This is a genomic window from Sulfitobacter sp. M13, assembly GCF_053474885.1.
Genome location: NZ_CM130281.1, coordinates 3,214,699 through 3,271,191 on the forward strand (window position 1 = coordinate 3,214,699; position 56,493 = coordinate 3,271,191).

The 56,493-nt window shown below is 60.3% G+C and carries 55 protein-coding genes, 1 tRNA gene, 1 other RNA gene and 1 riboswitch (2 of these 58 cut by a window edge); of the genes, 33 read left to right on the top strand and 24 right to left on the bottom strand.

Translation table 11 applies throughout. The annotated features are described in order from the left end of the window. The 8 genes from rpsP to ACVBAU_RS15595 form a co-directional block, all read left to right on the top strand. Window positions 1-182, top strand: the end of a protein-coding gene (gene rpsP, locus ACVBAU_RS15560; protein WP_138925010.1) for a 30S ribosomal protein S16. 205 nt of this gene lie to the left of the window's left edge; the window shows 182 of its 387 coding nt (coding positions 206-387); its start codon lies off the left edge, out of view; its stop codon occupies window positions 180-182. 325 nt (window positions 183-507) lie between these two features. Next, window positions 508-1,029: a ribosome maturation factor RimM gene (gene rimM / locus ACVBAU_RS15565; protein ID WP_138925009.1), complete on the top strand. Its 522-nt coding sequence runs from the start codon at window positions 508-510 to the stop codon at window positions 1,027-1,029. A 39-nt stretch (window positions 1,030-1,068) separates the two neighbouring features. Further along, window positions 1,069-1,860: a tRNA (guanosine(37)-N1)-methyltransferase TrmD gene (gene trmD, locus ACVBAU_RS15570; RefSeq protein ID WP_138925008.1), complete on the top strand. Its 792-nt coding sequence runs from the start codon at window positions 1,069-1,071 to the stop codon at window positions 1,858-1,860. 19 nt (window positions 1,861-1,879) lie between these two features. After that, on the top strand, window positions 1,880-2,839 hold the full coding sequence (locus tag ACVBAU_RS15575; RefSeq protein ID WP_448327073.1) for a phosphoribosylaminoimidazolesuccinocarboxamide synthase: 960 nt from the start codon (window positions 1,880-1,882) through the stop codon (window positions 2,837-2,839). 234 nt (window positions 2,840-3,073) lie between these two features. Continuing rightward, a complete protein-coding gene (gene rplS / locus ACVBAU_RS15580) occupies window positions 3,074-3,457 on the top strand; it encodes a 50S ribosomal protein L19 (RefSeq protein WP_138925006.1) in 384 nt (127 codons plus the stop codon). Window positions 3,458-3,468: 11 nt separating this feature from the next. Further along, window positions 3,469-3,690, top strand: a complete 222-nt coding sequence (gene rpmE, locus ACVBAU_RS15585; RefSeq protein ID WP_093731702.1) for a 50S ribosomal protein L31 — start codon at window positions 3,469-3,471, stop codon at window positions 3,688-3,690. Between the two features lie 205 nt (window positions 3,691-3,895). Continuing rightward, entirely contained in the window at window positions 3,896-4,213 is a 318-nt protein-coding gene (locus ACVBAU_RS15590) for a hypothetical protein (protein ID WP_448327076.1), read from the top strand. 156 nt (window positions 4,214-4,369) lie between these two features. Beyond that, on the top strand, window positions 4,370-5,179 hold the full coding sequence (locus tag ACVBAU_RS15595; RefSeq protein ID WP_138925004.1) for a division plane positioning ATPase MipZ: 810 nt from the start codon (window positions 4,370-4,372) through the stop codon (window positions 5,177-5,179). Window positions 5,180-5,214: 35 nt separating this feature from the next. On the opposite strand, the gene ACVBAU_RS15600 is transcribed toward ACVBAU_RS15595, so the two are convergent. Then, window positions 5,215-5,661 carry a MarR family winged helix-turn-helix transcriptional regulator gene (locus tag ACVBAU_RS15600; RefSeq protein ID WP_448327078.1) on the bottom strand — a complete coding sequence of 149 codons (447 nt, stop codon included), beginning with the start codon at window positions 5,659-5,661 and terminating at the stop codon, window positions 5,215-5,217. 223 nt (window positions 5,662-5,884) lie between these two features. Here ACVBAU_RS15600 and fahA point away from each other — a divergent pair, with 223 nt between their 5' ends. Continuing rightward, complete coding sequence (gene fahA, locus ACVBAU_RS15605; protein WP_138925002.1) at window positions 5,885-7,138, top strand: fumarylacetoacetase; 1,254 nt, start codon at window positions 5,885-5,887, stop codon at window positions 7,136-7,138. Window positions 7,139-7,346: 208 nt separating this feature from the next. Continuing rightward, the gene (locus tag ACVBAU_RS15610) at window positions 7,347-9,014 is read left to right on the top strand and encodes an ABC transporter substrate-binding protein (RefSeq protein WP_448327080.1); all 1,668 of its coding nucleotides are present in this window, start codon (window positions 7,347-7,349) and stop codon (window positions 9,012-9,014) included. 72 nt (window positions 9,015-9,086) lie between these two features. Here the strand turns inward: ACVBAU_RS15610 and ACVBAU_RS15615 are convergent, their stop codons facing one another. From ACVBAU_RS15615 to hemE, 5 genes are all read right to left on the bottom strand, one after another. Next, window positions 9,087-10,403 (bottom strand): TRAP transporter large permease, encoded by a 1,317-nt coding sequence (locus ACVBAU_RS15615; protein ID WP_335744493.1) that lies wholly within the window; start codon window positions 10,401-10,403, stop codon window positions 9,087-9,089. A 1-nt stretch (window position 10,404) separates the two neighbouring features. Continuing rightward, the gene (locus ACVBAU_RS15620) at window positions 10,405-10,986 is read right to left on the bottom strand and encodes a TRAP transporter small permease (protein WP_448327082.1); all 582 of its coding nucleotides are present in this window, start codon (window positions 10,984-10,986) and stop codon (window positions 10,405-10,407) included. Between the two features lie 94 nt (window positions 10,987-11,080). Continuing rightward, window positions 11,081-12,115 carry a TRAP transporter substrate-binding protein gene (locus ACVBAU_RS15625; RefSeq protein WP_448327084.1) on the bottom strand — a complete coding sequence of 345 codons (1,035 nt, stop codon included), beginning with the start codon at window positions 12,113-12,115 and terminating at the stop codon, window positions 11,081-11,083. Between the two features lie 194 nt (window positions 12,116-12,309). Continuing rightward, a tRNA-Met gene (locus tag ACVBAU_RS15630) sits at window positions 12,310-12,386 on the bottom strand. Window positions 12,387-12,448: 62 nt separating this feature from the next. After that, entirely contained in the window at window positions 12,449-13,498 is a 1,050-nt protein-coding gene (gene hemE / locus ACVBAU_RS15635; RefSeq protein ID WP_448327086.1) for a uroporphyrinogen decarboxylase, read from the bottom strand. A 109-nt stretch (window positions 13,499-13,607) separates the two neighbouring features. On the opposite strand from hemE, the gene hemC reads away from it, so the two are divergent. Beyond that, window positions 13,608-14,561, top strand: coding sequence for a hydroxymethylbilane synthase (gene hemC / locus ACVBAU_RS15640; RefSeq protein ID WP_448327088.1), 954 nt, complete (start codon window positions 13,608-13,610; stop codon window positions 14,559-14,561). Window positions 14,562-14,663: 102 nt separating this feature from the next. After that, window positions 14,664-15,233 carry a fasciclin domain-containing protein gene (locus tag ACVBAU_RS15645; protein WP_448327090.1) on the top strand — a complete coding sequence of 190 codons (570 nt, stop codon included), beginning with the start codon at window positions 14,664-14,666 and terminating at the stop codon, window positions 15,231-15,233. 108 nt (window positions 15,234-15,341) lie between these two features. Here ACVBAU_RS15645 and hemF read toward each other — a convergent pair whose 3' ends face one another. From hemF to clpS, 4 genes are read right to left on the bottom strand one after another with little or no spacing between them, the layout of a single operon-like run. Beyond that, window positions 15,342-16,235: an oxygen-dependent coproporphyrinogen oxidase gene (gene hemF / locus ACVBAU_RS15650; protein ID WP_448327091.1), complete on the bottom strand. Its 894-nt coding sequence runs from the start codon at window positions 16,233-16,235 to the stop codon at window positions 15,342-15,344. 26 nt (window positions 16,236-16,261) lie between these two features. Further along, on the bottom strand, window positions 16,262-17,062 hold the full coding sequence (locus ACVBAU_RS15655) for an SDR family NAD(P)-dependent oxidoreductase (RefSeq protein WP_093731689.1): 801 nt from the start codon (window positions 17,060-17,062) through the stop codon (window positions 16,262-16,264). Window positions 17,063-17,091: 29 nt separating this feature from the next. Beyond that, window positions 17,092-18,084, bottom strand: a complete 993-nt coding sequence (locus ACVBAU_RS15660) for a class I SAM-dependent methyltransferase (protein ID WP_138924995.1) — start codon at window positions 18,082-18,084, stop codon at window positions 17,092-17,094. 3 nt (window positions 18,085-18,087) lie between these two features. After that, window positions 18,088-18,429: an ATP-dependent Clp protease adapter ClpS gene (gene clpS, locus ACVBAU_RS15665; RefSeq protein WP_448327094.1), complete on the bottom strand. Its 342-nt coding sequence runs from the start codon at window positions 18,427-18,429 to the stop codon at window positions 18,088-18,090. 90 nt (window positions 18,430-18,519) lie between these two features. Here clpS and ACVBAU_RS15670 point away from each other — a divergent pair, with 90 nt between their 5' ends. Next, entirely contained in the window at window positions 18,520-19,212 is a 693-nt protein-coding gene (locus ACVBAU_RS15670; RefSeq protein WP_448327096.1) for an HAD family hydrolase, read from the top strand. A 245-nt stretch (window positions 19,213-19,457) separates the two neighbouring features. Further along, complete coding sequence (locus ACVBAU_RS15675; protein WP_448327098.1) at window positions 19,458-20,954, top strand: D-alanyl-D-alanine carboxypeptidase family protein; 1,497 nt, start codon at window positions 19,458-19,460, stop codon at window positions 20,952-20,954. 11 nt (window positions 20,955-20,965) lie between these two features. On the opposite strand, the gene ACVBAU_RS15680 is transcribed toward ACVBAU_RS15675, so the two are convergent. The 5 genes from ACVBAU_RS15680 to ACVBAU_RS15700 all read right to left on the bottom strand — a co-directional run bounded on the left by ACVBAU_RS15680 (window position 20,966) and on the right by ACVBAU_RS15700 (window position 27,417). Next, complete coding sequence (locus ACVBAU_RS15680) at window positions 20,966-22,564, bottom strand: ABC transporter ATP-binding protein (RefSeq protein WP_138924992.1); 1,599 nt, start codon at window positions 22,562-22,564, stop codon at window positions 20,966-20,968. Beyond that, complete coding sequence (locus ACVBAU_RS15685) at window positions 22,561-23,667, bottom strand: ABC transporter permease (RefSeq protein ID WP_138924991.1); 1,107 nt, start codon at window positions 23,665-23,667, stop codon at window positions 22,561-22,563. The genes ACVBAU_RS15680 and ACVBAU_RS15685 overlap by 4 nt, the downstream gene beginning before the upstream one ends. Window positions 23,668-23,672: 5 nt before the next feature. Then, window positions 23,673-24,761 carry a microcin C ABC transporter permease YejB gene (locus ACVBAU_RS15690; RefSeq protein ID WP_093731683.1) on the bottom strand — a complete coding sequence of 363 codons (1,089 nt, stop codon included), beginning with the start codon at window positions 24,759-24,761 and terminating at the stop codon, window positions 23,673-23,675. A 9-nt stretch (window positions 24,762-24,770) separates the two neighbouring features. Next, window positions 24,771-26,720 (bottom strand): extracellular solute-binding protein, encoded by a 1,950-nt coding sequence (locus ACVBAU_RS15695; protein WP_448327101.1) that lies wholly within the window; start codon window positions 26,718-26,720, stop codon window positions 24,771-24,773. A 187-nt stretch (window positions 26,721-26,907) separates the two neighbouring features. Beyond that, window positions 26,908-27,417 carry a c-type cytochrome gene (locus tag ACVBAU_RS15700; protein ID WP_448327103.1) on the bottom strand — a complete coding sequence of 170 codons (510 nt, stop codon included), beginning with the start codon at window positions 27,415-27,417 and terminating at the stop codon, window positions 26,908-26,910. A gap of 132 nt (window positions 27,418-27,549) precedes the next feature. Here ACVBAU_RS15700 and ACVBAU_RS15705 point away from each other — a divergent pair, with 132 nt between their 5' ends. Next, window positions 27,550-28,398, top strand: coding sequence for a prephenate dehydratase (locus tag ACVBAU_RS15705; protein ID WP_138924988.1), 849 nt, complete (start codon window positions 27,550-27,552; stop codon window positions 28,396-28,398). A gap of 20 nt (window positions 28,399-28,418) precedes the next feature. Here ACVBAU_RS15705 and ACVBAU_RS15710 read toward each other — a convergent pair whose 3' ends face one another. Then, window positions 28,419-28,892, bottom strand: coding sequence for an SRPBCC family protein (locus ACVBAU_RS15710; RefSeq protein ID WP_448327105.1), 474 nt, complete (start codon window positions 28,890-28,892; stop codon window positions 28,419-28,421). Window positions 28,893-28,928: 36 nt separating this feature from the next. After that, on the bottom strand, window positions 28,929-29,900 hold the full coding sequence (nudC, locus tag ACVBAU_RS15715) for an NAD(+) diphosphatase (protein WP_448327107.1): 972 nt from the start codon (window positions 29,898-29,900) through the stop codon (window positions 28,929-28,931). Window positions 29,901-30,048: 148 nt separating this feature from the next. On the opposite strand from nudC, the gene ffs reads away from it, so the two are divergent. Then, window positions 30,049-30,146: signal recognition particle sRNA small type (gene ffs / locus ACVBAU_RS15720), an RNA gene on the top strand. Window positions 30,147-30,372: 226 nt separating this feature from the next. On the opposite strand, the gene ypfJ is transcribed toward ffs, so the two are convergent. Next, the gene (gene ypfJ, locus ACVBAU_RS15725; protein WP_448327109.1) at window positions 30,373-31,218 is read right to left on the bottom strand and encodes a KPN_02809 family neutral zinc metallopeptidase; all 846 of its coding nucleotides are present in this window, start codon (window positions 31,216-31,218) and stop codon (window positions 30,373-30,375) included. Window positions 31,219-31,281: 63 nt separating this feature from the next. Here ypfJ and ACVBAU_RS15730 point away from each other — a divergent pair, with 63 nt between their 5' ends. From ACVBAU_RS15730 to recR, 4 genes are all read left to right on the top strand, one after another. Beyond that, on the top strand, window positions 31,282-31,644 hold the full coding sequence (locus tag ACVBAU_RS15730) for a DUF202 domain-containing protein (RefSeq protein ID WP_093731676.1): 363 nt from the start codon (window positions 31,282-31,284) through the stop codon (window positions 31,642-31,644). Between the two features lie 34 nt (window positions 31,645-31,678). Continuing rightward, window positions 31,679-33,427, top strand: coding sequence for a DNA polymerase III subunit gamma/tau (locus ACVBAU_RS15735; protein WP_448327112.1), 1,749 nt, complete (start codon window positions 31,679-31,681; stop codon window positions 33,425-33,427). Between the two features lie 102 nt (window positions 33,428-33,529). Further along, window positions 33,530-33,874 carry a YbaB/EbfC family nucleoid-associated protein gene (locus ACVBAU_RS15740; RefSeq protein WP_138924983.1) on the top strand — a complete coding sequence of 115 codons (345 nt, stop codon included), beginning with the start codon at window positions 33,530-33,532 and terminating at the stop codon, window positions 33,872-33,874. A gap of 73 nt (window positions 33,875-33,947) precedes the next feature. Continuing rightward, complete coding sequence (gene recR / locus ACVBAU_RS15745) at window positions 33,948-34,541, top strand: recombination mediator RecR (RefSeq protein ID WP_448327114.1); 594 nt, start codon at window positions 33,948-33,950, stop codon at window positions 34,539-34,541. A 15-nt stretch (window positions 34,542-34,556) separates the two neighbouring features. Here the strand turns inward: recR and ACVBAU_RS15750 are convergent, their stop codons facing one another. The 3 genes from ACVBAU_RS15750 to ACVBAU_RS15760 are packed head-to-tail and all read right to left on the bottom strand — an operon-like array spanning window position 34,557 to window position 36,777. Continuing rightward, on the bottom strand, window positions 34,557-35,483 hold the full coding sequence (locus ACVBAU_RS15750; protein ID WP_448327116.1) for a 3-hydroxyacyl-CoA dehydrogenase NAD-binding domain-containing protein: 927 nt from the start codon (window positions 35,481-35,483) through the stop codon (window positions 34,557-34,559). A gap of 13 nt (window positions 35,484-35,496) precedes the next feature. Next, window positions 35,497-36,075 carry a histidine phosphatase family protein gene (locus ACVBAU_RS15755; protein WP_138924980.1) on the bottom strand — a complete coding sequence of 193 codons (579 nt, stop codon included), beginning with the start codon at window positions 36,073-36,075 and terminating at the stop codon, window positions 35,497-35,499. A gap of 30 nt (window positions 36,076-36,105) precedes the next feature. Then, window positions 36,106-36,777, bottom strand: a complete 672-nt coding sequence (locus ACVBAU_RS15760) for a TetR/AcrR family transcriptional regulator (protein WP_448327117.1) — start codon at window positions 36,775-36,777, stop codon at window positions 36,106-36,108. A gap of 518 nt (window positions 36,778-37,295) precedes the next feature. Here ACVBAU_RS15760 and ACVBAU_RS15765 point away from each other — a divergent pair. From ACVBAU_RS15765 to ACVBAU_RS15785, 5 genes are all read left to right on the top strand, one after another. Continuing rightward, window positions 37,296-39,509 carry an NADP-dependent isocitrate dehydrogenase gene (locus ACVBAU_RS15765; protein WP_448327118.1) on the top strand — a complete coding sequence of 738 codons (2,214 nt, stop codon included), beginning with the start codon at window positions 37,296-37,298 and terminating at the stop codon, window positions 39,507-39,509. A gap of 217 nt (window positions 39,510-39,726) precedes the next feature. Further along, window positions 39,727-41,211, top strand: coding sequence for a phosphomannomutase/phosphoglucomutase (locus ACVBAU_RS15770; protein WP_448327119.1), 1,485 nt, complete (start codon window positions 39,727-39,729; stop codon window positions 41,209-41,211). Window positions 41,212-41,301: 90 nt separating this feature from the next. After that, a complete protein-coding gene (gmd, locus tag ACVBAU_RS15775; RefSeq protein WP_448327120.1) occupies window positions 41,302-42,426 on the top strand; it encodes a GDP-mannose 4,6-dehydratase in 1,125 nt (374 codons plus the stop codon). 4 nt (window positions 42,427-42,430) lie between these two features. After that, window positions 42,431-43,399, top strand: coding sequence for a GDP-L-fucose synthase (gene fcl, locus ACVBAU_RS15780; protein WP_448327121.1), 969 nt, complete (start codon window positions 42,431-42,433; stop codon window positions 43,397-43,399). 53 nt (window positions 43,400-43,452) lie between these two features. Further along, entirely contained in the window at window positions 43,453-44,874 is a 1,422-nt protein-coding gene (locus ACVBAU_RS15785) for a mannose-1-phosphate guanylyltransferase/mannose-6-phosphate isomerase (RefSeq protein ID WP_448327123.1), read from the top strand. 79 nt (window positions 44,875-44,953) lie between these two features. Here ACVBAU_RS15785 and ACVBAU_RS15790 read toward each other — a convergent pair whose 3' ends face one another. Together ACVBAU_RS15790 and ACVBAU_RS15795 are read right to left on the bottom strand one after the other, a co-directional pair. Next, a complete protein-coding gene (locus ACVBAU_RS15790; protein WP_138924973.1) occupies window positions 44,954-45,499 on the bottom strand; it encodes a biotin transporter BioY in 546 nt (181 codons plus the stop codon). 93 nt (window positions 45,500-45,592) lie between these two features. Then, window positions 45,593-47,053 carry a cobyric acid synthase gene (locus ACVBAU_RS15795; protein WP_448327124.1) on the bottom strand — a complete coding sequence of 487 codons (1,461 nt, stop codon included), beginning with the start codon at window positions 47,051-47,053 and terminating at the stop codon, window positions 45,593-45,595. A gap of 166 nt (window positions 47,054-47,219) precedes the next feature. Then, a riboswitch (cobalamin riboswitch) is annotated at window positions 47,220-47,437 on the top strand. A 94-nt stretch (window positions 47,438-47,531) separates the two neighbouring features. On the opposite strand from ACVBAU_RS15795, the gene ACVBAU_RS15800 reads away from it, so the two are divergent. The 7 genes from ACVBAU_RS15800 to cobJ are packed head-to-tail and all read left to right on the top strand — an operon-like array spanning window position 47,532 to window position 55,432. Further along, window positions 47,532-47,912, top strand: a complete 381-nt coding sequence (locus ACVBAU_RS15800; protein WP_138924971.1) for a DUF1636 family protein — start codon at window positions 47,532-47,534, stop codon at window positions 47,910-47,912. After that, window positions 47,909-48,943 (top strand): cobalamin biosynthesis protein CobW, encoded by a 1,035-nt coding sequence (gene cobW / locus ACVBAU_RS15805; protein ID WP_138924970.1) that lies wholly within the window; start codon window positions 47,909-47,911, stop codon window positions 48,941-48,943. The genes ACVBAU_RS15800 and cobW overlap by 4 nt, the downstream gene beginning before the upstream one ends. 6 nt (window positions 48,944-48,949) lie before the next feature. After that, complete coding sequence (gene cobN / locus ACVBAU_RS15810) at window positions 48,950-52,210, top strand: cobaltochelatase subunit CobN (RefSeq protein WP_448327126.1); 3,261 nt, start codon at window positions 48,950-48,952, stop codon at window positions 52,208-52,210. Further along, window positions 52,207-53,349: a precorrin-3B synthase gene (gene cobG / locus ACVBAU_RS15815; protein ID WP_448327128.1), complete on the top strand. Its 1,143-nt coding sequence runs from the start codon at window positions 52,207-52,209 to the stop codon at window positions 53,347-53,349. Before cobN ends, cobG begins: the two co-directional genes overlap by 4 nt. Continuing rightward, a complete protein-coding gene (locus tag ACVBAU_RS15820; protein ID WP_138924967.1) occupies window positions 53,350-53,979 on the top strand; it encodes a precorrin-8X methylmutase in 630 nt (209 codons plus the stop codon). 2 nt (window positions 53,980-53,981) lie between these two features. Further along, window positions 53,982-54,698, top strand: a complete 717-nt coding sequence (locus ACVBAU_RS15825; protein ID WP_448327130.1) for a precorrin-2 C(20)-methyltransferase — start codon at window positions 53,982-53,984, stop codon at window positions 54,696-54,698. After that, the gene (gene cobJ, locus ACVBAU_RS15830) at window positions 54,695-55,432 is read left to right on the top strand and encodes a precorrin-3B C(17)-methyltransferase (protein WP_448327132.1); all 738 of its coding nucleotides are present in this window, start codon (window positions 54,695-54,697) and stop codon (window positions 55,430-55,432) included. Before ACVBAU_RS15825 ends, cobJ begins: the two co-directional genes overlap by 4 nt. Here the strand turns inward: cobJ and ACVBAU_RS15835 are convergent. Next, on the bottom strand, window positions 55,408-56,157 hold the full coding sequence (locus ACVBAU_RS15835; RefSeq protein WP_448327134.1) for a cobalt-precorrin-6A reductase: 750 nt from the start codon (window positions 56,155-56,157) through the stop codon (window positions 55,408-55,410). The genes cobJ and ACVBAU_RS15835 overlap by 25 nt on opposite strands. Between ACVBAU_RS15835 and cbiE the strand changes: the two genes are divergently transcribed. Continuing rightward, window positions 56,156-56,493: the 5' portion of a precorrin-6y C5,15-methyltransferase (decarboxylating) subunit CbiE gene (cbiE, locus tag ACVBAU_RS15840; RefSeq protein WP_448327136.1), read on the top strand. 859 nt of this gene lie beyond the right edge of the window; the window shows 338 of its 1,197 coding nt (coding positions 1-338); it begins with the start codon at window positions 56,156-56,158; the stop codon falls past the right edge of the window. The genes ACVBAU_RS15835 and cbiE overlap by 2 nt on opposite strands.

Here is a 56,493-nt window from a genome sequence, read left to right on the forward strand (position 1 = left end):
CAACGGACCGCGTTGCACGTATGCTTGAAGCTGCCGGCGTGAAAGACAAGACCGAGCGGAACAACCCCAAGAAGGGTACCCCCGGCAAGAAAGCGCAAGAGCGCGTTGAAGAAAAAGCAGCCAAGGCCACTGCAGCTGCCGAAGCCGCTGCTGCTCCTGCAGAAGACGCAGCCGAAGAATAATCGGCTTTCTCTCGGCGCGGCTCAGCTCGCGCCGAGAGATTCAGGTACATGCGACAGCCCGCATCTTTGCGCGTTCAGCCTGTCCGATGTACGTGCTACATAAACGATACGTCCCGCCGGAACGGCCTGCGACCTTTTGGCCTTTGCGGCCTGCCTTTGGACCAGAATGAAAGCTGACAATGTTTCGTCTTCTTCGCCTTCTTCTTATCCTCGGAATCGGCGCTGCCATTGGCATCTGGTTTGAACGCAACCAGATGCAGTCGGAATGCCGCGCGGGCGAAGGTCAGTGGACCGGTACAATTTGCTTAAACTCGGAGCTTTTGCAGTGAGCGATAAAATTTCAGTGGGCGCGATCTCTGGCTCATATGGTGTCCGCGGAGAGCTGCGGATAAAGAGCTACTGCGCTGTGCCAGAAGACATCGAAAACTACAGCCCGCTATCCAGCGAAGACGGCACCCGCAGCTACAATCTCGCGCTGGTCCGCCCTGTTAAAAACGGCTTTGTCGCCCGCATCACCGATGTCACGTCCAAAGAAGAGGCAGACGCCCTGCGCGGCACCATTCTGTTTGCGCAGCGCGATCAACTGCCTTCGCTGCCCGACGATGAATTCTATCACACCGACCTCATCGGGCTAGAGGTCTATGACACCGGCGGCACGCTGATCGGCAAGGTCAAGACGGTCCAGAACCACGGCGCTGACGATTTGCTTGAAACGCAACTCGCGGGCAGTTCGCAAACGGTTTTCCTCCCCTTCACCAAGGCTGCGGTCCCCACTGTCGATCTGGCGTCGGGTCGCATGATCGCGGACCCGCCCGAGGGCATCCTGCCCGATGAAAAAGACGCTTAGGTCAGAACCGAAGGCCACCATGCCAAAGGCCGATATCACATGAACACTCCTTCACGTTCTCACGGACGGCAATCTGTTCGCCCCACCCTCAAGCCGCGCGAGCTGATGCAAGACACCCCCGATTACGCTGGCGTCTGGCGCGCCGAGATCGTTACCCTCTTCCCCGAAGAGTTCCCAGGTGTGCTAGGGGCCAGCCTCACGGGCCGCGCCTTGCAAGAAGGCACATGGCAGCTGAACACCCATGATCTGCGCGGCTATGGCGTGGGCAAACACCGCAATGTCGACGATACCCCTGCAGGCGGCGGTGCCGGCATGGTTATGCGCGCCGATGTGGTTGGCCCCGCGATAGAGAACGCGATGACCGGTGCCTCGGGGCGTTGGCCGATCCTTTATATGTCCCCACGCGGACGGCGCTTTGATCAAGCCATGGCCCAAGATCTAGCCACCTGTTCCGGCGTCACCATCTTGTGTGGCCGGTTCGAAGGCGTCGATGAACGCGTGATGGAACACTATGGCATCACCGAAGTGTCACTTGGCGACTTTGTCATGACAGGCGGAGAGTTGGCCGCGCAGGCTATGATCGACGCCACCGTGCGCCTGCTGCCCGGCGTATTGGGCAACGCCGACAGCGTGGTCGAGGAAAGCCATTCCTCAGGCCTGCTGGAGCACCCGCAATACACCCGCCCCGCTGACTGGAAAGACCGCCCCATCCCCCCGGTCCTCATGTCCGGCAATCACGGCGAAATCGCCAAATGGCGGCAGGCCCAGTCCGAAACGCTGACAGAACAACGACGCCCCGATATGTGGGCTAAATATACCTCCAAGAAGTGACCCTCACGGAAGGCAGACCATGACAGACCTGACCCGCACCCTTGATCACGCCCGCATCGATGAGCTGCCGAACCCTTATTTCGGCAAGGTACGCGACTGCTATGATCTGCCGGACGACCGGCGTATTCTCGTGTCATCGGACCGGATTTCGGCCTTTGATCGTATTCTCACCTCCATCCCGTTCAAGGGTCAGGTGTTGACGCAGACCGCGCGGTTCTGGTTCGATAACACCAGCGACATCTGCCCCAACCACGTGCTTGAATATCCCGACCCCAATGTGGTGATCGGCAAGCACCTGACCATTTTGCCTGTCGAGATCGTGGTACGCGGCTATCTAGCGGGCTCAACAGGCACTTCGGTGCTGACGCTATACAAGAAAGGTGAACGAGAAATGTACGGCCATCGTTTTCCTGATGGCCTGCGCGACAATCAGGCGTTACCTGCGCCGATCATCACCCCGACCTCCAAAGAGTTTGACGGCGGCCACGATGCTCCGCTGACGGCCCAAGAGATCGTTGACCAAGACCTGCTCACCCAAGCACAATGGGATCAGATCAGCGACATTGCGTTGAAACTCTTCGCGCGCGGGCAAGAAATGGCGGCGAAAAACGGGCTGATCCTCGTTGACACAAAATACGAATTCGGCACCGATGCGCAGGGCAATATCCTGCTGGCTGATGAAATCCACACACCCGACAGTTCGCGGTTCTGGCTGGCCGAAGGCTATGAGGCTGCGTTGGAGAACGGCACCCGCCCACCGTCCTTTGACAAGGACGTGATCCGATCTTGGGTTGATGCGCGCTGCGACCCCTATCACGATGATATCCCCGAAATTCCCGCCGATTTGATCGCCGCCACATCGCAAGTCTATATCGACGCTTTCGAGGCGATTACCGGCCAGCGGTTTGTGCCCGATCTGAATGGCGACACCGTGCTGGACCGTGTCCGCAGCAATCTTCGCCCCTATTTTAGCGGCTGAAACGCGCGGCGCTTTTGGTGATCGGGACTTGATCTGCAAGGGCATCCCGCCTATACGACGCGCAGGTCTGGAATCGTGTGTAAGCGGCTCCAGTCTTTTCTGCATCCGCAGATGACAAGCAAAGATGACCCTACCTTCGATGGGCTGCCGCGGCAGGCCCGCCACACAGACCGAAGCTCTTGGATCGTACAAAACTTCGTGGACTAACCGCGAGCATTCAAAGGAGACGATCAGATGAACCTGATTGCTGAGATCGAGGCGGAACAAATCGCCGAACTGGGGAAAGAAATCCCTGACTTCCGCGCCGGTGACACCATCCGCGTGGGCTTTAAAGTGACCGAAGGTACACGTACCCGCGTTCAGAACTACGAAGGCGTCTGCATTGCACGTAACAACGGCAAAGGTATTGCCGGCTCGTTCACTGTGCGCAAGATTTCCTTTGGTGAAGGCGTAGAGCGCGTATTCCCGCTGCACTCCACCAACATCGAGAGCATTACAGTTGTCCGTCGTGGCCGTGTGCGTCGTGCGAAACTGTACTACCTGCGCGCGCGTCGTGGTAAGTCGGCACGCATCGTCGAAAACGTACATTACAAGCCAAAATCTGGCGCGAACGCGTAAGGAGAGCTGTCATGAAAGCCGATACACACCCCGAATACCACACGATCAACGTCAAAATGACAGACGGTACGATCCTGGAAATGAAATCGACCTACGGCAAAGAAGGCGACCAACTGTCGCTGGATATTGACCCCTCCGTGCACCCTGCATGGAACGGCGGCACATCCCGCTTGATGGACACCGGTGGCCGCGTTTCCAAGTTCAAAAACAAATACGCAGGTCTGGGCTTCTAAACCCTTTCCATTGCGAAATTCAGAAATGGCGTGCCCCGAGGGGCGCGCCATTTTTTATTTGATCACAGTATTTTAGTCAAAGAAGCGGCATCTCGCCCCTGCCCCAAGGTTACCTCGCATTTTACGGAACAAACTGGCCGATGTTTAGGTTTTGGAAAGCAACTACGGTCCATAGTCCCCTCAGCTCTCCACGAAAGGTTCGCTGATGCCCGCTTTCCCCCTCTCTGATTCAGGTCAGCCTCGCGCTGGCGCAAACCGCACAACCGCCCCCCTGTCGCAAGTAGACAATCCCCCCCTCCCGCCGGAGGATTTGATCGCGGCGCATGACCTCGTCGAACGTAATTGCTTTGCGCAGGCACTGGTTCTGACAGGCGCGCTTGAACGGTTGCACGGGCCCCATGATGAACTCCGCCAGCTTGCATCGACGTGTCGCGCAAAGCTGGCAGTAAACGACGTCAGCGGCGTTACGATTGACACTGGACGTATGGGGGCACATGACCGCTCGCTACGGCGCTCGGGTTAGCTGTGCCTTGCGGATGGGCCGCTTGCCGCTGCGGGTGAATTTCGCAACAATAACCACAATCTAGAGCCACAAACGCTTTCAAAAGCGCCATGTGTGCCATATGGTTTTTCCCAATGTGGCCCCGACAAAAACGGGGAGTGAAAGGGACAAAACGCAATGGCGCATATTATCGTCGTCGGGAATGAAAAAGGCGGGGCCGGAAAATCAACCGTCTCTATGCACGTGGCAACAGCCCTTGCACGGATGGGTCACAAGACCAGCGTTCTGGATCTGGACCTGCGCCAGCGCACATTCGGGCGATACGTCGACAATCGCAAATCATTCCTCGCAAGCGCTGAGCTGGACCTCCCTTCCCCCGAGATGCACGAGCTCCCCGAGATCGAGGCAAGCAGCCTGCAACCGGGCGAAAACATCTATGACAACCGCCTCAGCGCCGCCGTGGCAGAGCTTGAGCCCACGTCGGATTTCATTCTGATCGACTGCCCGGGGTCGCACACCCGTCTCAGCCAGGTCGCACATTCGCTAGCCGACACACTGATCACGCCGCTAAACGACAGTTTTATCGACTTTGACCTTCTGGCACGCACTGATGCTATGGGTGACAAGATTACCGGCCCGTCCGTCTATTCCGAAATGGTCTGGAATGCGCGCCAGCTGCGCGCGCAGGCAGGCCTTGCCCCGATCGACTGGATCGTCGTGCGCAACCGCATGGGCGCACAGCGCATGGTCAACAAAGACAAGATGGAACGCGCCATCGCCAACCTGAGCAAACGCATCGGCTTTCGCATTGCGCCCGGCTTTAACGAACGCGTTATCTTCCGCGAACTGTTTCCCCGCGGCCTGACCCTGCTTGACCTCAAGGATATCGGCGTCAAACAGCTCAATATCTCGAATGTAGCCGCCCGTCAGGAATTGCGCGACCTGATGAAAGCGCTGAACCTGCCCGGTGTCGACGTCAACTTCTGACCCTCAGTGGTGGGCCATGTGCCCGCGACCAACCATCAGATTTCGCCACCCTGCCCGGCTGCGAGCTTGACCAACAGCCCCTTTAGCGTTTCGCGCTCCGCTGTGGTCAGGTCCGCTGTCAGACGAGCATCATAGGCTTCGGCCACATCGAACAGATCATCATACGCCGCCCGTCCTGCGGCCGTCAGCGACAGCAGCTCTGTCCGCCGGTCCTGATCCCCGCGCAGCCGTGTGACGAACCGCCGGTCGGTCAGCTTTTGCACCGCACGACTGATCTTGGTCTTATGCATATTGGCGCGCTGCCCGATTTCGCTCGCGGTCATCTGACCATAAAGCCCCAGATGGAACAGCACCCGCCACTCGGTCCGCAGCATGTCATAGCGGTCTTTATAGGTACGCTGGAACGCAAGGCTGCTCACTTCAGCTGCCTGGTTCAGTAGATAAGGCAAGAAATGGGTCAACTCGAATTTCTGATCTGGCATCGGTAAAATCGCTTGTTAGGTATGGCTAAGGACTATTACCTACCCAGCCGATTTTGCAAGGGAGCCGCCACAAGCCCCCCGACCCCAAGCCAGCAACCGCCCGCCCATCACACCAGCTTGACGGGTTTGAAATTGGCACCGAAACATCATACCGGTCCCCTATCGGCATACCGACCCGCGCCACAAACGTCACCGTGTACAGAACGACATGCAAGGAACACCTATGACACTGCTCACTTCTTGGATTGAAAGCGCGAACAGCGCCGACACTGACTTTCCGCTCAACAATCTGCCCTACGGGGTGTTCTCGACGGACACGCTTGAACCGCGCTGCGGTGTGGCGATCGGTGATATGGTGCTCGATATGGCCGCGATAGAAGCCGAAGACCTGATCTTGCTGCATTTCGACCCCGTCTTTGACGTGCCCTATTGGAATGACGTGATGGATTTGGGCCCCGAAGCCTGGGCCACCCTGCGCAGCCGTCTGATTGAATTGCTGTCAACCGACAGTCCGGATCAGGCAAAAGTCGCGTTACATCTGATCCCCATGGCCGACGTCCGCCTGCATATGCCGATTGTTGTTTCTGAATACACCGACTTCTATGCGGGCCGGCACCATGCCACCAATGTCGGCACGATGTTTCGCGGTGCCGAAAACGCGCTGCCGCCGAACTGGCTGCACATGCCGATTGGCTATAACGGGCGCGCGTCTACTGTGATTGTGTCAGGTACCGACATCCATCGTCCCAACGGCCAGATCAAACCCGCAGATGCAGACCGCCCGTATTTCGGCCCAAGCGAACGCCTTGATATAGAGCTTGAGCTTGGCGCCATCGTTGGCACCTCTACCGAACTGGGCGACACCCCCAGCGTGGCCCAAGCGGACGAGATGATCTTTGGTTACGTCTTGCTGAACGACTGGTCCGCACGCGACATCCAAGCGTGGGAGTATCAACCGCTTGGCCCTTTTCAGGCCAAGGCCTTCGCCACCAGCATTTCGCCGTGGATCGTGACCAAAGCAGCGCTAGAGCCCTTCCGGACCTCCACCCCCGAACGCGAAGTCGATCTGCTGCCTTATCTGGCAGAGCCTAAACCGATGCTTTACGACATTAACCTATCGGTCATCCTTCAGCCCGACGGCGGTGAGCAACAGGTGATCGCGCGCACCAATTACAACACGATGTATTATTCAGCGCCGCAACAACTGGCGCATCACGCGTCCTCGGGCTGTGCCATGAATGCGGGCGATTTGCTGGGCTCCGGCACGATTTCGGGCGCAGATAAAGACGCCCGCGGCAGCTTGCTTGAACTCAGCTGGGGCGGCGCGGAACCAATCACCCTGAACGACGGCTCTACCCGCAGCTTTGTGCGCGATGGCGACACGATGATCCTGACCGGCCATGCTGCGGGGGACGGCTACCGCATCGGTTTTGGCGCATGCGCCGGCACCATCCTCCCCGCCAAACCCACGGCATAACCGCGCTTCATTTTGCCCTTTAAACTCCCGCCGGAGGCATTCTTTGCCTTCGGCCCCCACGGGCAGAACAATAACGGGCCTATCGCACCAGGCCGCCGCCCTGCCCGCCGTCCCGCACCACAGCGGGCGGTGCTTGAAATGTCTGAAAACATGCTAGGTATTGAATTAAAGAAAAACAGCGGGCGACACCCGACCAGAGAGGAAGATCATGACGTTCTTAACCCGTATCGGAACACCGTTGCCCGCGCCCATTCATGCCTCGGCCGAAGCTGCCAAACGCGATCCCGTCAACCGCCGCGAATTTCTCGCTCTGGCCAGCGCCTTCGGGGCCACAACAGCAACAGCTTATGCGATGATTGGCATGGCGGTGCCGGCTCAGGCCGCAGCGCATAAAACCGGCGGCACCGTCCGGATGCAGATGGAGGTCCGCGCCCCGAGGGACCCGCGCACCTATGATTGGTCTCAGATCGCCAACGTCACCCGCGGTTGGCTTGAATACCTTTGTATCTGGGAAAACGACGGCACCTTTACACCCGCTTTGCTCGAAAGCTGGGAGATCAACGACGATGCCACCGAATATCTTTTGAACGTGCGCAAGGGTGTCACGTGGAACGACGGCACGGCCTTTACCGCCGACGACGTGGCCCGAAACATTACCGGCTGGTGCGATAAATCGGTCGAAGGCAATTCGATGGCCGGTCGCTTTGCCACCCTTATCGACGCGAAAACCGGTCAGGCGATCGAGGGGGCCATTAAGGTGGTCGATGACAACACCGTCAAACTCTCGCTGCCCAAGCCTGATATCACGCTCATTCCCGGCATGGCAGACTATCCTGCCGCCATCGTGCCCAAGGGGTTCGACCCCGAGACCATGCTCGACAATCCGGTCGGCACAGGCCCCTATCTCCCCGAGATGGTCGAGGTCGGCGTCAAGGCCGTGTTGGTGCAGAACCCCGATCACATTTGGTGGGGCTCGGAGATTTATGGCGGACCTTATATCGACCGTCTGGAATACATCGATTATGGCACCGACCCCTCGGCCTTCGTCGCCGCAGCGGAAGCTGACGAAATCGATGCCACCTACTCTGTCGAGGGCGAGTTCATTGAGGTGTTCGGCACACTTGAGGATTGGAACCAGAACGAAATCGCAACGGCCGCGACCATTGTGATCCGCACCAACCAGTTGGCCGAGGTCGATGGTAAAACGCCTTATGCCGATGTCCGCGTGCGCCGGGCATTGGCGATGGCAGTCGATAACGCTGTCCTGCTTGAACTCGGCCATGCGGGCCGCGGTCTGGTTGCTGAAAATCACCACATCGGCCCGATGCACCCCGAATACGCCGAGCTCCCCCCGCGTGCGCCGGACCCCGAAGGAGCACGCGCCCTGATGGAAGAAGCCGGTATGGCTGATTTCGAACACGAGCTTTTTTCGATCGACGATGCGTGGCGCAAGGATACGACCGATGCGGTCGCTGCACAGTTGCGCGATGCGGGCATCAAGGTAAGGCGCACCATCCTGCCCGGCGCGACCTTCTGGAACGGCTGGACGAAATACCCGTTTTCGTCAACCAACTGGAACGCGCGCCCGTTGGGCATCCAAACCTGGGCGCTGGCGTATCGGTCAGGCGAAGCGTGGAATGAATTCGGCTGGTCCAACCCCGAGTTTGACGCGCTTGTCGCCGAAGCACTGTCGGTGGCCGATGTCGAAAAACGCCGCGCATTGATGGCAAAGGGCGAGGAGCTGATCCAGAATGAAGGGGTCACGATCCAGCCCTATTGGCGCTCATTGTATAACCATACCCGCAAAGGTCTGGTCGGGGCCGGACACCACATCGGCTTTGAATATCATCCCGCTCGGATGGCGTGGACATCTTAAACTGCGCATACTTTTGATACAACGAGGGCCGCGTCTGACGCGGCCCTCGTTTCATGCGCCACCAGGTCCTCTTTAGGGAAGCAGGAACAGCGTGATTGCGGGGAACATCACCAAAATCACCACTCGGACGATGTCGGAGCCGACGAAATACATCACGGCTTTATAGGTCTCTGTCATCGGGGTTTCACGGTCCATCGAGTTGATGATGAAAAGGTTCATCCCCACCGGCGGCGTGATCAGTCCGACCTCTACTACAATCAACACAAGTATGCCGAACCAGATCGCCAGATGCTCTGGGCTCATCCCGAAATCCATCGCCGAGATGACGGGAAAGAAAATCGGCACCGTCAGCAGGATCATCGACAGACTGTCCATCAGGCAGCCAAAAATCAGATAGAACACAAGGATCACGACCAGCACGAACCACGGGCTATAGCCCTGCCCCACAACCCAATCAGCCATGAACTGGGGCACCCCTGACAGCGCCAGAAAGCCGTTATAAAAGCCGGCCCCCAACACAATGAAAAAGATCATCCCTGTGGTTTTGGCCGTTCCCAACAGACTGTCACGCAACACCGCCCAGTTCAGGCTGCCTGCCAACAATGCTGCCAGACCGGTTCCCGCAGCGCCCACAGCCGCCCCTTCGGTTGGCGTGAACCACCCCAGATAGATACCGCCCACAACGACGAAAAAGATCACCATCACCGGCCACGTGTTCGCCAATGCCTTGAACCTTTCGCCCATGGGCACCGCAGGGCGCACCCCCGCCGACTTGGGGTGCAAGCGCACATAGATCGAGATGGTGATGACATAGCCGATGGCGGCCAGAACACCGGGCAGAAACGCCGCTAGAAACAGCTTGGCGATATTCTGTTCTGTCAGGATCGCATAGATCACCAGAATAACCGAAGGCGGGATCAGGATACCCAAGGTGCCCCCTGCCGCCAGCGTCGCCGTGGAAAAGCCGCCGGAATACCCATAGCGCCGCAGCTCGGGCAGCGCGACTTTTGACATGGTCGCCGCTGTCGCCAGCGAACTGCCACAGATCGCGCCAAAGCCCGCACAGGCCCCCACGGCAGCCATCGCCACGCCGCCCCGCCTGTGCCCCAAAAAGCTTTCGGCGGCTTTGAACAGCGCTTGGCTCATGCCAGAGAGGGTCGCAAATTGCCCCATCAGCAGAAACATCGGAATGATGCTCAGCGAATAGCTGGAAAACGTCGTGTAGGTCTCTGATTTCAGCTTTGCCAGCAGCGGCGTGGGGTTGCCCCCCATCGCCAGAAACCAACCGCCGAACCCGCACAGCAGCATCGCCAACCCGATCGGCGCACGCAGAAAAATCATCAACAGCAGCACTGGAAACGACCAAAAGCCCAGTTCTAGATTGGTCATCTCAGTGTGCCCCTTGTTCGCTCGGCAGGATATCGGTGCCGCGGGCTGCCTCGATCACCCGTATCACGGCGCAATAGACAGCCACGACACAGGCAATCACGCCCGAGCCAAAGCTCGCGGCATAGGCCCACCACACGGGGAATTGCAGGAACAAGGTCGTCTCTCCATTGCCCATATAGCGCTGCATCCCCTCGTACAGCCGCCAGATGACCAGCAAGATTACTGCCGCCAGCACGATCTCCCAAAAGGCGATGATCCAACGGTTCGCACTGCGCGGCAGAAGCGAGGTGAACACATCCACAGAGGCATGCGCCCCATAATATTGGCAGACCGGCAGGAACGAGAAAATCGCAAAGGCGACGCCAGCCTCCAATACCTCGTAGTTTCCGTTGATCTCACCGATGCCAAGGTCGATCAGCCCTTGGGACAAGCCCGTCAGCTGCTCTTGAAGGAACGTGCTGTGCAGCATCTTGTTGACCGTGCGCCCGATGATTGACGCTGTGGTCATCAACACCAGCGCAATCAGCACCAGCCCTCCGATCACCGCGGTGAACCGGGCAAGAAAATGTATCAGCTGACGCATGGGTCTCTCAGTCTTGTCAGGGTATTTTGGTGGCATCAAGCCATCAGGCCCGCAGCGCAGGGATGCGCTGCAGGCCTGCTATACGCGCTACGGATTACTTACCGTAAGCGTCCATCAGCTCACGCGCTTCGTCGATCAGCGCTTGGCCGTCGATGCCCTTGCTGTCCATATCGGCAATCCAGCTGTCATAGATCGGCTGCGACGCATCGCGCCACACGCGCGTTTCTTCTTCGTTCAGCTCGACCACGTTGTTGCCCAGATCTATAGCCACCTGACGCGCAGGCCCATCGGCATCCGCCTGTGTGCCACCGGCAAAGACAGAGAATTCCAGACCCGAGTTGTCATCCAGAACTTTTTTCAGTTCGTCCGACAGCCCGTCATAGCGGTCCTTGTTCATCGCCAGCACAAAGGTCAGCGTATAAAGCGCGGCACCGTCAAATTCGGTGTGGTTCGTTACCAGCTCGGGCACTTTCAACGATGGCGTCACTTCCCACGGGATCGTGGTGCCGTCGATCACACCCTTGGACAGACCTTCGGGAATCGCCGGAACCGGCATACCAACAGGTGTCGCGCCGGTGATCTCAAGCAGCTGATTCACCAAACGCGACCCGCCGCGGATCTTGAGACCCTGCATATCGTCTGGCGATCGAACTTCGGCGTTCGTGTGCAACAGGCCGGGACCGTGGACCCATGTTCCCAGAATATGCACATCCTTGAACTCGGTGTCTTTCATGTGCTTTTCGAACATCTGCCAATAGGCAGAGCTGGCCGCGCGGGCGTCCGTCACCATAAAGGGCAGCTCAAACACTTCGGTCGTCGGATAGCGGCCCGGGGTATAGCCCACCACGGTCCAGACGATATCGGCCACGCCGTCAATCGCCTGATCCATCAGCTCTGGTGGTTTCCCGCCAAGCTGCATTGAAGGGTAGCGTTCAATCTTGATCCGGTTGTCACTGGCCGCTTCAACCTTGTCAGCCCAGACATCCAGAATAAGCTTCGGCACATTGGCCTGTGGCGGCAGGAACTGGTGCATCCGCAGCGTGACCTCTTGCGCCAGTGCGCCGGTCGCGCTCATGCCAACGGCAAGGGCCGCACCCGCGATCCCCATCAGGGCTCTTCTCATCATCATCTAACTCTCCCAAGTTCAGTCAAAGACGGACCCCTCTGTTGCCGAGCGGTTCCGAGCATCTCGCTGAGCAACACTTGACACCAGCAACACGCGTTTATCAATCATCTGTGACGTCGCCCGATGAAAAACACGCGACGGGGCAAAGCTGGCGGGTTGGGCGCAAAGCGATCTTTGACAAAAACAAGGGGGGGTGATGGTGGCGTTACCTGGATTTGAACCAGGGACCTAACGATTATGAGTCGTTCGCTCTAACCAACTGAGCTATAACGCCATCGGCGCTCCGAGTATGACAGGCTTCGGCCCCCGTCAAGAGCCAAAGCCAATCTTCTTCAATTATTCGCCTTCGCGAACCGTATCGATCATGCGCTGCACGTTGTCAGGATCGGCATCCGGCGTGATCCCGTGGCCAAGGTTAAAGATATGCGGCCCCTTGGAAAAGGCTTTGACGATCTGGCGCGTATCGTCCACCAGCGCCTGCCCGCCCGTGACCATATGGGTCGATGCAAGATTGCCCTGCACACATCCGTCAACCTGCACATGCTGCGCCGCCCAATCCGCCGAGACAGAGTTATCCAGCGCCACACAATCCACGCCCGTTGCCTTGGCAAACCCGATGTATTTATCACCCGCCTCGCGCGGGAAACCAATGATCGGAATACCGGGATGCCGCTTCTTCAGTTCTTGCGTGATCTCGCGCGCCGGCGCGACCGCGTATTTCTCGAACGCATCGCCGGGCAACGATCCAGCCCAGCTGTCAAAAATCTTCATCACTTCGGCCCCTGCGTCAATTTGCGCAGACATATATTCGATCGTCGCCTTGGTAATCAGGTCCAGCAGCTTTTCAAAAAGCGCGTTATCTTGCGTGCGCAGCAGATGCGCCGGCCCCTGATCCTTGGTCCCCTGCCCTGCAACCATATAGGTCGCCACGGTCCAGGGCGCACCGGCAAAGCCGATCAACGTCGTCTCGCGCGGCAGCGCAGCGGTAAGGTTGCGCACCGTCTGATAGATAGGGTTCAACGTCTCGTGAATATCACCGACGGGCCGCAGCTTGTCGAAATCCGCCTGCGTGGTGACCGTCGACAGGCGCGGCCCTTCGCCAGTGACAAACCACAGATCCGCGCCAAGCGCTTGTGGCACAAGCAAAATATCCGCAAACAGGATCGCCGCATCAAACCCATAGCGCCGGATCGGCTGCAGCGTCACCTCGGTCGCGAGATCAGGGTTATAGCACAGCGACAGAAAATCCCCCGCCTGTGCACGTGTCGCCTTATACTCTGGCAGATAGCGACCCGCCTGCCGCATCATCCAGATCGGAGGCACCGGCAACGTCTCTCCTGCCAATGAACGCAGAATGGTTTTGCTTTGCGTATCGGTCTGCGGCATCGGGTATTCCTACTCTTCAAAGGTTTTGTCTTAGGTCAAGATGTAGCGCCCCGATGTCAAGGCAATGGCACCGCTTGTCAGATCAGATCGGCCCCCCTAAAGAAGGGCCATGACTGTGAACCTGCCCACCCCCGAAAACCCTTTGCGCATCGGTACCCGCGGCTCGCCTTTGGCGATGGCCCAGGCCTATGAAACCCGCGCTCGTCTGGCTGCAGCTTTCGAAATCCCGCAAGCGGCTTTCGAAATCGTGGTGATCAAAGTGACCGGCGATGTCATTCAGGATCGCCCGCTCAAGGATATCGGCGGCAAGGGTCTGTTTACGCGCGAAATCGAAGACGACCTGCTGGCCGGCAAGATCGACATTGCGGTCCACTCGATGAAAGACATGCCGACCGTCCAGCCGGGAGGCTTGTTGCTCGACACCTATCTCCCGCGCGAAGACCCCCGCGATGCCTTTGTTGCGCCGACGCTCTCTGCGCTGGATCAATTGGCCCAAGGCGCTGTGGTGGGCACCTCCAGCCTGCGCCGCCGCGCGCAGCTCTTGCACCAGCGCCCCGACCTGAGGGTCGTCGAATTCCGCGGCAACGTGCAAACCCGTCTGAAAAAGCTCGCCGATGGCGTGGCCGAATGCACCTTCCTTGCGGTGGCCGGCCTGAACCGGCTGGGCATGCAGCACGTCCCCGCCACCCCGATCAACGATACGCTGATGCTGCCCGCTGTCGCACAAGGGGCGATTGGCATCGAACGCCGCGCCGGTGATATCGACACCGAAGCCATGCTCGCCGCGATCCACGACACCCCCACCGGACAACGGCTCGCGGCGGAACGCGCCTTCCTGCTGACACTCGACGGGTCGTGCGAAACCCCGATTGCTGGGCTCGCGACGCTTGACGGTGATACGCTGCACCTGCGCGGCGAAGTGCTGCGTCCCGACGGATCAGAGGCGCTGAGCGGTGAACGCAGTGGCCCTATCTCCGAAGGTGGCCTGATGGGTGTCGATCTTGCTCAAGACCTATTGGCGCAGGCAGGCCCCGGATTCTTTGACTGGCACACCAAAGGGTAAGATCGAAACTTATTTCACACGGCTTTTGAAACTAAGCAACGCATGGGCACGTTACTCCGTCATGATCAGCAACTGATCACGATATTAACCCAGGAGAACACCATGACTTTCGCCAAGAAAATGATGACAGCAACCGCAGCGCTGGCCCTGACCACTGGTGCAGCTTTTGCGGATGCACACGCGATGAACCCGATGGTTGGTGGCGCCGAGATGTTTGCCGAAAAGAACATCATTGAAAACGCCGTGAACTCTGCTGACCACACCACATTGGTTGCCGCCGTAAAAGCAGCTGGTCTGGTCGAAACCCTGTCCGGCGAAGGCCCCTTTACCGTATTCGCCCCCACCAACGCCGGTTTCGACCGTCTTGACGCTGGTGCCGTAGAGAACCTGCTCAAGCCCGAAAACAAGGACCAACTGACCGAAGTCCTGACCTGCCACGTGGTCGGCAAAGCTGTAATGGCCGAAGCCCTGCAAGGCATGATCAAGGATGACGGCGGCGAGCACCCCGTTCCCACGCTGGGTGGCTGCACACTGCAAGCATCCTATGCTGACGACGGCCGCATGATGCTGGCCGATGAAAACGGCAACGCAGCGTTTGTGACCATTGCCGACGTCAAACAGTCGAACGGCGTGATCCACGTGATCGATGGCGTGATGCTGCCAAAGCAATAAGCTGACACCAAACTGACCGAAAAGGCCCCCTACTTGCACAGTCGGGGGCCTTTTTTATTCCAGATGGCTCAAATCCCGGGGGAGCCCGCAGGGCGGGGGCTAGCCCCTTTACACCCACTTCGCCAAAGGCGGCAGGCTCATGAGAACCGCATTGGCGTCATGGCCGGTTTCCAGCCCGAATTTTGTGCCGCGGTCATAGACAAGGTTATATTCCGCATAAAGCCCGCGATGCACCAGTTGCGCGTCTTTGTCGGCGTCCGACCAGTCTTGGGTGATCCGCTCTTGCACCAGCGGCAGATAGGCGGGCAGGAACGCGCGACCAATGTCTTGGGTCAGGGTAAAGTCGGCCTCCCAATCCCCTGTCGCGTGATCATCCATAAAGATCCCCCCCACCCCGCGTGCGCGGTGACGGTGCGGGATGTAGAAGTACTCGTCCGCCCATTCCTTCAGACGCGGGTAAAGATCGCGCCCGTGCGGGTCCAGATGCGCTTTTTGGACAGCATGGAAATGCGCCGTGTCCTCGGCATATTCGATACAGGGGTTCAAATCGGACCCGCCGCCAAACCAGCTGGCATGGGGCGTCCAGAACATGCGGGTGTTCATATGTACCGCAGGGGCATGGGGGTTTTGCATATGCGCCACCAGACTGATGCCTGATGCCCAGAACCGCGGGTCTTCGGTCATGCCGGGGATGCCCTTGCGCGCCGCCATGGCGGACTGCGCCCGCTCTCCCAATGTGCCGAAAACAGTCGATACATTGACGCCGACTTTCTCGAACACCCGCCCGCCGCGCATCACGCTCATCAGGCCACCGCCCGCATCGCTGCCATCGTCGCTGCTGCGTTTGGTCGGGGTTACCTCGAATGTGCCAGCGGCCGCACCTGACAGCGGCCCCTCGGCGTGGTCACGCTCCAGCGTTTCGAATGCCTCCACGATCTGGTCGCGCAGGCTGCGGAACCAATCAGCGGCGCGGGTTCTTTCCGCCTCGAAATCATCGGTCATGCGCAAAGCCTTTCGTTGCTGCGTTTTTAGTGTGCCGGCGCGTCCACGGCGTCCAACAAGGACCGCCCCCCGTCCACCACGATCACTTCTCCGGTCAGAAAGCTTGAACTGTCGGCAGCAAGATACTGGATCGTATCGGCCAACTCCGACGGAGAGGCGATGCGCCCCAGCGGCGTGTGATTGCGAATGTCGTCGCGCCATTCACGGTTCTCGGCGCAAGACGCCTTTAGCGAGCCGCTCATCACCGACCCGAAGGCGACGGCGTTCACGCGGATGCGGTGCGGCGCCAGTGTCAGCGCCATTGAACGCGTCATCTGTTCCAGCGCTGCTGCCGCCATGGAATAGGCCATCAGCTCGGGCCGTGTGTGCCGCGAGGTCGTCGAGCTCAGGTTGATGATGCTGCCAACAGCGCCGCCCTCTTGCCCTTCGGCTTGTTTGATCATGCGTTTGGCGACCTGCTGTGTCAGCTGCATCGCGGTCATCACGTTTTCCTGCCACAGGGTTTCAACGCTGGTGTCGTCGCCGTCCAACGCATCCGTGGGCAAAAACTGCCGCGATGCGTTCACCAGCACGTCGACCTCGTCAAAGGCATCGATGGTAGCGGATACAAGGTTCGCAATGGTCAAACGTTGCCGCAAATCGCCCGCGAAAAAGCGGATGTTGCCCTCGTCCTTGGCATCTCCCAATTCTTCAATCAGCGCTTTCTCGTCGATGTCGGCGCACATCACATTGGCACCTTTGTCGGCAAACTGACGTGCAATCGCCAAGCCGATGCCGTTTGCGGCCCCTGTGATGATGACGTTCTTGCCAGATATTGAGAATGACATAACTCGTTCCTTAATCAGCCGCAGCCAACCTACCGACGCTTGCGCAAGGGCCGTGCCGCGTGAAACAGTTTAAACCGCGCATCGCCGCCGATTTCCTCGACATGGGCGAAACGGGTTTTCAACTCTGCCTCATAGGGCAAATGACGGTTTGCCACCATCCACAGTTTGCCTTGGGGCGACAGAATGCGTGCTGCGGTGGCAACAAAAGCCTGTCCGATTTGTGGTTCAGCGGCGCGTCCGATGTGAAACGGCGGGTTCATGATGACGCCGTCCAACCGGTGCGGCGGCTCCCAGCTGGTGGCATCCTCCCAATGAAAAGACGCGCGGTCATCGGTGACATTGCGGCGCGCGCATTCAAGCGCCAGATGCCCTGCCTCGACAACATATAGGTTTTTGATACCCGGGCGTGTCAGCGCGTGCGCCGACAAAAAGCCCCAACCGGCCCCCAGATCGGCGACCTCGGACCCCAGCTTTTCGGGCAAGGCATCAACCAGCAACGCTGACGCCAGATCGACGCCATCTGCAGAAAAGACCCCCGGTGCAGTCCAAAACCCGCCCTCTGTCAGTTCAGGGCCTCGACGCCAGTCGGCAAAAAATTCTGCCGCGGGCTCAGAGATCCAGAACATCTTGCCATGTGCCTTGGAAATCGGGCCCTGCACCGTCACGCGGTCGCGCATCTCGCGCAGGACACTATCGGCCCCGTCGGTCTTTTGTCCGTCGATCACAACGATCCCGTCGCAGACCTCGCAGGCGGCGGCGATGACAGCGCGGGCTTCGGCCTTGGCGCGTGGCAAGCACACGATACAGGCCGCATAGCGGTCCTTGATCGTGCGCACGACATCATAGCCTCGTGCCGCCCACGCATCGTAATCAGGCTTAAAGCCATGGATGATCTGAACGCGGTCCTTATCAAGGCCGGGCAAATCACTGTCACGGGGGGGCTGAAAGACGGCAATCGTCCCTTCAGCCGGCAACTCAAGACCACCGCCGTCAAGCGCCAGGTGCAGGCGTGCATCAATCACGTGTTATTCTTCTTTTTCCATAGTGCATTGCAGCGGGTGCTGGTGACGTCGGGCGAAATCCATCACTTGCGCGACCTTGGTTTCGGCGATCTCGTGGCTAAACACACCCACGACCGCCAGCCCTTTTTTATGCACGGTCAACATGATCTCGAAGGCCTGGGTGTGGTTCAGCCCGAAAAAGCGTTCAAGAACGATCACCACAAACTCCATCGGGGTGAAATCATCGTTCAACAGCATCACCTTGTACAAAGGCGGCCGCTTGGTCTTTGGTTTGGTCTTGGTCAACAGATCGGTTTCATCGTCGTCCCGATCTTTGCCCGCCATCATAAGATCATCAAGGCGCATTGCTGCTCCTGCCTGAGAAGTCGTTTCAAGTGAGTCGTATAGCCGTCTATATAACCCTAAAGCAGAATTAGAAAAGAGGGCGCGCCAAAGATGGGTAATCCGCTAACGACCATCGGTTTTGATGCCGATGACACTTTATGGCACAACGAACGTTTCTTTGCTTTGACCCATGTCAAATTCGCAGAACTTCTTGCCGATTATACAGACCGCGAAAGCCTGATGGACCGGCTGCTTGATGCAGAGCGCCGCAACATTCCGCACTACGGTTTTGGTATCAAGGGGTTCACCCTGTCGATGATCGAAACCGCAATCGAGGTCACCCAAGGCCGCGTGCCCGCCGACGTCATTTCACAAATACTCGCGGCGGGCCGTGATATGCTGGCGCATCCGGTCGAATTGCTGCCCGATGTCTGTGAAACCCTAGAGGTGCTGCAAGACACCTATACCCTCGTGCTCGTGACCAAGGGCGACCTGCTGGATCAGGAACGCAAGCTTGCTGAATCCGGACTGCGCGGGATGTTCAGCGCGATAGAAATTGTGTCGGACAAGACCCCGCAAACCTACCAGCGCATCTTTGACAGCCACGGGGACGGTCCGGCCCGCGGCATGATGATCGGCAACTCGATGAAGTCCGACGTGGTGCCGATGATCGATGCGGGCGGCCATGGCGTCTATATCCCTCACGGTATCACCTGGGCGCTGGAGCACGCCCCCGCGCCAAGTGATTCGCCCCGCTTCCATCAGATCGCCCGACTGTCCGAGGTGGCAAAGCTACTGCCCTGAACTTTGCTGGATTCTCGCCGCACCTTCGCTGCGTTGTCGCCCAACTCCCGCCACATTCCTGCCGCAATCGCCTCTATAGTGGCGGAAGATTGAGCATACGCTACATGTGCTGCCCAAAAATCGCCGCTTTTGAGGAGCCTGCCACATTGGACGGGTTTATCGAAATTTCGACCTATGATACGGTGACCTTAATAAAAATGGTCAGTCGAAAAATCGGCGGCTTAGGCAGAGCAAAGGCAGTTGTTATGAGAGTGCGGCGTGTGCAGCCAGCCCGGTTTGGGCTATTCATCCTTGCGGCAATATGGATCTTGATGATCTTGCCACTAAGCGCAATGGCGGCCCCCTATGCCGCTTATGTTATCGACGCCCGTACCGGCGAAGTGCTGCATTCCCAAAACGCCGACACCCGTCTGCACCCGGCCTCCCTCACTAAAATGATGACGCTTTATATCGCATTCGAGGCGATTAAACGTGGTGAGATTTCGCTGGACAGCAAGGTCAAGATCACCAGCCACGCCGCGTCCGAACCGCCCAGCAAACTAGGGCTGAAATCGGGTCAAACCATCTCCCTGCGCTACCTGATCCGCGCGGCTGCGGTCAAATCTGCCAATGACGCCGCCACGGCCATCGGCGAAGCAATCGAAGGCTCCGAGGCAAATTTTGCACGCCGTATGAACCGCACTGCCAAAGCGCTCGGCATGACCAACACCACCTTCAAGAACGCCCACGGCCTGACAGAGTCCGGCCACATGTCTACCGCGCACGACATGACCATCATGGGCCGCCACCTGCTCTATGATCACCCCGAATACTACAACCTGTTTTCGCGCATCACGGCTGATGCCGGCGTGCGCAAGGTCAGCCACACCAACCGCCGCTTTCTCGGCTCCTACAAAGGCGCTGACGGCATCAAAACGGGCTACACCCGTGCCGCGGGCTTCAACCTCACGGCCTCCGCCGAACGGGGCAATGAACGGGTGATCGTGACAGTTTTCGGCGGCACCTCGACCAGTGCGCGTAACGCCAAAGTAACCGAGCTGATGGATCTGGGCTTTCGCCGCGCCCCGTCTAGCGCGCCTTTGAACAAACCCTCCAAACCAGCCTATGCCGACATCGAAGACACGCCTGTCGCCTCCAACGGGGGGGCTGGCAAAGTCATCCGTCTTGTGGGCGCGGTCACCAGTTCCAAACGCCCGACCTTGCGTCCGGGTCATCAGGCGCAGGTCGTTGTCGCAACTGCCGAAGCACCGCAAGCGAGCTCGCCTATTCTGAATGCCGACATCACCGCCGCGCTGCAAGAGGCGCAGAAAACCGCGCCAGCCGTCGTCGCACAGGCCCCTGCCCCCGAACCCGAAGCAGAAACCCTGCTGGCCGCTGTCTCTGTGCGTCCGACCCTGCGCCCCTCTGCCGCCGCATCGCTGGTCGAAACAGCCGCTGTCAGACAGATCACCCCCAAAGCGCCCCCCGCACCCGAAGTCATCACGCGGGTCTCCACCTCTGGTGGCCGTCACTGGGGCGTCAATGTGGGTCGCTACCCCAGCCGCTATGCCGCAGAGAAAATCCTGCTAAAGACCGCTTTGTCTGAAATTTCGACCCTCGACGGGAGCCTGCGCAAAGTCGTGCGCCGCCCACAGGGGTTCGACGCCAACTTCCTTGGCATGACCCGCGAGACAGCCGATCTGGCCTGCCGCCGCTTGGTCGCACGTAATGTGAACTGCTTTATGATCGGGCCAAGCTCCTAAGCTTGGCCTGCTCAGGTCGTCGCCTGCAACAAGGTGCGCGTATACTCTGACTTTGGGTTGTCATAAAGCGTATCAACGTCGCCGTATTCGACCACATCCCCCCGCTTCATCACCATCACCTTATGCGACATCGCGCGCACGACCTTGAGGTCGTGGCTGATGAACAGATACGCCAGCCCGTATTTGCGCTGTAGATTGCGTAGCAGGTCCACGATCTGCACCTGCACGGTCATGTCCAGCGCCGAGGTCGGCTCGTCCAGCACCAGCAGTTTGGGCCGCAGCACCATCGCCCGCGCAATCGCGATCCGTTGACGCTGACCGCCGGAAAATTCATGCGGATACCGGTCCATCGTGGCAGGGTCCAACCCCACCTCGATCATCACATCATGCACCAGCTCACGCGGGTTTCGGTCCGGGTCGACCTTATGCACGCTCAGCCCTTCGGCGATGATCTGCATACAGGTCATCCGTGGCGACAGGCTGCCAAACGGGTCCTGAAACACGATCTGCATATCCTTGCGCAGCCGGCGCAATTGCCCCGTGGACCAACTGCGCACGTCCTGCCCCATAAAGCGGATGCCCCCTTCGGAGGCGATCAGCCGCATGATGGCCAATGCCAGCGTCGTCTTGCCAGAACCGGATTCGCCGACGATGCCCAAGGTCTCTCCGGCGCGCACAGATAAAGAGGCGTCGTTGACCGCCTTCACGTGATCCACGGTCTTGCGCATGAACCCCTTCTGGATCGGGAACCAGACCTTCAGATGGTCGGTACTGGCAATGACTTCGGCATCTTGTGGCACAGGGTCGGGGCGGCCCGATGGTTCGGCCCCCAGCAGCTTGATCGTATAGGGGTGCTGCGGGTTCTCGAAAATCTCGTTCGTGGGGCCGTGCTCAACGATCTCGCCCTGTTTCATCACGCAGACGCGGTCGGCAATGCGCCGCACGATCCCCAGATCATGGGTGATGAACAACAGGCCCATGCCCTCGCTGTCTTTCAGCTCTTTCAACAGATCAAGGATTTGCGCCTGAATGGTTACATCCAGCGCCGTGGTCGGTTCATCCGCGATCAGCACGTCGGGCTTGTTGGCCAGCGCCATCGCAATCATCACACGTTGCCGTTGCCCACCCGACAGCTGGTGCGGGTACGCCCCCAGCCGGCTTTCGGCGTCAATGATCCCGACCTTGTCCAACAATTCCAGAATCCGCGACCGCGCTGCCGCCCCCGCCACGCCCTGATGCAGCGCCAGTGATTCCGACAGCTGTTTCTCGATCGTGTGCAGCGGGTTCAACGATGTCATCGGCTCTTGGAAGATAAAGCTGATGTCATTGCCGCGCACCTTACGCAGCAGCTTTTCATTCGCGCCGACCATCTGCTGCCCGTCATATAGCACCGATCCCGAGACCTCCGCGCTGTCGCCCAACAGCGACACCGTGCTCAGGGCTGACACGGATTTACCCGAACCGGACTCCCCCACCAGCGCCACGGTTTCTCCGCGCTGCACGGAAAAGCTCACGCCCTTGACCGCATGGGTCAACGCACCTTCCTGACGGAAGGACACGCGCAGGTCTTCAACTTGCAGCACCGCAGCGGACGGGGTCGAAGGCGTCATGAGAACGTCTTTCTCGGGTCAAAGGCGTCGCGGATTCCTTCGAAAATGAAGATCAGCAGCGACAGCATGGTGGCAAAGGTAAAGAACGCGGTAAACGCCAGCCAGGGCGCTTGCAGGTTCTGTTTGGCTTGCAAGGTCAGCTCGCCCAAAGACGGTGCCGACGACGGCAGGCCGAAGCCCAGAAAATCAAGGATCGCGAGCGTGCTGATCGTGCCGGTAATGATAAACGGCAGCATCGTCAGCATCGCGACCATCGCGTTGGGCAGCATGTGGCGGAACATGATCGTCATATTCCCCACCCCAAGTGCGCGCGCCGCACGCACATATTCAAGGTTACGCGCCCGCAGGAATTCCGCCCGTACAACACCCACCAGCGACGTCCAACTGAACAGCACCAGCAAGAACACAAGCAGCCAGAAACTGCGCCCCAGAATGGCGAACATGATGATGATCACATAAAGCGACGGGGTCGACGTCCATATCTCGATCACGCGCTGGAAAATCAGATCGGTCCAGCCGCCAAAGAACCCCTGCACCGCCCCCGCGATGATCCCGATCAGCGATGCCGCACCGGTCACGATCAAGGTAAAGATAATCGACAGACGGAACCCGTGGATCACCCGCGCCAGCACGTCACGCTTGGTGCCATCGGTGCCCAGCAGGTTCTGCCCGTTGGGCGGCAGCGGGGCCGCACCGGGCCGGTCCACGGCGGTGTTAAAGCTATACGGAATGGGCGGCCAGATCGACCAGCCCGCCGCAATCGCCTCGCCCGCGACGTCGCCATCCTGCGCGTCTTCTATGATCCCCTCGGGATCGTCCAGACAGTCGATCAGCCCGCCAGACGCAATCAGACACTGCACCTCGGGGTCGCGGTAGACCGCTTCGGTCAGGAAATCACCGCCGAATTCCGTCTCGGGATAGAACTTGAAAATCGGCATGTAATAGTCGCCGCGGTAGTTCACGAGGATCGGCTTGTCGTTGGCCACAAATTCAGCGAACAGCGAAATCCCGAACAGGATCGCGAAAATCCAAAGGCTCCAATACGCCCGACGGTTGCGGGTAAAGTTACGCCAGCGGCGTTGGTTCAGCGGGGATAGCGCCATAGGGTTCAGCCCTCGCGTTTTTCAAAGTCGATGCGCGGATCAACAACCACATACATCAGGTCAGACAGGATACCGACCACCAAGCCGATGAGGCCAAAGATGAACAGTGTCCCGAACACGATGGGGTAATCCCGTGCGACCGCCGCTTCGAAGCCCAGACGGCCCAAGCCATCAAGGCTAAAGATCGTCTCGATGATCAGCGATCCGCCAAAGAACACGCCGATAAACACTGCCGGAAAGCCCGCGATCACGATCAGCATCGCGTTGCGGAACACATGGCCGTACAGCACTTTGCGTTCTGACAGCCCTTTGGCCCGTGCCGTGACGACATATTGCTTTTTGATCTCGTCGAGAAAGCTATTCTTGGTCAGCAACGTCAGCGTCGCAAAGGCCGAGATGGTCGAGGCCAGCACCGGCAGCGTGATGTGCCAGAAATAATCCGCGACCTTGCCCAGGGGGCTCAGCTGGTCAAAGTTATCCGAGGTCAGCCCCCGCAGCGGGAATATCTGCCAATAGGACCCACCGGCAAACAGCACCAGCAACAGGATCGCGAACAGAAAACCGGGAATCGCATAGGCCGCGATAATCGCGCCGGATGTCCAGGTATCAAACGCCGTGCCATCCTTGACCGCCTTGCGGATGCCCAAAGGGATCGACACGAGATAGGCGATCAACGTGGACCAAAGCCCGAGCGTGATCGACACCGGTAGCTTTTCCTTGATCAACTCGATCACACTGATCGACCGGAAATAGCTATCACCGAAATCGAACCGCATGTAATTCCACAGCATGTTCACGAACCGCTCTACCGGCGGTTTGTCAAAACCGAACTCTTTCTCAAGCTCTGCGATAAACTCAGGCGGCAGGCCGCGTGCGCCGACGTAATTCTCGTTGCCGCCCGTATCTACCGCGTTGCCCGCATCCGATCCCCCTCCCGAGAACCCTTCGAACACGTCACCGCCGCCCTGAATACGCGCGATCGCCTGTTCAACCGGACCACCGGGCACGAACTGCACCAGTGCAAAGTTGATCAACATGATCCCCAGCAAAGTCGGAATGATCAGCAACAGCCGTCGAAGAATATATGCGCCCATGACCGGCGTTTACCTCAGTGCGCCCGCAGCGCGCAAGGCGTCTGCTTTGTCCGCGTCGTACCACCAGAAATCGAGATAGCCCAAAGCATAGGGCGGCTGCGTTTCGGGGTGGTCGTACTGGTCATAATAGGCCGTCCAGAAGCTGTCGTTATACCAGGTCGGGATCATGAAAAACTCATACCGCAGCGCCCGATCCAGCGCCATCAGGCTGGCGTCCTCTTCCTCTTTGGTGTCGGCGGCAAGCGACGCGGTCACGATTGCATCGACCAGCGGACTGGCAAGCCCCGCAGGGTTGAACAGCGAATAGGCAGCTGCCTCTGACCCATAGCGCTGTTCCAGCCCGGTGCCCGTGCCCAGAAACGCGGCATAGCTGTCATACACCATGTCATAATCGCGGTCGCGTTCGCGTGCTGTGTATTGGGAGCTGTCGACTTTCTCCAGCACGGCATTGATGCCCATGTTCTGCAAATTCGATATAAAGTTTTCGACGACCGCCGACAGCGTGGCCGATCCGGACGAGTTCAACAAAAACCGCAGCTGCAGCGGTTTGCCCTGCGCATTATAGCGTTTGCCGTCGTCGCCCACGGGCCAACCGGCCTCGTCCAGCAGTTTCATCGCGCGGCGCAGGTTGCGACGGTCCAACAGGCGGCTCGCCTCAGAGGTATGCGGCACTACGGCGTCTTGCGTCAGCAGCGCCTCTGGCACGACATCGCCAAGGCTTTCCAGCAGCGCCAGCTCGGCCCCTTGGGGCGTGCCCGTGGCCATCAGCGGGGTATCTTGGGTAAACGATGCACGCGGTTTGAACAGCCCGTATTGCAGCGATTCATTGGTCCATTCAAAGTTGAACCCCAACGCCACGGCCTCGCGCACTCGCTTGTCTTGCAACACCTCGCGGCCAAGGTTGAACACAATGCCCGAGGGCGTGGGCGGTGACCCGTCGGGAATATCCTCTTTCACGACCTGCCCTGCGGTCACTTTGGGAAAGTCATAGGATGATGCCCATTGTTTCGAGCTGCCCTCGGTGCGGAAGGTATATTCACCCGCCTTGAACGCCTCGAACGCCGAATTCTCGTCGCCGAAGTATTCCACGCGGATGCTGTCAAAGTTGTTGCGGCCCACGTTGAACGGCAAATCCTTGCCCCAGTAATCGGGGTTGCGCTTGTAAACGATCCGACGGTTCACATCGATGCTGTCGATCATATACGGGCCAGACCCGGGCGAGGTTTCAAGCCGCGATTCGTCCAGCCGCGCGCCGGTTTCCTCGTACCATTTTTTGGACCAAGCAGGCACACCGCCGACCTGTTCGATCAGGCTGCGGCGCGACACGCCGGGGCTGAAATAGAACTTGATGGTGTAATCGTCGATCACCTCGACCTCGGGGATCAACTTGCGCACCGCATCGGCATAGGACTTCAGCCCCTGATCCAGTAGCAGGTTGTGGCTGAACGCGATATCATGGGCCGTCACAGGATCACCGGTCGAGAATGTGGCATCCTTGCGCATGTGAAAGATCACCCAGTCCTTGCTCTCGGGGTATTCAAGGCTCTCGCACAGCAGGCAATAGGCTTCGCCGTAGACATCGGCGGGCACGGTCTCTCCGCCAACGCCCTCGCCCAACAGGCTTTCGTACATCACCGTGCTCAGCGCGCCGCCGCGGCCCTTGCGTGAATAGGGGTTCATCGAATCAAACGTCCCCAGCGTCGAGATCGAAATCTCGCCCCCCTTGGGTGCGTCGGGATTCACATAGTCGAAATGGGTGTAATCGGCGGGGTATTTCAGATCGCCGTAAAAGGAATACCCGTGCGAGGTGATGATATCGCCGCTGCCTTGTGCGGTATCATCCTGCCCCCAAGCCGCCCCGCCCAGCATCGCCACCCCAAAGACAAGTAAAGCCGCGCCAGCGACGCGCAGCAGGGGGGTTTGCGATTTTGTGTCAGCACGGGCATGGGTCCGGGGCATCGGGCGTATCCTTTATAACAACAGGCGTTTGGCGGTGGCCTTCGTGGCAGGTGACTGCCGGATACACGCTAACGGCCCGACCGCCCAAGTTACAAGTTGCGAATATGTTACCTGACTGAAAACAGGGCACTTCACAGCAAAAGGCCGCCCACGAGGGGGCGGCCTTGCATTCGGAATATGGGGTGGATCAGTTGTCCAGGCTGTCGAGATAGGCGATGACATCTGCCCGGTCTTCGATCTTGGGCAGACCTGCAAAACCCATGATGGTGCCCGGTGCAAAACCCGCAGGCTTGGTCAGGAACGCGTTCAGGTTTTCAGGTGTCCATGTGTCCGCGGCTTTCTCAAGCGCGCCGGAATAGGATGCATAACCATCAGCCCCATCAACCGGACGTCCGACGACACCATAAAGATAGGGGCCAACCGCGTTCGCACCGTCTTCGGCCTTGTGGCAAGCGGAGCATTTGCGGAAAACCTTTTCGCCGTTGGACGGGTCAGCCGCGGCGAGGATTTCAGCGAAATCGACTGTTTCTTCGGCGGCACCACCAGCAGAAGCATCAGCCACTTCAATGACATAGCCCTGTTCGCCATGCGCGTTCGCATGATAAAGCTCTTCGCCCGCGAATTTGCCAAGCAGAAGGACAAGCCAAGCGCCAAACAGGCCGGCAGCGATTTTGGTAACGGTCATTGTATCGAACATGCGTGAAGGTCCATCGTTGGTATTCGGGCATCGTATTGCAGGCGTATCTATTGCTTTCCCTTCGTCGGGGCAAGGTGTAGTTACCGCGACCAAACGCCATAGTTGGCAACGACCTGAAGAAGGATGCCCCTGATGACCCATAAAAGCGCGCCGCGCATCGCTTTTCAAGGCGCTTTGGGGGCCTATAGCCACGAAGCCTGCCTGCAGGCCCGCCCCGACATGGTCCCCGTGCCTTGCATGACCTTCGAAGGCGTCATCCGCGCCGTCCGCGAAGGCCGTGCCGATCTGGCAATGCTGCCGGTCGAGAACTCTACCTACGGGCGCGTCGCGGACATTCACCGGCTTTTGCCGCAAAGCGGGCTGCGCATCATCGGCGAGGCATTTGTGCGGGTACGCATCAGCTTAATGGCCCATGACGGCGTCAAGCTCGAAGACATCAAACACGTGCGCGCGCATATGGTGTTGATCCCGCAGGCGCGCAGCTGGCTGGATGCCCATGGCATCACCTCAGAGGCCGCAGCCGACAGCGCGGGTGCGGCGGCTGATCTTGCCGTGTCGGATGAACGTGACGTGGGCGTTCTGGCAAGCGAGGTCGCGGCGGATATTCACGGGCTCAAGGTGCTGGCCCGCGACATCGAAGACCTGGACCACAACACCACGCGCTTTTTGCTGATGTCGCCCGAGCTGGACCAGACCCGCCGCGCGGACAATATGCTGACCACCTTTGTGTTTCAGGTGCGCAACATCCCCGCAGCGCTGTACAAGGCCTTGGGCGGCTTTGCGACGAATGGCGTCAACATGACCAAGCTGGAAAGCTATATGGCGGGCGGGTCTTTCACGGCGACGCAGTTTTACGCTGACATCGAAGGCCACCCCCAAGACCCCGCCGTCGCCCGCGCGATGGAAGAGCTGGAACACTTCACCAATGTGATCGAAATTCTAGGCGTCTACCCCGCGCACCCCGACCGTCACGGCAGATAATCATCCGCCGCCACAGCCCCCTAGCGGGGTTTGTGGTAGCGTTCTTCCATGTCCTTGGCATAGTCGCCAACACGTTTCTTGAACTTCTTGGTCAGCGCGTTTTTGGCCAGCTTCAATGATTGCACCAAAAGACGCGCCGACAGGTTTTGCGGCTTGAGGTCAAGCGCGACCATGATGCGGGTGCGGCTGCGGCTGCGCGACAGGGCGACCAGATCAAAGCTCATGTCGCCGGTCAGCCCCTGCGACCGGGTTTCCAGCTTCATCTCTGTCGGGCGTTCGAAACGGTCCATCTCGACTTGAAGCGCGCGGCGCTTGCCGCGCATGTCAAAGGCAGCTTCCCACAGCATCCCCGCCCCCGGTTCTGCCAACTGATCCACGCGCTGGACCTCGGCACCGCGGCGCATGGCGGCACGTTCGAACTGGTCAAATTCGCACAGCATGTCGAATACCGCATCAATCGGCGCGTCGATGTCTTCTTTGGTTGAAAATTTCATGTTCTGCCTTGTCCGTAGTCTTAACCGAAGGTTGCTTTAGTCCAGCGTATCCGCAAGCCAGTTTTGTAACAGGAAATGGGCAATCGCCCCTTTGCGGGCCGGTTTGATTGTGGGGTGCTGTCCGGCGAAGACATCCATCATCTCTTCTTTGGTGACCCACATTGCCGCTTCGATTTCCTTGGGGTCGATTGTGATCTCGCTGCTGGTCGCCTCTCCGGCGCAGCCGAACATAAGCGATGCGGGAAACGGCCAAGGTTGGCTGGCAAGGTAGCTGACAGCGCCGACCTGAACGCCGGCCTCTTCAAAGACCTCGCGGCGCACCGCGGCCTCGAGCGTTTCACCCGGTTCGAAGAACCCCGCCAGAAGGGAGAACATACCCTCGGGCCACCCCGGCGACCGGCCCATCAGGACAGAGTTGCCATGGGTAATCAGCATGATCACAACCGGATCGGTGCGCGGGAAATGCGAGGCGCGGCAAGCGGGGCAATTGCGTTGCCAACCCGCGTCGTTCACCACCGTTTCAAACCCGCAGCGGGCGCAATAGCCGTGGCTTTCATGCCACGCCAAAATCGCCTTGCCCGTCGCGGCCAGTTCGGCGTCGCGCGGGGTGAGCCATGTCATCACCTGGCGCATTTCGACAAACACATATTCGGGCGGCAGCATCGGGTGGCGCTGTTCGCTTTGATCCACAAAAGACCCCAGCTGGCGCGGATCGAATATCTCGTCCGGCATCCACGGTGACAGGTCATAGGCAAAGCGCGCAGCACCGTCTTCGCGCCCCAGCAAAATCGGGGCGGAACCGGCATCGGCCAGTGCGGGATGATCCAGCGGCAACCGCACAAGAGACGCAGGGCGCGCGGGGTCAACCAACACCTTGCCCCGCCAGAACAGGATAGCCCGGGCGGCATCATCTGCGCGCAATGCTGCCACGGCCTCTTTGTCGGCGCGGACCTCTCCGGCACGGTCCAGTGCGGACCCTCCGAAAGTCACCGTCTCGGCATGCTTCATTCGTATCCTCCCGATTGCGTGGTATATGCCTATTGGCCAAATCCCGCGATGCCAAGGCTGCATGACCCCGCGCCCAATAAAAACGCGTCGGATAAAAACGGCTCTGGGTCCGTCTTGCACTCTCTTTGGCCCTATACTATATGGGCGGTGAGAGGTTGGTGCGGGCAGGTGCCTCGCCAACTCGGTCAGATCCGGAAGGAAGCAGCCGTAACGAGACCCACTTGGGTCGTTATCAGCCTCTCACCCCAGCGTATTTTGCACAGCAAAATGCGCGCCGCCCCGCAGTGTCATCCAAAGGATGGCACGAGAGGGGTAGCCCAGTTCACCAACAAATTAGCACACGCCACGCCCTGCACCGGTGCATTTGCGCATCAGCATTTCGGCACGCTTGCAACCAACAGATCAGGTTACCCATGGGTAACCTAACCTTCTGTTTATATTGATTATTTTTTCGTTAGGCCTGCGAGCGCTCTTACAGCTGCTCTGCGGCAAAGGTATCGCATTGCCCGACCTGACCGCTATCAAACCCGCGCTGGAACCAGCTTGAGCGTTGTTCGGACGTGCCATGGGTAAAGGTATGCGGTTGCGGGACGCGACCGGCCTGCCGTTGCAAATGGTCATCGCCGATCTTGCGGGCGGCGTTCAATGCCTCGTTCAGGTCGCCGCGCTCCATCAGACCCTGGACGTTTTTGGCCCATATGCCGGACAGACAATCGGCCATCAGTTCGAGCCGGACCGTCAGGGCATTCGCCTCTGCGGTGGAGGACTGGCGGCGCAATGCGTCGACCTGAGGCAGGATACCCAGTTCGTTTTGCACATGGTGGGCGACCTCGTGCGCAATGACATACGCGGCGGCGAAATCCCCGCCTGCCCCCATGCGCTGTGCTAGAAGGTCAAAGAATTGCGTGTCGATATAGGCCTTTTCATCGGCGGGACAGTAAAACGGGCCCGTCGCACCAGATGCGCCGCCACACGCACTTTGCGTCACGTTTGAAAAGACAACAAGCTTGGGCGGGACATATTCACGGCCCAACTGCTGTGGGAAAATCTCACCCCACACATCTTCTGTGGTGGCCAAAACCTGTGCGGTAAATTGCGTGGCTTCGCCGTCACTTTCAGACACGGGTGCGCCCTGCTGGGTTTGCGGCGCGCCGCCACCACCGAGCAAGGGTGATACGTCTATTCCGGTAAAATACCCGATTGCCAGCACAGCCAGAACGCCGACGATCCCCAGACCGCCCGCACGACCGGCACCCCCACCGCCCCCGCCGCGGCGCACCTCTACGTTTTTGCTTCGTCTGATGCCACGCAACCGCATAATTCTGTCCCCGCTATGTCAAATATTATTGTCAGCGTAACGCGCGAGGCGCACAATAGTTCAATGAATAAAAGCAATGAACTGGCCGAGAACCGCACCGATTGGGCCGAAGACCGCACGATCCTGGCGAATGAACGCACCTTTGCGGGATGGATGCGCACCGGCATGGCATCGCTTGCGGTGGCGATCGGGCTCAAGGCGGTGTTTGGGGATTTCGACCCGACATGGGCCGCGAAAGCTGTGGCCTCGATCTTTGTCGTGGCGGCGGTCTACATTTTCTGGGCGGCCCATGATGCGGCGACCAAAACGCTGGACCGGCTGAACGACCACCATGCCAACGCCCAACCCAATGCGCGGATGAAGACACTTGCGGTGATTTTCAGCTTTGCCTCGGTTGCGGTTGGCGGCATCCTTTGGATGCTCTAGGTTCAGGGCCTTAATCGAATCTTGCAGGATCGTCATGACAGCACCCTCTGCCTATCGCGTATTGGCCCGCAAATACCGGCCTGAAACCTTTACCGATCTGGTCGGTCAGGACGCGATGGTACGCACGCTGAAAAACGCGTTCGAGGCGGACCGTATCGCGCAGGCGTTCATCATGACCGGCATCCGCGGGACCGGTAAAACCACCACGGCGCGAATCATCGCCAAGGGGATGAACTGCATCGGGCCGGACGGCAACGGCGGGCCAACGACGGACCCCTGCGGCGTGTGCGAACACTGCGTCGCCATCATGGAAGGCCGCCACGTCGACGTGATGGAGATGGATGCCGCATCGAACACCGGCGTCGGCAACATCCGCGAGATCATTGATAGCGTGCACTACCGCGCGGCCTCGGCCCGGTACAAAGTCTATATCATCGATGAGGTGCACATGCTGTCGACAGGGGCGTTCAATGCGCTGCTGAAAACGCTGGAAGAACCGCCCGAGCACGTCAAATTCATTTTTGCGACGACCGAAATCCGCAAGGTGCCCGTGACCGTTCTGTCGCGTTGTCAACGGTTCGATCTGCGCCGGATTGAACCCGAGGTAATGATCGCGCTGATGCGCAAGATCGCCACGGCAGAGAATGCACAGATTGCCGATGACGCGCTGGCGTTGATCACCCGTGCCGCCGAAGGGTCGGCGCGCGATGCGACGTCGCTGCTGGATCAGGCGATCAGCCATGGCGCGGGCGAAACATCTGCCGTGCAGGTGCGCGCGATGCTGGGGCTGGCGGACCGCGGGCGGGTGCTGGACCTGTTCGATATGATCCTGCGCGGCGATGCGGCAGGCGCGCTGAACGAGCTGGGCAACCAGTATTCGGATGGGGCCGACCCGATGGCCGTGCTGCGCGATCTGGCCGAGATCACCCACTGGGTATCCGTGGTCAAGATCACCCCCGATGCCGCCGAAGACCCCACCGTTTCCCCCGAAGAGCGCACCCGAGGCGTGACCATGGCCGAAACCTTGCCAATGCGCGTGCTGACCCGTCTGTGGCAGATGCTGCTGAAGGCACTGGACGAAGTCGCCAGCGCCCCGAATGCAATGATGGCCGCCGAAATGGCAGTGATCCGCTTGACCCATGTCGCCGATCTGCCCAGCCCGGAAGAACTGGCGCGCAAGCTGGCCAGCGCCACGCCTCCCCCTGCCCCGCCACAAGGTCCGGGCGGGGGTGCCGCGGTACCCTCGGGTAGTGGATCGACCGGCGCAATGGGCAGCCAGCAGATGTCGGGCGGGCCCTCTGGTGGGGCGACGATGGCAGCACTTGCACCGGCCGTGTCCTCAGCGCTGGCCCAATATCCGACCTTTGAACATGTGGTCGAACTGATCCGCAGCAACCGTGACGTCAAGCTGCTGGTGGAGGTCGAGACCTCGGTCCGCCTTGCGGCCTACCAACCGGGCCGGATCGAATTCACCCCAACAGATACCGCCCCCCGCGATTTGGCGCAGCGCCTTGGCACGCGGTTGCAACTGTGGACCGGCAACCGCTGGGCTGTGACCATCGTGGGCGACAGCAGCGCCAAAACCATTGCCGAAATCCGCGACGCCAAGGAAAACGCGCTGAAATCGCAGGCCGAGAACCATCCGCTGATGCAGGCCGTCATGGCGAGCTTTCCGGGGGCCAAGATCCTGTCGATCCGCACGCCGGAAGAAATCGCCGCCGCCGCTGTGTCCGAAGCGCTGCCCGAGGTCGAAGACGAATGGGACCCCTTCGAGGACGACTGAGCCTGCCGGTCTCTTCGCCGCCTCTCTGGCCTCTGCCCCCCTTGTCGGACCGCGGCAAAGACCGCATATACATAAGCAAATAAAGCTACAGGAGACGACCACATGCTTAAAGGTTTGGGTGCCATGGGTGACATGGCCAAAATGATGAAGACCGCGCAGCAGATGCAGGGCAAGATGGCCCAACTGCAAGAAGACATGCACAATATCATCGTCGAAGGTGAATCCGGCGCCGGTCTGGTCAAGGCGACCTGCACTGCCAAGGGCGAGCTGAAGTCGCTGGATATTGACCCGTCGATCTTTAACGGCGACGAAAAAGAAGTCGTCGAAGACCTGATCCTCGCCGCTATCAAGGACGCGCAAAGCAAAGCCACCGATCGCGCCCAGTCCGAGATGAGCAAGCTGACCGAAGGCATGGGTCTGCCCGCGGATATGAAGCTGCCGTTCTGATCCTTCCAAATGGGGTTAAATCCTCGCCGAAAGCATTAAAACTCTTTCACACCAACGCCATGGGGGTCCACGGATGAGCAGCACACGCGACATTGATGCGCTCATCGACCTGATGGCGCGCCTGCCCGGATTGGGGCCACGCTCGGCCCGCCGGGCGGTGCTGCATCTGATCCGCAAGCGCGCGCTGTTGCTGACCCCCTTGGCCGACATGATGCAGACTGTGGCGGCGACAGCGCGTGAATGTATCAACTGCGGCAATGTCGGCACCACGGACGTCTGCGATATCTGCACTTCGGAAAAACGCGCCAATGGCGAGATTTGCGTGGTCGAAGATGTCGCCGATCTATGGGCGATGGAACGGTCCGGCGTGTTCAAGGGGCGGTATCACGTATTGGGCGGCACGCTGTCGGCACTGGATGCTATTGGCCCGCAGGAATTGCGCATACCACGTCTGATCGACCGTGTGCGTGAAGATGCCGTATCCGAGGTTATTCTGGCGCTCAACGCCACCATCGACGGGCAAACCACGGCGCATTACATCGCCGACCAGCTGGAAGGTCAGGTGCGGTTGACGTCGCTGGCCCAAGGGGTCCCCATCGGCGGCGAGCTTGATTACCTCGACGACGGGACGATCACGGCGGCGATGCGGGCGCGCAAGCCGCTCTAGGCCGTTGACCCCGCCCTAATCTTTTTGCCCTGCCAAGCGCTGTCGCATCTGCGCAAGTTCGATCAGGGCTGCGTCGCGCTCTGCCTCGAGCTGGGTGATGCTTCGGCCTGCGGCTTCGGTATTTACACCCTCCACCAGACGCGCGCGGGTGTCGGCGTCCAGAGTGGGCGAACCTAAACTGTCCCAGCGTTTTTGCTGGCTTGGCCCCAAGTGTTCCAGATAGCCCGCCATGCCGCCCGCGCCGCCGCCTAGATGATAGGCCATATGCGCCCCCAAGACCGACCAGCGCAGCCCCGGCCCGTTGACCAGCGCCATGTCCACCGCGTCGACATCCGCGATGCCTTCGGCAACGATATGCACCGCCTCGCGCCATAGGGCCGACGACAGACGGTTGGCGATATGCCCTACCGCGTCTTTTTTCAATCGCACGGGGGCGGAGCCGAGGCCGCGGTAGAATGCTTCGGCCCAGTCGACCACTTTCGGGTCAGGGCCATAGAGTTCGACCAACGGCACCAGATGCGGCGGGTTGAACGGATGCGCGGTGATCAGCCGGTCGGGGGAGTGCATCCCCGGTACAAGGTCCGACCACGGGTGCGCCGAGGTGCTGGAGGCGATGATCACATCGCGCGGCACCGCCGCTTCGATCTGGGCATAAAGCCGGTGTTTCAGCGGTATGTTTTCGGGCGCGTTTTCCTGAATCAGTACCGCGCCTCGAAGAGCGTCCTCTAATCTGTCGTGGACGGTCAGGCCGCCCTGCTGTGCGTCACCCGCCTTGATCTTTTGCAGCTGCGTCAAAGGCCCCGCCACGCGGGCGGCAAACCCGTCGCGGGCGCCCGTGTCGGGATCCCATGCGCGCACGGTATGGCCGGCATGATGGAACAAGGCCGCCCAGCTTGCCCCGATCAGCCCGCAGCCCACGATGGCGACACAGCAAGGGGCCACGGCCGAAACGTCCCTAGTCAAGCGACAACACCGTTTCTGCGCCGTTTTCCAGCACGTAGACGCACCCCTGACCGTTCGACAGCTGCCCCAGTTCGTCGCGGCTAAGGCCACAAAGCGCACCGCGCAAAAGCTGCCCGCTAAGCCCGTGGGCGACGATCACGGTGGGTTCGGTCAGGGTGTCGACAAAGGCATTCACCCGCGCCTGAAACACGTCAAAGCCTTCGCCATCGGGGGCGGCGCAATAGAATTCCATATGCGGACTTTGCGGCGTGATGCCCTCGGGGAGGGTCTTGAAGATATCGGCGCGCAGGTGTCCCTCCCAACTGCCGGCGAAAATCTCTTTCAGGCGATCGTCGGTCTGGTAATCCCGCCCGCCCAACGCGATGTCAGCGGTTTGTCGTGTCCGTTTCAGCGGCGACACGATGCAGGGCGGGTTCTGCGCAAGGATCGGGGCCATCAGTTCAGCTTGTTGCTGGGCGTGGATCTTGCCCCGTTCAGACAGCACGGATTCGGTTTGGCCCTGCACCCTTCCCTCTGCGTTCCATTCGGTTTCACCGTGCCGCAGGAACCAGACTTTGGGATAGGATTTCATGATGACGGGCCTTTTATCGTGTTGAGCTTTCTAGCACTTTGGCTCAAGCGCCCGCAGAACGCCACCCACACAAAAATCAAGCAACAGATTACGATACGCCATGGGACTGTCGGGCACTTCGCTTTGCGCCAACCCCGCAATGCGGATGCCGCTCGCGACGATAGAAACCATCGAGGCCACGGTCAGCGACAGCAGCGCGGCAAGCTGTTCGCGGCCCGCATCGGGACGCAGACGCTCCATCTCGTCGAGGTAGACAGAAGCGACACGGTCATAAAGCGGCCCGGCTTCGAGATAGTAGCGTTCGTCGGACACGATCCGCGCCACCAGCTGCGCATAGGCGCGCCATTGCGGATCCCCGCGCGAGGCGATTTCGAGGTAGGGCGTCACATAGGCGTCGATCAGGGTTTCCAGCGTCAGCCTCTCGGTGGCTTTCAAAGCGGACAGTCTGGACACACGCTGCGCATTCAAGGTTTCGACCCGGCGTTCCAAAACGGTCAGGAAAAGCTCTTGCTTCGTGCCCCCGTGAAAGCCAACAACGCCAAGGGTCACATCGGCCTCTCGGGCGATCTGGCGAATGCTGATCGCATCAAAGCCCCGTTCGGCAAAGCAACGTTCGGCGGCATCAAGCACCCGCTCGCGGGTAATCTCGCCCCGGGCAATGCGCCCGTCTTTGCTTGTCCCGTCTTCCTTTCGGTCAGTCATGACAGCACGGCCCCTTCAGTCAGGTCTTATGATCTTTTGATCTGCATCCTGCGCAGTCTGGCAGTACCGGAATATGCCCTGCGTCTCTTATTATTGCGTCGCATCGTCTTTTTTTACAAACGCTATCAATATCCCCGCTTTTCAGGTCGTTAAGAGCGAATTTGGCAGCGCTTAGCGATATCTGAATGTGTTTGCGACCCGAAATTGTAAAGAATCGCCTAATACCACAAGGAGCCAGCACCCGATGGTTGAACCTGTGAACAGAGCGACACGGCATACGCTAAACCGCCGAACCTGTACGTGTGTTACCGAAAACACTTTCAACTTGATTAACAGCATAGGGCCGACAAGTGATTCGTTTTCCATATATGCGTCCCGCGCTATGGGATGGCACGATCGTTGCCCTGCGCGCTTCGCCGCCACGCGGTGCACTTTCACGGCCCCGGCAGCGCAGTGGAGGTGGATATTTCAAACTAAGTGTACTATCGCATACCAAACTTTAGGAAAGGCTGGATACCATGGCTGACACGCAGACACCCGACATCATTTACACACAGGTCGATGAGGCCCCCGAACTGGCGAGCTATTCGCTGCTGCCGATCATCCGCAGCTTTGCCGATGCGGCGGGCGTTTCTGTGGGCACCCGCGATATTTCCCTGTCAGGGCGTATTCTCGCGGCCTTCCCAGACGCGCTGACCGAGGCGCAACAGCAATCCGATGATCTGGCGATCCTTGGCGATCTGGTGAAAACGCCGGATGCCAACGTCATCAAGCTGCCGAACATTTCGGCGTCGGCGCCGCAGCTGGTTGCCGCGGTCAAGGAACTGCAGGGTCAGGGTTACGCTCTGCCCGACTATCCCGAAGCCCCCAGCACGGATGCCGAAAAGAAAGCCCGTGCGGCCTATGACGCGATCAAGGGCTCGGCTGTGAACCCTGTTCTGCGCGAGGGTAACTCTGACCGTCGGGCAGCCAATGCAGTCAAGAAATACGCCATGGCGAACCCCCATTCGATGGGCACATGGTCCAAGGACAGCAAAACCAAAGTGTCCTCTATGTCGGGCGGTGATTTCTTTTCGAACGAGAAATCCCTGACGCTGACCGACGCGCAAGCCGGTGCCGCGAAAATCGTGCACGTCGGCGCTGACGGCTCCGAGACCGTCTTGAAGGACGGCGTGAGCTTTCCTACCGGCACTGTCGTCGACACCACGTATATGTCGGCCAAAGCGCTGGACAAGTTTCTGGCCGAGCAGATCGAAGAGACCCAGAAAGAAGGCACATTGTTTTCGTTGCACATGAAGGCAACGATGATGAAAGTGTCTGACCCGATCATCTTTGGCCACGCCGTGCGTGAATACCTGAAGCCCGTGTTCGACAAATACGATGATGCGCTGAAGGCGGCGGGTGTGAACCCGAACGCTGGCATCGGCGACATGATGGTCCGCATCAAGGATAACGCCGAGATCACCCAAGCCGTCAAAGACGCGATAGATGCACGTCCGCCGATGTATATGGTGAACTCCGACAAAGGGATCACCAACCTGCACGTCCCATCCGACGTAATCATCGACGCGTCCATGCCCGCGCTGATCCGCGCCGGCGGCAAAGGCTGGGGCCCCGATAACAAGGAACACGACACCAACTGCGTGATTCCTGACAATTCATACGCCCCCGTCTATGAAGAAAGCATTAATTACTTCAAAGAAACCGGCGCACTGGACCCGACCACTTCGGGCACTGTGCAAAACATCGGTTTGATGGCGCAAAAAGCCGAGGAATACGGGTCGCACCCCACCACCTTTGAGATTCCGGCTGATGGAACTGTTAAAATGATCGCCGCCAATGGCGACGTGATTTCAGAGCATGCCGTCGAGGCGAATGATATCTGGCGCGCGGCGTCGGCCCGCAAGGCCCCTATCGAAGACTGGGTACAGCTGGCCATTGATCGTCAAAAAGCCGAAGGCTGCGAGGCGATCTTCTGGCTGGACGAGGACCGCGCCCATGACGCAGAGCTGATCGCCTATGTGACGCCGATCCTTGAAGCCAAGGGCGTTGCGGACAAGTTCCAGATCATGTCCCCCGCCAAGGCGACACGCCAGACGCTTGAGACGATCCGCAAGGGTGAGAATTCGATCGCGATCACCGGCAACGTACTGCGCGACTATCTGACCGACCTGTTCCCGATCCTGGAACTGGGCACCTCGGCCAAAATGTTGTCGATCGTGAAGCTGATGCAGGGCGGTGGCTTGTTTGAGACCGGTGCTGGTGGTTCGGCCCCGAAACACGTGCAGCAGCTGGTTGAAGAAAACCACCTGCGGTGGGATAGCTTGGGCGAATTCTGTGCGTTGGGGGAAAGCCTGAAGTTCCTCGCGGACCAGAAGGACAACGTCAAAGCGGGCATATTGGGCAAAGCGGTAGACGCGGCAACCCAAGGCATTCTGGACAACAATAAATCGCCATCGCGCAAAGTAGGTGAGCCGGACAACCGCGCCAGCCACTATTACTTTGCTCTGTACTGGGCACAGGCGCTGGCAAGCCAGACCGACGACGCCGCATTGGCCGAACATTTTGCCCCCATCGCGGAAAAGCTGGCCGCGAATGAGGATAAGATCATGACCGAATTGGCAGAGGTTCAGGGCAAAGCGGTCGATCTGGGCGGGTACTTCCATTCCGACCCTGCCAAGACCGAAGCGGTTATGCGCCCCTCGGCCACGTTGAACGCCATCATCGGCTAAGGGTCACCTTGTTCGAGGCCTCTGCGCCCCGTCCTTTTACCAAAGGGCGGGGCGTTTTCGTATCCGCCCGCTTTCGATCGGTGCAGATCGTTTGACGGGCAGCCGGCTGCGCACTCGGCAAATAACCGTCCCGCGCCCAAGCTGTCAGTTGATCCCTGCGGGCATTCCTTCTATCGAAGAGAGCAATATTTAAACGCCGATAGATCAGGATATTTTCATGACCAAGCCGTTGAACAAAGTTACGCCGAACACATGGGAATTTCTGCGCGATCCGATGATCGTCCCCACCGGGTTTCGCGAATATGACGCGCGCTGGCAGTACCCCGAGGCAATCAACCTGCCCGGGATCACAGCGCTTGGCCTTGGTCTGGGCACCCAGATGCAACAGCGCGGGATCGAACCGGTCATCGCGGTGGGCAATGATTACCGCGACTATTCCCTGTCGATCAAGAATGCGCTGATGTTAGGCCTGATACAGGCAGGTATTCACGTCAAGGATATCGGCCCCTGCCTATCGCCCATGGCCTATTTCGCGCAATTCCATCTGGATGCGCCCGCGGTGGCGATGGTCACGGCCTCGCATAACCCCAATGGCTGGACGGGCGTTAAGATGGGCTTTGAACGCCCGTTGACCCACGGCCCCGACGAAATGGCAGAGCTGCGCGATATCGTGCTGGAAGGGCGTGGCGAACAGCGCGCGGGCGGTAAATATGAATTCGTCGACGGCGTGCGCGAAGCCTATCTGGATGATCTGGTCGGCGATTTCAAAATGACCCGCAAGCTCAAGGTCGTCTGCGCCACCGGTAACGGGACGGCCGCCGCATTTGCGCCCGAACTGTTCCGCCGTCTGGGGGTAGAGGTCGTCGATAGCCACAACACGCTGGATTACACCTTCCCGCATTACAACCCGAACCCAGAAGCGATGGAAATGTTGCATGACATGTCCGACAGCGTGAAAGCCTCGGGTGCGGATTTCGCGCTTGGGTTTGACGGCGACGGTGACCGCTGTGGTGTCGTCGATGATGAGGGCGAAGAGATTTTCGCCGACAAGATGGGCGTGATCATGGCGCGCGACCTGTCCGCGATCTATCCCAACAGCACCTTTGTCGCCGATGTAAAATCAACCGGGCTTTATGCATCTGACCCCGTGTTGAAGGCCAATGGGGCGACGGCGGACTACTGGAAAACCGGCCACAGCCACATGAAACGGCGGGTCAAACAGTTGGGCGCGCTGGCGGGGTTTGAAAAATCCGGCCACTATTTCTTGGCTGAACCCATCGGGCGTGGCTATGACTGCGGCATGCGCGTCGCGGTCGAGGTCTGCAAACTGATGGACCGCAACCCCGATATGAAGATGTCGGACCTGCGCCGCGCCCTGCCCCACACGTTCTCGACGCCCACCATGTCGCCCTATGCGTCGGACGAGGATAAATACAACATTCTCGACCGGATCGTCGCCAAGCTGAAAGACGTAACCGAACTGGGTGGTCGTCCGGTGAAAGAGGTCGTGGCCGTGAACGGTGCGCGGGTGATCCTTGATAATGGCAGCTGGGGACTGGTGCGTGCATCGTCCAACACGCCGAACCTTGTGGTGGTCTGCGAAAGCTCTGACTCCGAAGAAGAACTGCGCGCGATCTTTGCCGATCTGGACGCGATAATCCGGACAGAGCCTGACGTTGGCGACTACGACCAAACCTTCTGATTGCATCAAGACTCGCCAGAACCCCTTAAGTTGAGTAAATGTTGATGTGTCTGCCCCCAAGGCAGGCACATTTTTCATTTAGGGGCCCTGATGGTAAAACGTGCAGTGATCACCGGTATTACCGGTCAAGACGGGTCCTATCTAGCGGAGTTATTGCTGGAAAAAGGGTATGAGGTGCACGGGATCAAGCGGCGGTCGTCGTCATTGAACACCCAGCGGATTGATCATATTTATCAAGACCCTCACGAGGTTAACCCCGATCTGATCCTGCACTATGGCGACCTGACCGACAGTTCGAACCTGACGCGGATCCTGCGCGAGGTGAAGCCGGACGAGGTCTATAATCTTGGCGCGCAAAGCCATGTCGCGGTAAGCTTTGAGACCCCTGAATATACAACTGAGGTAAACGCCAACGGTGCCTTGCGGCTGCTTGAGGCAATCCGGTTTCTGGGCTTGGAAAAAACGACGCGCTTTTACCAAGCATCAACTTCTGAGCTGTACGGTCTGGTGCAACAGACACCACAGACGGAGGAAACACCCTTTTACCCGCGCAGCCCCTATGCCGTGGCCAAGATGTACGCCTATTGGATCACGGTAAACTACCGTGAGGCCTATGGCATGTATGCCTGCAACGGCATCCTGTTTAACCACGAATCCCCGCGCCGTGGCGAAACCTTTGTCACGCGCAAAATCACGCGCGGGTTGGCTAATATCGCGCAGGGGTTGGAGGAATGCCTGTATATGGGTAACATCGACGCGCTGCGCGATTGGGGCCACGCCAAGGATTATGTGCGTATGCAGTGGATGATGCTGCAACAAGACGCGGCAGAAGATTTTGTGATCGCTACCGGCGTGCAGTATCCCGTGCGCCAGTTCATCACGTGGTCTGCGGCAGAGCTGGGGATCACCCTACGGTTCGAAGGGACGGGTTTAGACGAGTGCGCAATCGTCGACAGCGTCCGCGGTGATGATGCCCCCGCAGTCAGCCCCGGCGATGTAGTGATGCGCATTGATCCGCAGTATTTCCGCCCCGCCGAAGTGGAGACGCTGCTAGGGTCGCCCGCCAAGGCGAAGGAAAAGCTGGGTTGGGAGCCGCAGATCACCACACAAGAGATGTGTGCCGAGATGGTGGCGAATGACCTCAAGGTCGCGCGGCGGCATGCGTTGCTGAAAGAGCACGGGCTGGATCTGCCCATCTCGCTCGAGAACGGATAGGCCTATGCGGAAGATTTATATCGCAGGGCATCGCGGCATGGTCGGTGCTGCGATCTTGCGCCACTTGCAGTCGAGGGTGGATGCTGGCGAAGCACTTGAACTGGTCACGCGGACCCATGCGGAACTGGACCTGACCGATCAAGCAGCGGTGCGCGACTTTATGGCGACAGAGCTGCCTGATGTGGTGATACTGGCCGCGGCCAAGGTCGGCGGGATCATGGCGAACAACAGCTACCCCGCTAATTTTATTTACGAAAACCTGATGATCGAATGCAATGTGATCCATCAGGCCTTTGGGGCGGGGGTCAAACAGCTGCTGCAACTGGGCAGCTCCTGCATCTATCCGCGCGACGCCACGCAGCCGATGGCCGAGGAGGCGCTGCTGACCGGTACGCTTGAGCCCACGAATGAGCCCTATGCCATTGCGAAGATTGCCGGCATTAAACTTTGCGAAAGCTATAACCGGCAATATGGCACGGATTATCGCAGCCTGATGCCGACGAACCTTTATGGGCCGGGGGATAATTTTCACCCGCAAAACAGCCACGTCTTGCCCGCCCTGATTCGTCGTTTCCACGAGGCCGCACGGGACGGGCTGGAAGAGGTCGTGATCTGGGGCACCGGCAAACCGATGCGGGAATTCCTACATGTGGACGATATGGCCGAGGCGTCGCTGTTTGTGCTCGACCTGCCGCGTGACGTTTACGCCGCGCACACCCAACCCATGCGCAGCCATATCAACGTGGGAACGGGCCGCGATGTCAGCATCGCGGAGCTGGCGCAGATGGTGGCAGAGGTCACAGGGTTTAAAGGGCGGCTGGTGTTCGACAGGTCCAAGCCCGACGGGACAATGCGCAAGCTGATGGATGTCTCGCGGCTGGCCGATATGGGATGGCGCGCGCGCATTTGTCTGAAAGACGGGTTGCGCGAGACTTATGATTGGTTTTTGGCGAAGGAAAGACTGCGGAGCTAAATCACTCGCATTTGATTAATCTCTCGTTAGAATTTTTCAGATTAAATGCCCCGATGATGCAAGCCATTCTTCTTTGCGGCGGGTCGGGCACACGTCTTTGGCCACTGTCGCGCAAATGCTACCCCAAGCAGTTTGCCAAACTGATGGGCGACGAAAGTCTGTTCCAGATCTCTGCCCGTCGCCTGTCCGGCCCCGAATTTGCCGCTCCGATCATTGTGACTGGGGACCCTTTTCGGTTCATCGTGACCGAACAACTGGCGCAGGTCGAGATGACGGCGCAGGCGATCTTGATTGAACCTGACGGGCGCAATACCGCCCCTGCAATCCTCGCCGCCGCACTATACGTCGCACAAACTGATCCGCAGGCGCTGATGCTGGTGGCCCCGTCGGACCATGTGATCCCCGACAGTGATGCCTTTGCCCAGACGGTGCAGGCGGCCGTTCCGCGGGCGCAGGCCGGTGACCTGGTCACATTCGGCATCACGCCCACGCGGGCCGAAACGGGCTATGGCTATCTTGAGCTTGCCGAGGATGCAGACGCCACAGCCAAATCCCCGCAACCCCTTGCGCGCTTTATCGAAAAGCCGGACGGCCCGACAGCGACCGCGATGCTGGAGGCAGGGAATTTCCTGTGGAATGCAGGCATTTTTCTGTTTACCGCGCAGGCGATCATTGATGCTTACCACACCCACGCCCCCGACCTGATCAGCGCTGTCACCGCAGCGCTCGACGGGGCGGATTCGGATTTGGGGTTTACCCGTCTCGAGGCAGAGACGTGGGGCCAAGCCGATGATATCTCTGTCGATTATGCGATCATGGAAAAGGCAGATAACCTGGCGGTGATGCCTTTCGCCGCGGGCTGGTCCGACTTGGGCGGTTGGGATGCCGTCTGGCTGGAAAGCGGGCCGGACGCGGCGGGGAATGTCTGTTCCGACAATGCCACGGCGATTGACTGCGCGGGCACCCTGCTGCGGTCGGAAACCGACGGGTTGCAGCTGGTGGGCATCGGGCTGGACAACATCATCGCCGTCGCCATGGGCGATGCGGTGCTGGTCGCGGACAAATCGCAGGCGCAGCGGGTGAAGGAAGCCGTTGATGCGCTCAAGAAACGTGATGCCAGCCAAGCGGTGCAACTGCCGCGCGATTACCGGCCTTGGGGGTGGTACGAAAGCCTTGTGATCGGCGGACGGTTTCAGGTGAAACGCATCGTTGTGAACCCCGGTGCCGCGCTCAGCCTGCAAAGCCATCATCACCGGTCGGAACACTGGATCGTGGTCGAAGGCACCGCGAAAGTGACCGTGGACGAGACGGTGAAACTGATCAGCGAGAACCAGTCGGTCTACATCCCGCTCGGGTCCGTTCACAGGATGGAGAACCCGGGAAAGCTGCCCATGGTGCTGATCGAGGTCCAGACCGGCAGCTATTTCGGCGAAGATGACATTATCCGCTACGAGGATGTGTATGCACGCGGATAGGCGGCTGGCCTAAAGAGGTCTGGGCGTCGGCAAAAGCATCCCGCTATGCGCGGGATGCTTTCAATCTAGTGGTGGTCGATCAGCTGCGGGACAGGACGCTGTTAGGGCGCGCCTTGGCCAGGCCGCTGGTGATAAAGCCTGCAAGCACTGCTTTGATCAGGTCGCCGGGGATGAACACGGTGACAAGGGCAGCGGATTCAAGCAACGATTTGTCCAACGCGATCGACAGGCCAATGATCCCGAAGATGTAAAGCACGACAATCCCGCCGATGACCGAGGCGACGGCTGCAACGAGGGTCAGCGATGGCCCGTACCATTTTTCAACGATCAGGCCGGTGACAAAAGCCGCCACGGGAAAGCCGATCAAAAAGCCCGACGACGGCAGCATGAACGCACCAAGCCCGCCGTTTCCACCCGCCAGAAGCGGCAGGCCAAGGGCAACCAGCAGCAGGAAGAGCAATACCGCCAGCGCGCCGCGTTTGGCCCCCAGCACGGTCCCGCAGAGCATGATACCAAGGCTTTGCGCCGTGATCGGCACGCCAAAGCCAAGCGTGAATTTCGGGATCAACGCAAGCGCTGCAATCAGGGCAGCAAACAGCGCGACGAGGGTCAGGTTACGTTCCATTGGAGAGGTCCTTTGCGTAAATTTGACAGCATGTATCCCCGCGATCCCGCAATTAAGCAAGCGTCGTGATCGTGACCAAAGGTCAGGCCTGCATTATGCAACCGGCGCGGCACTCGCCAGCAGCGCAGACACGTCCAGATGTGTTTCCATGTGGTCGGCCAACGCATCGAGCGTGTCTTCGACGGTCTGACTGTAGGAGGTCGGACCCGCAGCCAGACCCAGCTGTTGTAACCACGCGCTGCGGAACGCGTCATTCGTAAACAGCCCATGCAGATAGGTACCGCTGATCTTGCCGTCGCGCGACCCTGCCCCGTCTGGCACACCGTTGATGCGCGAGAACGGGGTGGTGCAATCGGGCCCCAAGGTGTGGCCGATGTGGATTTCATAGCCGTCGATCTGCGTGGCGGTCGCGGTGTGGTCTGCGGTGACGCGGGTCAGGGTCTTGTCCGGTGCCATGCGGGTTTCGACATCCAGCAGGCCCAGCCCCTCTTCGCGGCCCGCAGGTCCCTCAAAGCCCTGCGGATCCTCGATAAACCGGCCCAGCATCTGGTAGCCGCCGCAAATTCCCAACACCGCGCCGCCGCGCCGCACATGGGCATATAGGTCGATGTCCCACCCTTGAGCGCGCAGAAATGCGAGATCGCCGCGGGTGGATTTCGTGCCCGGCAGGATCACCAGATCGGCGTCGGCGGGCAGCGGCGTACCGGGGGGCACCATGGTCAAGCGCACCGACGGCTCTGCCGCAAGCGGGTCAAGGTCGTCGAAATTGGCGATGCGCGACAGCATCGGGCAGACGATGTGGAAACCGCCCGCCGATGGGGCACGCGACAGGTCCACCGCGTCTTCGGCGGGCAGCAGATGTGCATTGGCGAACCATGGCAGGGTGCCAAAACCGGTCCAGCCGGTGCGGCGTTCAATCTCGCGGTATCCCTCGTCGAACAGGCTGACATCGCCGCGAAACTTGTTGACCAGAAAGCCGGTGATCATCGCTGCATCTTCCGGGTCCATGACCACCTGCGTGCCGACGATCTGGGCGATGACGCCGCCACGATTGATATCGCCGGCCAGCACGACAGGCACGCCTGCGGCGCGGGCAAAGCCCATGTTAGCGAGGTCGTTCTGGCGCAAGTTCGTTTCAGCCGGGCTGCCCGCCCCTTCGACGATAATCAAATCGGCGCTTTGTCCGAGGATACCGAAACTTTCGAGCACGGGGGCCATCAGCCCTGCGCGGGCCTTGCTGAAATCGCGCGCTTGCAGGGTGCTGTGGCGGTGTCCCTGCACGATCACCTGTGACCCGCTGTCGGTTTCCGGTTTCAGCAAAATGGGGTTCATATGCACCGATAGGGGCCGTCCGCAGGCAATCGCTTGCAAGGCCTGGGCGCGGCCAATCTCTCCGCCATCGTCGGTGACGGCGGCGTTGTTCGACATGTTCTGCGGCTTGAACGGCGCAACAGAGAGACCGCGGCGCGTCGCGGCGCGGCACAGCCCTGCCACCAGCATGGATTTCCCCACATTCGACCCGGTGCCCTGGATCATGATAGCGCGGGTGGGCATGGCGGAACCTCGTGTTTTTCTTGCAGCCCTTGGTGTCAGCCTGCGATGATCCCGTCAAGCATCCGCAGCGCGCCGGCACGGGGGGGCGGTCGCGGTAAAATCCGCGCAAAGCGGGTTTGGCCCCCGCGTTATGACAGCCGCTGCTTGACAGAGGCGGGCAAATGACCAATGCAGGGCGTATGTTGGTTCCTGTCCCAGACAGGCGAAGAGGGAACGCGATACGCATTGATCCAGCCTTGGGTCAGCGCCAAGCGCAGCCGCCCCCGCGACCGTGACCGGAGAGACCTTTCAACCACTGGCCCGATGGCTGGGAAGGTGAAAAGTTGCAAGGCAAGCTGCCTTAGATCCGCAAGCCGGGAGACCTGCCAGCATAGTTTGTAACGGGCGAACGGGGTGTTTCGCGACTGGCCTAGAACGCTGTTCGCATGTCGTTCGCTGCTGGCGATCCCCCTTGGCCCATCGACGTATGAGGCAAGATATGACCACCACGGATCAACCGGTCACCGTCACCATCTGCACCACCTGCCGCGCAGGTCAGATCACCCCCGAGGACGCGCCGCGCCCCGGCCAACAGCTGTTTGACGCGCTGTCGGGGCAACTGCCTGACGGTGTGCAACTGCGCGGTGCCGAATGTCTGTCGGCCTGTTCGCGGGGCTGTTCGATGGTTCTGTCGGGCGGTCCGTCACGCTGGACCTATGTGTACGGCGATCTCGACACCGACGCCCATTTGTCCGACATCGTGAACGGCGTCTCCGCCTATGCCCAGACCACCGACGGCGTGGTACCCTGGCGTGAACGCCCCGTGGTTTTCCGCAAACAATCCATTGCTCGCATTCCCCCACAGGAGCCTACCGAATGACCAACCTTACCAAAATTCCCGTCACCGTGATCACCGGTTTTCTGGGTGCCGGCAAAACCACCTTTATCCGTCACCTGATGGAAAATGCGGGCTCCAAGCGTCTGGCCGTGCTGGTCAATGAATTCGGCACCGCCGGTGTGGATGGCGATATCCTGAAATCCTGCGCGATCGACAACTGCCCCGCCGAGAACATCGTCGAGCTGGCGAACGGCTGCATCTGCTGCACCGTGGCCGATGACTTTATCCCCACGATCGAGGCGTTGATGGCTTTGCCGCAAACGCCGGATCACATCCTGATCGAAACCTCCGGCCTTGCGCTGCCCAAACCCTTGCTCAAGGCGTTTGACTGGCCCGCAATCCGGTCGCGCATCACCGTGGACGGCGTGATCACCCTTGCCGATGCAGAAGCCGTGGCGAGCGGGCAGTTCGCCCCCGATCTGGATGCCATCGCTGCGCAGCGCGACGCGGATGACAGTCTGGATCACGAAACGCCGCTGTCCGAAGTCTTTGAGGACCAGATTGCCTGCGCCGATATCGTGCTGCTGTCCAAGGCCGATCTGGCGGGCCCCGAAGGCGTAGAAGCCGCGCGCAAGGTGATCGAGGCCCACGCGCCGCGCAAGCTGCCGATCATTCCGATGACCGAAGGCGTGATTGACCCGCGCGTTGTACTGGGGCTCGAAGCCGCCGCCGAGGATGACATCGACGCACGCCCCAGCCACCACGACGGGCATGATGACCACGAGCATGACGATTTCGAAAGCGTTGTGATCGACATGGGCGAAGTCGCCGATGTCGCCACGCTTGAGGCCGCCGTGCTGCGGCTGGCGCGCGAACAGAAAATCCTGCGCGTCAAAGGCTATATCGCTGTGCAGGACAAACCGATGCGTCTGTTGGTGCAGGCCGTGGGCGAACGTGTACGCAGCCAGTTCGACCGCCCTTGGGGGGACACGCCGCGCCGCAGCCAGCTGGTCGTGATCGCAGAGCATGATCACGTGAACGAAGCCGCGATCCGCGCGGTGCTAGAGGGCTAAACTGCCATGCATGTCGTCTTTCGCGAAAGCCACGGACTGGATCAAAGCGACCTGCCCCAAGACTTGGGGCAGACGCCGGCGGATCTGGTTGTGCTGTCCTTTTCAGACAGTGATCTGGGGGCTTTCGCGGCGGGCTGGCATCGGGCCGAAGGCGGGCTGCCGTCTTTGCGGCTGGCCAATCTGGTGGCGCTGAAACATCCGTTGTCGGTCGATACCTATGCCGAACAGACCCTTGCGGGGGCCAAGGCGGTTTTGGTGCGGCTGATCGGGGGCGAAAGCTATTGGCCTTACGGGCTTGCCACCCTGCAAGATATGGCGCGCAAACAGCAGATCGCGCTGGCGGTGCTGCCTGCGGACGGCCAACCCGACCCACGGCTCGACGCGCTGTCGACGCTCCCCCATTCGACGTTAAGACGCTTGCAACATCTGTGCGATACGGGCGGGGCGGTGGCTGCGCAGGCGGCACTGGCGCAATTGTCGCTGGCCGCAGGGCTTTATGCGGGGCCGGCCAAAGGGGCCAAAACCGTACCCGAAGCAGGATTTTACCAGCCCCACACAGGCGTGATCCCCGCGCCGGAACCATCCGACAAGCCCCGCGCCATTGTGACATTCTACCGGTCCTATCTAACGGCCGCCGATACCGATCCTGTGGATGCGCTGATCACGGCGCTGGAGGCGCGCGGTTTTGACGCCATTGGGTTGTTTGCACCCAGCCTCAAGGGTGACACAGCGCCGTGGATCGCGCAGCAGATTGCCCGGCTTGATCCGGCGGTGATCGTGAACGCCACCGCCTTTTCCGCCCAGCGCGGGCCGGACCATCCTTTGGTTCTGGGGGCAAGCGATTGCCCCGTGGTGCAGGTCGCCCTGTCCACCGCGCGGCGGCGCGATTGGGCGGGATCAGAGCGGGGGCTGTCGCCCACCGATCTGGCGATGCATGTCGTGCTGCCCGAGGTGGATGGCCGTCTGTTTGGCGGCGTCGTCAGCTTTAAACAACCCGGCAAACGGGACGAGGCGTTGCAATACAGCCGTTTCGCACACCGCGCCGATGCAGCGCGTGTGAATTTCATTGCGGATCGGGTGCTGCGTTTGCACCAGCTGCGCGTGCAGGACAATGCGGCAAAGTCCATTGGGGTCGTGCTGTCGACCTACCCCGGCAAGGACTGGAACATGGCCCATGCGCTTGGGTTAGATGCGCTGGCGTCCCTGCGCGAAATGACAGCGCAGTTGGCGGTGCAGGGATATGACGTCGATGCCCATGCGCTGGCCGATACGCAAACTGTGGCCAGCCGTCTGGGCACCGAAACCATCCGTTGGCCGCTGGAGGATTACAAAGCCGCCCTTGCCAAGCTGCCGCAGGTGCTGCGCGATGACCTGACCGAAAGCTGGGGCGCGCCGCAGGACGATCCGCTGTTTCACGACGGGGCGTTCTGCTTTCCGGCGCTGCGCAGTGGCAAGCTGCTGGTTGCCCTACAACCCGAACGCGGCACTTTGGCCGAACGGGACGACGACTATCACGATCTGAGCCGCACGCCGCGTACGGGCTATGTCGCGTTCTATCTGTGGCTACAGCAACAGGCCGATGCGATGGTGCATGTCGGTGCGCATGGCACGCTGGAATGGCTGCCGGGCAAATCCGTCGCCCTGTCAGAGGTATGTTGGCCCGAGGCGCTGATTGGTCCGATGCCGGTGATTTATCCTTTCATCGTCAACGACCCCGGCGAGGCCGCGCAGGCCAAGCGCCGCATCGGGGCCGTCACCGTGGGGCATATGCCACCGCCGCTCGTGGCGTCGAAACTGCCCGAAGACTTTGGCCGGTTGGAACGGTTGCTCGACGAATATTCTACCGCAGACGGGCTCGACCCCGCGCGGCGCGACCGGCTGATCGCTGATATCCGCACCGAAGCGCAGGGCCGCGGCGTAGAGCAGGACCTAGGTCTTGATGCCAGTGCCAGCGCGGCAGAGGCGTTGACCCGCATCGACCGCTTTGTCTGCGACATCAAGGAAACGCAATACGGTGACGGGCTGCATGTATTTGGTGCAGGCGATCATGGCGCGAGCGAGATCGACGGGCTGATCGCGGCCTTGTCTGCGCGGTTCGTGCCCCCCGGCCCTTCGGGATCGCCCTATCGCGGGCGCAGCGATGTGCGGCCCACGGGGCGCAACCTGTTCACTACCGATCCGCGTGCTGTACCGTCGCGGGCGGCCTATACCCAAGGGGTGAAGCTCGCCGAGGAACTGCTGCGCAAGCATTTGCAGGATCACGGCGACTGGCCCAAGGGGTTGGTCATGGACATGTGGGGCTCTGCCACCATCCGCACCGCGGGCGAGGAATTTGCCATGGCGCTGCATCTGGCCGGTCTGTCGCCCCGCTGGGATGACGGCAGCGACCGCGTCAGCGGGTTCGACATTCTGCCGCTCGCTTTGCTGAACCGCCCGCGCATTGACGTGACCCTGCGGGTGTCGGGGCTGTTCCGCGATATGTTCCCCGGACTGGCACAGCTGTTCGAGGCGGCGATTGCCAAGCTGGCCGAACGCCCCGAAAGCGCTGCCGATAATCCCTATCTGATCCAGACCCCGCGTGTCTTTGGCCCGCGCCCGGGAACCTATGGGTTGGGGATCGGTGCCGCGATGGACGATTATTCGGACGACGCACGCGCAGCGGCGGGAGAGGCCTGGCTGGCCGCGTCGTCCTATGCGATCGACGCCCGCGGAGAGATCACCTATGCCCGCGACGCGCTCGAGGCGCAGCTGACGCGGGCCGATAGTTTCGTACACCTGCAAGACCTGCCCGAAACCGATCTGCTGATGGCCGAGGATTACGCCGCACACGAGGCCGGCTTTGCCGCCGCGATGCGGCGTTTGGGCAAGGGGGGTGCTGCCGCGCTGTATCATCTGGACGCCACCCGCCCCGACCAGCCCCGTGCCCGCACCCTGACCGAGGAACTCGCCCGTGTCGTGCGCGCCCGTGCCGCCAACCCTGATTGGGCCACCGGCATGATGGCGCATGGCTTTCGCGGTGCCGCCGAGATCGCGGCGACGCTGGATCACCTTGCCGCCTTTGCGCATCTGGCGGGCGTTGTGCCGGACCACCTGTTCGACCTGATGTTCGATGCCACGCTGGGGCGGGATGATTTGGTCGACTTTATGCAAGATGCCAATCCGCAGGCGCTTGCCGCGTTGCGCGCGCGGTTTGATGCGTTGCACCGTGCGGGGCTTTGGTCATCGCGCCGCAACTCTGTCCTCGCCGAATTGGGAAGCCCCGCATGAGCGCACCGCAAGTCTTTGGCTGGTGCCCCGGTGCGCTGCGGCCGATGATGTCGGGGGACGGGCTCGTGGTGCGGCTGCGTGTGCCGATGGGGCGGTTAAGCCCTGACCAGATATGCCGCGTTGCTGCGCTGGCGCGCGCCCATGGCAACGGCATGATCGATCTGTCCGCCCGCGCGAACCTGCAACTGCGCGGGGTGACAACCGATAGCCATGCTGCGCTGATCGATGGGCTGCGCGCGATTGGCCTTGTCGATCATGATCTGGCTGCCGAAGCACGGCGCAATATCACCGTCACGCCGTTCTGGCAGGCCGGTGAAGACAGCCACCGCGTGGCACAATCACTTGGCGCGGCACTTGCTGCTGCGGATGCGCCCGACCTGCCGAGCAAGTTCGGCTTTGCTATCGATTGCGGCAATCAACCTGTGCTGACGGACACCTCTGCCGATATCCGCATCGAACGCAGCGCCGCGGGCCTGATCTGCCGTGCGGACGGGGCCAAGATGGGCCAGCAAGTGACTGTGGATACGGCGGTAGATGCCGCACTCGCGCTGGCGCGATGGTTTCTGAACACCGGCGGCGTGACCGACGGGCGCGGGCGCATGGCGGCACATATCGCAACGCAAGGCACGCCCGAGGCGGCTGATACGCCGCCCTTGCCCGCCGTTGCACCGCCAGAACCGAGTGTGACCGCCCATGGCACGCTGATCGGGTTTGCCTTTGGCCAGACCACGGCAGAGAGCTTTGCGCAGCTCGCAGACCTTGGCCCGCTGCGGCTGACGCCGTGGCGCATGGTGTTGATCGAAGGGCCCGCGATCACGGAGCCGCTGCCCGATTTCATCACCGCCCCCCATGATCCGCGCCGCCGTGTACAGGTCTGCACCGGTGCCCCCGGCTGCCGTCAGGCGTTGTCGGACACACGCCATGCGGCCCAAGCCATCGCCGCGCATCTGTCGCCAGACAGCGACGATACGATCCATATCTCCGGCTGTGCCAAAGGCTGCGCCCACCCCGCCCCTGCCCCCGTCACGCTGACCGCCAGCCACGACGGGCATTTCACCCTTATCCGCCACGGGCGCGCGGGCGACCCGCCGCAAAGCGCGCCGCTGACAGTGACCCAAATTCAAGACAGGAGGCTTTGAGTGCCCCACACCTATGAGACCAACGGCGCCGCGATCTATCTGGAGAGCTTTGCCACCATCCGCGCCGAGGCCGATCTGGCCCGCTTTACCCCCGACGAGGAGCGTGTGGCCGTGCGCATGATCCACGCCGCCGGTCTGGTAGGGCTGGAAAAGCACGTACAGTTTTCTGAAAATATGGCGCAGATTGCGCGGGCGGCGCTGGCAGACGGCGCGCCGATCCTGTGTGATGCGCATATGGTCTCCGAAGGGATCACACGCACGCGTTTGCCCGCCGACAACCAGATCATCTGCACCCTACGCGACCCGCGTGTGCCGGACATGGCGCAGCAGATGGGCAACACGCGCTCTGCCGCAGCGCTGGAACTGTGGCGGCCGCATCTGGCGGGGGCTTTGGTGGCCATCGGCAACGCGCCGACGGCGCTGTTTCACCTGCTCAATATGCTCGAAGACCCCGACTGTCCGCGCCCTGCCGCCATCATCGGTTGCCCCGTGGGGTTTGTCGGTGCGGCTGAATCCAAAGACGCGCTGATGCAGGATTTGCCGGTGCCGTCGATGATTGTGCAGGGGCGTTTGGGCGGTTCTGCGATTACAGTGGCGGCGGTGAACGCGCTGGCCACGTGGAAGGAATAACGATGGGCAAGGTCATTTGCATCGGGCTTGGCCCCGGCGACCCCGAATTGATGAGCGTCAAAGCGCACCGTTTGCTGACCGGCGCGCATCACGTCGCGTTTTTCCGCAAACCCGGGCGGCGCGGGCAGGCCCGCACCATCGTGGACGGCATCATGGCAGAGACGGCGGTGGAACACGCGATGGAGTATCCCGTCACCACGGAAATCCATTTCAGCGATCCCGAATACAACCGTCTGCTGTCGGCCTTCTACGACGATTGGGCTGACCGTTTGACCGACCTCGCGCAGACCGAAGATGTGATCGTGCTGTGCGAAGGGGATCCGTTTTTTTACGGGTCGTTCATGCATCTGCACAGCCGCCTTCAGGGCCGCGCCGAGGTCGAAATCGTGCCTGGTATCACCGGCATGTCGGGCTGCTGGACGGCCACGGGGCATCCGATCACTTGGGGCGATGATGTGCTGACGGTGCTGATGGCGACGCTGTGCGAGGATGAGCTGGCCACACGTGCCGCCAACACCGATGCGCTGGTCGTGATGAAGATCGGACGCAACCTCGACAAACTTAAACGCGCGTTGACCAAGGCGGGCCGTTTGCAGGACGCGTGGCTGGTGGAAAAAGGCACGATGGCGGGCCAGACGGTGCAAAAGCTGACGGATGTCCCCGCCGAAGTGCCCTATTTCTCGATCGCGATTGTGCATGGACAGGGGCGCCGCCCATGACCGGTTGGGTCCGCGTCGTTGGCCTTGGCCCCGGTGACGAGGCGCTGGTAACACCCGAGGTGCGTGCCACCGTGGACGAAGCGACCGATATCGTCGGCTATATCCCGTATGTGCGCCGGATCACGCCGCGGGACGGGCTGACCCGGCATGAAAGCGACAACCGTGTAGAGCTGGACCGCGCCGCCCATGCGCTTGAGATGGCGGCGGCGGGGCACCGTGTGGTGGTGGTCTCTTCGGGCGATCCGGGGGTGTTTGCCATGGCCTCTGCCCTGTTCGAGGCGCTGGAGAAAGGTCCGAAGGACTGGCTGGCGACCGACATTCGCATCCTGCCCGGCATCACCGCGATGCTGGCGGCGGCGGCACGACTTGGGGCACCGCTCGGGCATGATTTCTGCGCGATCAACCTGTCAGATAACCTGAAGCCTTGGTCACTGATCGAAAAGCGGTTGCGGCTGGCAGGCGAAGCGGGCTTTGCCATGGCGTTCTACAACCCGCGCTCGGCCTCGCGTCCGCATCAGTTCGCCACTGCCCTAGAGATTTTGCGCGAGGCCTGCGGGCCAGAGACCTTGATCTCTTTCGCGCGTAACGTGAGCCATCCCGACGAGACCTTGCGCACCGTCACGCTGGCCGAAGCGACGCCAGAGATGGCCGATATGCGCACGGTTGTGATCGTGGGCAACGCCGATACCCGCCGCATCGGGTTGCATATTTACACGCCACGGTCTGCCGAATGATCGAGCCACGCCAAGATATCGTCGAGCTGCGCAAAGCTCGTGCGGGCTGGCACTGCGGGGCGCTGGATCATCAGCACGCGCAGCCCCAGTTCGCGCGCGGCGATGAGCTTGGCCTCTGCCCCCGTGCCGCCGGCGTTCTTGGCGATGATCAGCTCGGTCCCGTGGTCGCGCAGCAGGGCGATGTCTCCGGCCACGTCGAACGGCCCTCGGGCGAGAGTTACGGTCGTGTGCGGCAGGGGCAGCGGCGCGTCGGGCTGGTCCACCAGCCGCAGCAGATAGTGGTGTTGGGGATGGTCGGCAAAGACGGGCAACGCCTGCTTGCCGATGGCCAGAAAGACCCGCGTCGGGGTCTGCGGCAGGGATGCGGCGGCGGCTTCGATATCGGGCAGGTGGGTCCAGGTGTCGGCAGCGGTCTCGCGCCACGGGGCACGCTCAAACGCGGCCAGCGGGATACCGGCCTGCGTGCAGGCGGCATGGGCGTTGCGGCTCATCTGTGCGGCGAAAGGATGGGTCGCGTCGATTATGCGGGTGATGTTATCTTGCGCGATGAAATCGAGCAATCCGGTCACGCCACCAAAGCCACCAACGCGGGTGGGCAACGGCTGCACCACGGGGGCCGCCGTGCGTCCGGCATAGCTGAACAGCGCATCATCGCCACGTTGGGCCATAGCGCGCGCGAGGCTGGATGCCTCTGTCGTGCCGCCAAGAATGAGGGTGCGCGTCATGGGTGATCCTGTTGCTGCGTGGGTGACCCTGATTGGTCTGGGCGAAGATGGCCTTGGGGCGTTGACGGATGCAAGCCGAAAGGCGCTGGCCGAGGCGGAGCTGATCTTTGGCGGGCCGCGGCATCTCAGCTTATGCGACGCAGGCGCGCGGGGGCGTGAATGGCCGCTGCCGTTCAGCGTGGAGCCGGTGCTAGAGCATCGCGGGAGCGCTGTTGTCGTGCTGGCCTCGGGCGATCCGTTCTGGCACGGCGTGGGCGGTACGCTGGCGCAGGTTCTGGACCCGTCGGAATGGCGCTGTTTTCCCGCGCCGTCCTGCATGACGCTCGCCGCCGCGCG

Excerpts from the sequence above, each read along its gene's own strand:
- trmD (WP_138925008.1), top strand. The coding sequence starts at position 1,069 with ATGAACACTCCTTCACGTTCTCACGGACGGCAATCTGTTCGCCCCACC.
- ACVBAU_RS15575 (WP_448327073.1), top strand. The coding sequence starts at position 1,880 with ATGACAGACCTGACCCGCACCCTTGATCACGCCCGCATCGATGAGCTG.
- rplS (WP_138925006.1), top strand. The coding sequence starts at position 3,074 with ATGAACCTGATTGCTGAGATCGAGGCGGAACAAATCGCCGAACTGGGG.
- rpmE (WP_093731702.1), top strand. The coding sequence starts at position 3,469 with ATGAAAGCCGATACACACCCCGAATACCACACGATCAACGTCAAAATG.
- ACVBAU_RS15590 (WP_448327076.1), top strand. The coding sequence starts at position 3,896 with ATGCCCGCTTTCCCCCTCTCTGATTCAGGTCAGCCTCGCGCTGGCGCA.
- ACVBAU_RS15595 (WP_138925004.1), top strand. The coding sequence starts at position 4,370 with ATGGCGCATATTATCGTCGTCGGGAATGAAAAAGGCGGGGCCGGAAAA.
- ACVBAU_RS15600 (WP_448327078.1), bottom strand. The coding sequence starts at position 5,661 with ATGCCAGATCAGAAATTCGAGTTGACCCATTTCTTGCCTTATCTACTG.
- fahA (WP_138925002.1), top strand. The coding sequence starts at position 5,885 with ATGACACTGCTCACTTCTTGGATTGAAAGCGCGAACAGCGCCGACACT.
- ACVBAU_RS15610 (WP_448327080.1), top strand. The coding sequence starts at position 7,347 with ATGACGTTCTTAACCCGTATCGGAACACCGTTGCCCGCGCCCATTCAT.
- ACVBAU_RS15615 (WP_335744493.1), bottom strand. The coding sequence starts at position 10,403 with ATGACCAATCTAGAACTGGGCTTTTGGTCGTTTCCAGTGCTGCTGTTG.
- ACVBAU_RS15620 (WP_448327082.1), bottom strand. The coding sequence starts at position 10,986 with ATGCGTCAGCTGATACATTTTCTTGCCCGGTTCACCGCGGTGATCGGA.
- ACVBAU_RS15625 (WP_448327084.1), bottom strand. The coding sequence starts at position 12,115 with ATGATGATGAGAAGAGCCCTGATGGGGATCGCGGGTGCGGCCCTTGCC.
- hemE (WP_448327086.1), bottom strand. The coding sequence starts at position 13,498 with ATGCCGCAGACCGATACGCAAAGCAAAACCATTCTGCGTTCATTGGCA.
- hemC (WP_448327088.1), top strand. The coding sequence starts at position 13,608 with ATGACTGTGAACCTGCCCACCCCCGAAAACCCTTTGCGCATCGGTACC.
- ACVBAU_RS15645 (WP_448327090.1), top strand. The coding sequence starts at position 14,664 with ATGACTTTCGCCAAGAAAATGATGACAGCAACCGCAGCGCTGGCCCTG.
- hemF (WP_448327091.1), bottom strand. The coding sequence starts at position 16,235 with ATGACCGATGATTTCGAGGCGGAAAGAACCCGCGCCGCTGATTGGTTC.
- ACVBAU_RS15655 (WP_093731689.1), bottom strand. The coding sequence starts at position 17,062 with ATGTCATTCTCAATATCTGGCAAGAACGTCATCATCACAGGGGCCGCA.
- clpS (WP_448327094.1), bottom strand. The coding sequence starts at position 18,429 with ATGCGCCTTGATGATCTTATGATGGCGGGCAAAGATCGGGACGACGAT.
- ACVBAU_RS15670 (WP_448327096.1), top strand. The coding sequence starts at position 18,520 with ATGGGTAATCCGCTAACGACCATCGGTTTTGATGCCGATGACACTTTA.
- ACVBAU_RS15675 (WP_448327098.1), top strand. The coding sequence starts at position 19,458 with ATGAGAGTGCGGCGTGTGCAGCCAGCCCGGTTTGGGCTATTCATCCTT.
- ACVBAU_RS15680 (WP_138924992.1), bottom strand. The coding sequence starts at position 22,564 with ATGACGCCTTCGACCCCGTCCGCTGCGGTGCTGCAAGTTGAAGACCTG.
- ACVBAU_RS15685 (WP_138924991.1), bottom strand. The coding sequence starts at position 23,667 with ATGGCGCTATCCCCGCTGAACCAACGCCGCTGGCGTAACTTTACCCGC.
- ACVBAU_RS15690 (WP_093731683.1), bottom strand. The coding sequence starts at position 24,761 with ATGGGCGCATATATTCTTCGACGGCTGTTGCTGATCATTCCGACTTTG.
- ACVBAU_RS15695 (WP_448327101.1), bottom strand. The coding sequence starts at position 26,720 with ATGCCCCGGACCCATGCCCGTGCTGACACAAAATCGCAAACCCCCCTG.
- ACVBAU_RS15700 (WP_448327103.1), bottom strand. The coding sequence starts at position 27,417 with ATGTTCGATACAATGACCGTTACCAAAATCGCTGCCGGCCTGTTTGGC.
- ACVBAU_RS15705 (WP_138924988.1), top strand. The coding sequence starts at position 27,550 with ATGACCCATAAAAGCGCGCCGCGCATCGCTTTTCAAGGCGCTTTGGGG.
- ACVBAU_RS15710 (WP_448327105.1), bottom strand. The coding sequence starts at position 28,892 with ATGAAATTTTCAACCAAAGAAGACATCGACGCGCCGATTGATGCGGTA.
- nudC (WP_448327107.1), bottom strand. The coding sequence starts at position 29,900 with ATGAAGCATGCCGAGACGGTGACTTTCGGAGGGTCCGCACTGGACCGT.
- ypfJ (WP_448327109.1), bottom strand. The coding sequence starts at position 31,218 with ATGCGGTTGCGTGGCATCAGACGAAGCAAAAACGTAGAGGTGCGCCGC.
- ACVBAU_RS15730 (WP_093731676.1), top strand. The coding sequence starts at position 31,282 with ATGAATAAAAGCAATGAACTGGCCGAGAACCGCACCGATTGGGCCGAA.
- ACVBAU_RS15735 (WP_448327112.1), top strand. The coding sequence starts at position 31,679 with ATGACAGCACCCTCTGCCTATCGCGTATTGGCCCGCAAATACCGGCCT.
- ACVBAU_RS15740 (WP_138924983.1), top strand. The coding sequence starts at position 33,530 with ATGCTTAAAGGTTTGGGTGCCATGGGTGACATGGCCAAAATGATGAAG.
- recR (WP_448327114.1), top strand. The coding sequence starts at position 33,948 with ATGAGCAGCACACGCGACATTGATGCGCTCATCGACCTGATGGCGCGC.
- ACVBAU_RS15755 (WP_138924980.1), bottom strand. The coding sequence starts at position 36,075 with ATGAAATCCTATCCCAAAGTCTGGTTCCTGCGGCACGGTGAAACCGAA.
- ACVBAU_RS15760 (WP_448327117.1), bottom strand. The coding sequence starts at position 36,777 with ATGACTGACCGAAAGGAAGACGGGACAAGCAAAGACGGGCGCATTGCC.
- ACVBAU_RS15765 (WP_448327118.1), top strand. The coding sequence starts at position 37,296 with ATGGCTGACACGCAGACACCCGACATCATTTACACACAGGTCGATGAG.
- ACVBAU_RS15770 (WP_448327119.1), top strand. The coding sequence starts at position 39,727 with ATGACCAAGCCGTTGAACAAAGTTACGCCGAACACATGGGAATTTCTG.
- gmd (WP_448327120.1), top strand. The coding sequence starts at position 41,302 with ATGGTAAAACGTGCAGTGATCACCGGTATTACCGGTCAAGACGGGTCC.
- fcl (WP_448327121.1), top strand. The coding sequence starts at position 42,431 with ATGCGGAAGATTTATATCGCAGGGCATCGCGGCATGGTCGGTGCTGCG.
- ACVBAU_RS15785 (WP_448327123.1), top strand. The coding sequence starts at position 43,453 with ATGATGCAAGCCATTCTTCTTTGCGGCGGGTCGGGCACACGTCTTTGG.
- ACVBAU_RS15790 (WP_138924973.1), bottom strand. The coding sequence starts at position 45,499 with ATGGAACGTAACCTGACCCTCGTCGCGCTGTTTGCTGCCCTGATTGCA.
- ACVBAU_RS15795 (WP_448327124.1), bottom strand. The coding sequence starts at position 47,053 with ATGCCCACCCGCGCTATCATGATCCAGGGCACCGGGTCGAATGTGGGG.
- ACVBAU_RS15800 (WP_138924971.1), top strand. The coding sequence starts at position 47,532 with ATGACCACCACGGATCAACCGGTCACCGTCACCATCTGCACCACCTGC.
- cobW (WP_138924970.1), top strand. The coding sequence starts at position 47,909 with ATGACCAACCTTACCAAAATTCCCGTCACCGTGATCACCGGTTTTCTG.
- cobN (WP_448327126.1), top strand. The coding sequence starts at position 48,950 with ATGCATGTCGTCTTTCGCGAAAGCCACGGACTGGATCAAAGCGACCTG.
- cobG (WP_448327128.1), top strand. The coding sequence starts at position 52,207 with ATGAGCGCACCGCAAGTCTTTGGCTGGTGCCCCGGTGCGCTGCGGCCG.
- ACVBAU_RS15825 (WP_448327130.1), top strand. The coding sequence starts at position 53,982 with ATGGGCAAGGTCATTTGCATCGGGCTTGGCCCCGGCGACCCCGAATTG.
- cobJ (WP_448327132.1), top strand. The coding sequence starts at position 54,695 with ATGACCGGTTGGGTCCGCGTCGTTGGCCTTGGCCCCGGTGACGAGGCG.
- ACVBAU_RS15835 (WP_448327134.1), bottom strand. The coding sequence starts at position 56,157 with ATGACGCGCACCCTCATTCTTGGCGGCACGACAGAGGCATCCAGCCTC.